The 56,617-nt window shown below is 58.5% G+C and carries 52 protein-coding genes, 3 tRNA genes and 3 pseudogenes (1 of these 58 cut by a window edge); 24 read left to right on the top strand and 34 right to left on the bottom strand.

The window, feature by feature from the left end; translation table 11 throughout:
• Positions 1-60 precede the first annotated feature (60 nt).
• Positions 61-1,617, top strand: a complete 1,557-nt coding sequence (locus N8H71_RS03760; RefSeq protein ID WP_262192913.1) for a TerC family protein — start codon at positions 61-63, stop codon at positions 1,615-1,617.
• A gap of 5 nt (positions 1,618-1,622) precedes the next feature.
• Here N8H71_RS03760 and N8H71_RS03755 read toward each other — a convergent pair whose 3' ends face one another.
• From N8H71_RS03755 to N8H71_RS03730, 6 genes are all read right to left on the bottom strand, one after another.
• Entirely contained in the window at positions 1,623-2,699 is a 1,077-nt protein-coding gene (locus N8H71_RS03755; protein WP_262192911.1) for a GGDEF domain-containing protein, read from the bottom strand.
• Entirely contained in the window at positions 2,683-3,561 is an 879-nt protein-coding gene (locus tag N8H71_RS03750; protein WP_262192910.1) for a DUF4434 family protein, read from the bottom strand. Before N8H71_RS03750 ends, N8H71_RS03755 begins: the two co-directional genes overlap by 17 nt.
• Positions 3,561-6,719 (bottom strand): NfrA family protein, encoded by a 3,159-nt coding sequence (locus N8H71_RS03745; protein WP_262192909.1) that lies wholly within the window; start codon positions 6,717-6,719, stop codon positions 3,561-3,563. The genes N8H71_RS03750 and N8H71_RS03745 overlap by 1 nt, the downstream gene beginning before the upstream one ends.
• On the bottom strand, positions 6,716-8,890 hold the full coding sequence (nrfB, locus tag N8H71_RS03740; protein WP_262192908.1) for a cyclic di-3',5'-guanylate-activated glycosyltransferase NrfB: 2,175 nt from the start codon (positions 8,888-8,890) through the stop codon (positions 6,716-6,718). Before nrfB ends, N8H71_RS03745 begins: the two co-directional genes overlap by 4 nt.
• Positions 8,887-10,041, bottom strand: a complete 1,155-nt coding sequence (wecB, locus tag N8H71_RS03735; protein WP_262192907.1) for a non-hydrolyzing UDP-N-acetylglucosamine 2-epimerase — start codon at positions 10,039-10,041, stop codon at positions 8,887-8,889. The genes nrfB and wecB overlap by 4 nt, the downstream gene beginning before the upstream one ends.
• A 175-nt stretch (positions 10,042-10,216) precedes the next feature.
• The gene (locus N8H71_RS03730; protein WP_262192906.1) at positions 10,217-10,648 is read right to left on the bottom strand and encodes a thioredoxin family protein; all 432 of its coding nucleotides are present in this window, start codon (positions 10,646-10,648) and stop codon (positions 10,217-10,219) included.
• Positions 10,649-10,962: 314 nt separating this feature from the next.
• Here N8H71_RS03730 and N8H71_RS03725 point away from each other — a divergent pair, with 314 nt between their 5' ends.
• The 10 genes from N8H71_RS03725 (at position 10,963) to N8H71_RS03680 (ending at position 18,265) form a co-directional block, all read left to right on the top strand.
• Positions 10,963-11,211, top strand: coding sequence for a type II toxin-antitoxin system Phd/YefM family antitoxin (locus tag N8H71_RS03725; protein ID WP_007960251.1), 249 nt, complete (start codon positions 10,963-10,965; stop codon positions 11,209-11,211).
• On the top strand, positions 11,201-11,482 hold the full coding sequence (locus N8H71_RS03720; RefSeq protein ID WP_262192904.1) for a type II toxin-antitoxin system RelE family toxin: 282 nt from the start codon (positions 11,201-11,203) through the stop codon (positions 11,480-11,482). Before N8H71_RS03725 ends, N8H71_RS03720 begins: the two co-directional genes overlap by 11 nt.
• 298 nt (positions 11,483-11,780) lie before the next feature.
• Positions 11,781-12,629 carry a transporter substrate-binding domain-containing protein gene (locus tag N8H71_RS03715; RefSeq protein WP_262192902.1) on the top strand — a complete coding sequence of 283 codons (849 nt, stop codon included), beginning with the start codon at positions 11,781-11,783 and terminating at the stop codon, positions 12,627-12,629.
• A 51-nt stretch (positions 12,630-12,680) separates the two neighbouring features.
• Positions 12,681-13,343: an amino acid ABC transporter permease gene (locus tag N8H71_RS03710; RefSeq protein WP_007960243.1), complete on the top strand. Its 663-nt coding sequence runs from the start codon at positions 12,681-12,683 to the stop codon at positions 13,341-13,343.
• Between the two features lie 9 nt (positions 13,344-13,352).
• Positions 13,353-14,015 carry an amino acid ABC transporter permease gene (locus tag N8H71_RS03705; RefSeq protein WP_007960241.1) on the top strand — a complete coding sequence of 221 codons (663 nt, stop codon included), beginning with the start codon at positions 13,353-13,355 and terminating at the stop codon, positions 14,013-14,015.
• Complete coding sequence (locus N8H71_RS03700; RefSeq protein ID WP_007960239.1) at positions 14,012-14,809, top strand: amino acid ABC transporter ATP-binding protein; 798 nt, start codon at positions 14,012-14,014, stop codon at positions 14,807-14,809. Before N8H71_RS03705 ends, N8H71_RS03700 begins: the two co-directional genes overlap by 4 nt.
• Positions 14,810-14,840: 31 nt before the next feature.
• Positions 14,841-15,230 carry a RidA family protein gene (locus N8H71_RS03695; RefSeq protein ID WP_007912330.1) on the top strand — a complete coding sequence of 130 codons (390 nt, stop codon included), beginning with the start codon at positions 14,841-14,843 and terminating at the stop codon, positions 15,228-15,230.
• A 78-nt stretch (positions 15,231-15,308) separates the two neighbouring features.
• The gene (locus N8H71_RS03690; protein WP_085745508.1) at positions 15,309-16,073 is read left to right on the top strand and encodes an IclR family transcriptional regulator; all 765 of its coding nucleotides are present in this window, start codon (positions 15,309-15,311) and stop codon (positions 16,071-16,073) included.
• 39 nt (positions 16,074-16,112) lie between these two features.
• Positions 16,113-17,333, top strand: coding sequence for an amino acid deaminase (locus N8H71_RS03685; RefSeq protein ID WP_262192900.1), 1,221 nt, complete (start codon positions 16,113-16,115; stop codon positions 17,331-17,333).
• Positions 17,333-18,265, top strand: coding sequence for a sugar kinase (locus tag N8H71_RS03680; RefSeq protein ID WP_262192898.1), 933 nt, complete (start codon positions 17,333-17,335; stop codon positions 18,263-18,265). The genes N8H71_RS03685 and N8H71_RS03680 overlap by 1 nt, the downstream gene beginning before the upstream one ends.
• Positions 18,266-18,390: 125 nt before the next feature.
• Here N8H71_RS03680 and N8H71_RS03675 read toward each other — a convergent pair whose 3' ends face one another.
• Positions 18,391-18,666 carry a peptidylprolyl isomerase gene (locus tag N8H71_RS03675; protein WP_169430587.1) on the bottom strand — a complete coding sequence of 92 codons (276 nt, stop codon included), beginning with the start codon at positions 18,664-18,666 and terminating at the stop codon, positions 18,391-18,393.
• 50 nt (positions 18,667-18,716) lie between these two features.
• Positions 18,717-21,254: a PAS domain-containing hybrid sensor histidine kinase/response regulator gene (locus tag N8H71_RS03670; protein ID WP_262192896.1), complete on the bottom strand. Its 2,538-nt coding sequence runs from the start codon at positions 21,252-21,254 to the stop codon at positions 18,717-18,719.
• A gap of 127 nt (positions 21,255-21,381) precedes the next feature.
• On the opposite strand from N8H71_RS03670, the gene N8H71_RS03665 reads away from it, so the two are divergent.
• A complete protein-coding gene (locus tag N8H71_RS03665) occupies positions 21,382-22,491 on the top strand; it encodes a PilT/PilU family type 4a pilus ATPase (RefSeq protein ID WP_262192895.1) in 1,110 nt (369 codons plus the stop codon).
• 6 nt (positions 22,492-22,497) lie between these two features.
• Here N8H71_RS03665 and N8H71_RS03660 read toward each other — a convergent pair whose 3' ends face one another.
• The 10 genes from N8H71_RS03660 to N8H71_RS03615 form a co-directional block, all read right to left on the bottom strand.
• Positions 22,498-24,453, bottom strand: coding sequence for an acetoacetate--CoA ligase (locus N8H71_RS03660; RefSeq protein ID WP_262192894.1), 1,956 nt, complete (start codon positions 24,451-24,453; stop codon positions 22,498-22,500).
• A gap of 121 nt (positions 24,454-24,574) precedes the next feature.
• Positions 24,575-25,348 (bottom strand): 3-hydroxybutyrate dehydrogenase, encoded by a 774-nt coding sequence (hbdH, locus tag N8H71_RS03655; RefSeq protein WP_007952053.1) that lies wholly within the window; start codon positions 25,346-25,348, stop codon positions 24,575-24,577.
• Positions 25,349-25,355: 7 nt separating this feature from the next.
• Positions 25,356-26,747 (bottom strand): GntP family permease, encoded by a 1,392-nt coding sequence (locus N8H71_RS03650; protein WP_007952055.1) that lies wholly within the window; start codon positions 26,745-26,747, stop codon positions 25,356-25,358.
• Positions 26,748-27,021: 274 nt separating this feature from the next.
• Entirely contained in the window at positions 27,022-28,437 is a 1,416-nt protein-coding gene (locus tag N8H71_RS03645; protein ID WP_262192893.1) for a sigma-54 interaction domain-containing protein, read from the bottom strand.
• A 40-nt stretch (positions 28,438-28,477) separates the two neighbouring features.
• Entirely contained in the window at positions 28,478-30,052 is a 1,575-nt protein-coding gene (locus tag N8H71_RS03640; protein WP_262192891.1) for an ABC transporter ATP-binding protein, read from the bottom strand.
• A 13-nt stretch (positions 30,053-30,065) separates the two neighbouring features.
• Positions 30,066-31,088 (bottom strand): ABC transporter permease, encoded by a 1,023-nt coding sequence (locus N8H71_RS03635; protein WP_007952058.1) that lies wholly within the window; start codon positions 31,086-31,088, stop codon positions 30,066-30,068.
• A complete protein-coding gene (locus N8H71_RS03630) occupies positions 31,088-32,149 on the bottom strand; it encodes a microcin C ABC transporter permease YejB (RefSeq protein ID WP_007952064.1) in 1,062 nt (353 codons plus the stop codon). Before N8H71_RS03630 ends, N8H71_RS03635 begins: the two co-directional genes overlap by 1 nt.
• Positions 32,149-34,017 carry an extracellular solute-binding protein gene (locus tag N8H71_RS03625; RefSeq protein ID WP_262192890.1) on the bottom strand — a complete coding sequence of 623 codons (1,869 nt, stop codon included), beginning with the start codon at positions 34,015-34,017 and terminating at the stop codon, positions 32,149-32,151. The genes N8H71_RS03630 and N8H71_RS03625 overlap by 1 nt, the downstream gene beginning before the upstream one ends.
• 134 nt (positions 34,018-34,151) lie before the next feature.
• Positions 34,152-34,433, bottom strand: a complete 282-nt coding sequence (locus N8H71_RS03620) for a peptidylprolyl isomerase (protein WP_007952068.1) — start codon at positions 34,431-34,433, stop codon at positions 34,152-34,154.
• 97 nt (positions 34,434-34,530) lie between these two features.
• Positions 34,531-35,397, bottom strand: coding sequence for an esterase/lipase family protein (locus N8H71_RS03615; RefSeq protein ID WP_262192889.1), 867 nt, complete (start codon positions 35,395-35,397; stop codon positions 34,531-34,533).
• Positions 35,398-35,735: 338 nt separating this feature from the next.
• Here N8H71_RS03615 and N8H71_RS03610 point away from each other — a divergent pair, with 338 nt between their 5' ends.
• A complete protein-coding gene (locus N8H71_RS03610; protein ID WP_262192888.1) occupies positions 35,736-36,851 on the top strand; it encodes a hypothetical protein in 1,116 nt (371 codons plus the stop codon).
• 60 nt (positions 36,852-36,911) lie between these two features.
• On the opposite strand, the gene N8H71_RS03605 is transcribed toward N8H71_RS03610, so the two are convergent.
• Entirely contained in the window at positions 36,912-37,988 is a 1,077-nt protein-coding gene (locus N8H71_RS03605) for a 3-deoxy-7-phosphoheptulonate synthase (RefSeq protein WP_262192887.1), read from the bottom strand.
• Between the two features lie 649 nt (positions 37,989-38,637).
• Between N8H71_RS03605 and N8H71_RS03600 the strand changes: the two genes are divergently transcribed.
• From N8H71_RS03600 to N8H71_RS03570, 7 genes are all read left to right on the top strand, one after another.
• Positions 38,638-39,081: a GNAT family N-acetyltransferase gene (locus N8H71_RS03600; RefSeq protein WP_262192968.1), complete on the top strand. Its 444-nt coding sequence runs from the start codon at positions 38,638-38,640 to the stop codon at positions 39,079-39,081.
• 127 nt (positions 39,082-39,208) lie between these two features.
• Positions 39,209-39,850, top strand: a complete 642-nt coding sequence (gene gacA / locus N8H71_RS03595; protein WP_032829778.1) for a response regulator transcription factor GacA — start codon at positions 39,209-39,211, stop codon at positions 39,848-39,850.
• A gap of 2 nt (positions 39,851-39,852) precedes the next feature.
• On the top strand, positions 39,853-41,676 hold the full coding sequence (uvrC, locus tag N8H71_RS03590; protein ID WP_262192886.1) for an excinuclease ABC subunit UvrC: 1,824 nt from the start codon (positions 39,853-39,855) through the stop codon (positions 41,674-41,676).
• 32 nt (positions 41,677-41,708) lie between these two features.
• Positions 41,709-42,269 carry a CDP-diacylglycerol--glycerol-3-phosphate 3-phosphatidyltransferase gene (gene pgsA / locus N8H71_RS03585; RefSeq protein WP_085745522.1) on the top strand — a complete coding sequence of 187 codons (561 nt, stop codon included), beginning with the start codon at positions 41,709-41,711 and terminating at the stop codon, positions 42,267-42,269.
• A gap of 60 nt (positions 42,270-42,329) precedes the next feature.
• Positions 42,330-42,405: transfer RNA gene (locus N8H71_RS03580), tRNA-Gly, on the top strand.
• 46 nt (positions 42,406-42,451) lie between these two features.
• Positions 42,452-42,525: transfer RNA gene (locus N8H71_RS03575), tRNA-Cys, on the top strand.
• Positions 42,526-42,688: 163 nt separating this feature from the next.
• On the top strand, positions 42,689-43,159 hold the full coding sequence (locus N8H71_RS03570) for a hypothetical protein (RefSeq protein ID WP_262192885.1): 471 nt from the start codon (positions 42,689-42,691) through the stop codon (positions 43,157-43,159).
• 42 nt (positions 43,160-43,201) lie between these two features.
• Here N8H71_RS03570 and N8H71_RS03565 read toward each other — a convergent pair whose 3' ends face one another.
• The 3 genes from N8H71_RS03565 to N8H71_RS03555 all read right to left on the bottom strand — a co-directional run bounded on the left by N8H71_RS03565 (position 43,202) and on the right by N8H71_RS03555 (position 46,165).
• Complete coding sequence (locus tag N8H71_RS03565) at positions 43,202-43,768, bottom strand: tyrosine-type recombinase/integrase (protein WP_347710517.1); 567 nt, start codon at positions 43,766-43,768, stop codon at positions 43,202-43,204.
• Positions 43,769-43,911: 143 nt separating this feature from the next.
• Entirely contained in the window at positions 43,912-44,664 is a 753-nt protein-coding gene (locus N8H71_RS03560; RefSeq protein WP_262192883.1) for a class I SAM-dependent methyltransferase, read from the bottom strand.
• 535 nt (positions 44,665-45,199) lie between these two features.
• On the bottom strand, positions 45,200-46,165 hold the full coding sequence (locus tag N8H71_RS03555) for an acyltransferase family protein (RefSeq protein WP_262192882.1): 966 nt from the start codon (positions 46,163-46,165) through the stop codon (positions 45,200-45,202).
• A 541-nt stretch (positions 46,166-46,706) separates the two neighbouring features.
• Here N8H71_RS03555 and N8H71_RS03550 point away from each other — a divergent pair.
• Positions 46,707-46,793 (top strand) — tRNA-Leu (locus tag N8H71_RS03550).
• Between the two features lie 81 nt (positions 46,794-46,874).
• On the opposite strand, the gene N8H71_RS03545 is transcribed toward N8H71_RS03550, so the two are convergent.
• From N8H71_RS03545 to N8H71_RS03515, 7 genes and pseudogenes are all read right to left on the bottom strand, one after another.
• The gene (locus tag N8H71_RS03545) at positions 46,875-47,909 is read right to left on the bottom strand and encodes a site-specific integrase (protein ID WP_262192881.1); all 1,035 of its coding nucleotides are present in this window, start codon (positions 47,907-47,909) and stop codon (positions 46,875-46,877) included.
• Positions 47,910-48,119 carry a DUF4224 domain-containing protein gene (locus N8H71_RS03540; RefSeq protein WP_262192880.1) on the bottom strand — a complete coding sequence of 70 codons (210 nt, stop codon included), beginning with the start codon at positions 48,117-48,119 and terminating at the stop codon, positions 47,910-47,912. It lies immediately after the preceding gene.
• Between the two features lie 178 nt (positions 48,120-48,297).
• Complete coding sequence (locus N8H71_RS03535) at positions 48,298-48,456, bottom strand: hypothetical protein (protein ID WP_262192879.1); 159 nt, start codon at positions 48,454-48,456, stop codon at positions 48,298-48,300.
• A 54-nt stretch (positions 48,457-48,510) separates the two neighbouring features.
• A complete protein-coding gene (locus N8H71_RS03530) occupies positions 48,511-48,828 on the bottom strand; it encodes a hypothetical protein (protein WP_262192878.1) in 318 nt (105 codons plus the stop codon).
• A 49-nt stretch (positions 48,829-48,877) separates the two neighbouring features.
• Entirely contained in the window at positions 48,878-49,372 is a 495-nt protein-coding gene (locus N8H71_RS03525) for a hypothetical protein (RefSeq protein WP_262192877.1), read from the bottom strand.
• A gap of 1,228 nt (positions 49,373-50,600) precedes the next feature.
• Positions 50,601-51,242, bottom strand: coding sequence for a DUF4406 domain-containing protein (locus N8H71_RS03520; protein WP_262192876.1), 642 nt, complete (start codon positions 51,240-51,242; stop codon positions 50,601-50,603).
• A gap of 401 nt (positions 51,243-51,643) precedes the next feature.
• Positions 51,644-51,994, bottom strand: a pseudogene (locus N8H71_RS03515) (DNA cytosine methyltransferase); the annotation flags it as partial.
• A gap of 51 nt (positions 51,995-52,045) precedes the next feature.
• Here N8H71_RS03515 and N8H71_RS03510 point away from each other — a divergent pair.
• Positions 52,046-52,873 (top strand): DUF2971 domain-containing protein, encoded by an 828-nt coding sequence (locus tag N8H71_RS03510; RefSeq protein ID WP_262192875.1) that lies wholly within the window; start codon positions 52,046-52,048, stop codon positions 52,871-52,873.
• A gap of 95 nt (positions 52,874-52,968) precedes the next feature.
• Entirely contained in the window at positions 52,969-53,163 is a 195-nt protein-coding gene (locus N8H71_RS03505; protein ID WP_262192874.1) for a hypothetical protein, read from the top strand.
• A 74-nt stretch (positions 53,164-53,237) separates the two neighbouring features.
• Here N8H71_RS03505 and N8H71_RS03500 read toward each other — a convergent pair.
• The 4 genes and pseudogenes from N8H71_RS03500 to N8H71_RS03485 all read right to left on the bottom strand — a co-directional run.
• Positions 53,238-53,586: pseudogene (locus N8H71_RS03500) on the bottom strand (hypothetical protein).
• 470 nt (positions 53,587-54,056) lie between these two features.
• The gene (locus tag N8H71_RS03495) at positions 54,057-54,305 is read right to left on the bottom strand and encodes a hypothetical protein (protein WP_262192873.1); all 249 of its coding nucleotides are present in this window, start codon (positions 54,303-54,305) and stop codon (positions 54,057-54,059) included.
• Between the two features lie 81 nt (positions 54,306-54,386).
• A complete protein-coding gene (locus tag N8H71_RS03490) occupies positions 54,387-54,908 on the bottom strand; it encodes a hypothetical protein (RefSeq protein WP_262192872.1) in 522 nt (173 codons plus the stop codon).
• Positions 54,905-56,098, bottom strand: a pseudogene (locus tag N8H71_RS03485) (Heme peroxidase); the annotation flags it as partial. The pseudogene N8H71_RS03485 and the gene N8H71_RS03490, both read right to left, overlap by 4 nt.
• An 82-nt stretch (positions 56,099-56,180) precedes the next feature.
• Between N8H71_RS03485 and N8H71_RS03480 the strand changes: the two are divergent.
• Positions 56,181-56,474, top strand: coding sequence for a hypothetical protein (locus tag N8H71_RS03480; protein WP_262192871.1), 294 nt, complete (start codon positions 56,181-56,183; stop codon positions 56,472-56,474).
• A gap of 85 nt (positions 56,475-56,559) precedes the next feature.
• Here the strand turns inward: N8H71_RS03480 and N8H71_RS03475 are convergent, their stop codons facing one another.
• Positions 56,560-56,617, bottom strand: the end of a protein-coding gene (locus tag N8H71_RS03475; RefSeq protein WP_262192870.1) for a hypothetical protein. The gene runs 227 nt beyond the window's last position; the window shows 58 of its 285 coding nt (coding positions 228-285); its start codon lies off the right edge, out of view; its stop codon occupies positions 56,560-56,562.

The following is a 56,617-nucleotide window of genomic DNA, read 5'->3' as shown; positions in this document are numbered from 1 at the left end:
CGCGCCGCGCTTTGCCGTGTCCGGCAGCCTGAATTCACTGAAGAGAGATAGAGACAGATTATGGAATGGTTAGCGGATCCCACGGCATGGCTGGGCTTGTTGACACTGATCGTGCTGGAACTGGTACTGGGTATCGACAACCTGGTGTTCATCGCCATCCTGGCGGACAAACTGCCGCCCCATCAGCGCGATCGCGCGCGGATCATCGGTTTGAGCCTGGCGCTGATCATGCGTCTTGGCCTGCTGGCGAGCATTTCCTGGCTGGTCACCCTTACGCAGCCGTTGTTCGAGGTGTTCGACAAGAGCTTCTCCGGCCGTGACCTGATCATGCTGTTCGGTGGTGTGTTCCTGTTGTTCAAGGCGACCATGGAGTTGCACGAACGACTGGAAGGCCATGTCGGCGAGCGTTCGACCAACACCGCTTATGCGCTGTTCTGGCCGATCGTGGCGCAGATCGTCGTGCTCGACGCGGTGTTCTCCCTGGACGCGGTGATTACTGCCGTGGGCATGGTCGATGAGCTGGCGGTGATGATGATCGCAGTGGTCGTGTCCATCGGTGTCATGATCGTTGCCAGCAAGCCGCTGACCCGCTTCGTCAACGCCCACCCGACGGTGATCATGCTGTGTCTGGGCTTCCTGATGATGATCGGTTTTGCCCTGACTGCCGAAGGCCTGGGCTTCCACATCCCGAAAGGTTATCTGTACGCGGCCATTGGTTTCTCGATCCTGATCGAGATCTTCAACCAGATCGCCCGCGCTCGTCGCAAGCGCTCGATGCAGGGCTTGCGTCCGATGCGCGAGCGCACGGCTCATGCGGTGATGCGTCTGTTGGGTGGTCGCAAACTGGCGGTGGAAGAGGTCGGCGAGGAAATTTCCGACTTGCTGGATAACGGTGAAGCCCCGAGTGCGGAACTGTTCGACCGTCGCGAGCGGGTGATGATCAGCGGCGTGCTGCAATTGGCCGAGCGACCGATTCGCGCTTTGATGACGGTGCGCGCCGATGTCGATCACATTGATCTGGCGGACGACGCGGAGGCTATTCGCACGCGACTGATGCATTCGTCCTACTCGCGCTTGCCACTGATTCGTAACGGCGCGGTGGATGAACCGTTGGGCTTCGTGCACAAGAAGGAATTGCTCAAGGAATATCTGGCCGGCAACGAGCCGAACCTTGAACACCTGGCGCGCAAGACCGTCAATCTGCTGGACAGTTATTCGATTCTCAACGCACTGGAACAAATGCGTGCGGCCTCGACCCACATTGCCTTTGTGGTGAATGAGTTCGGTGACTTTGTGGGTGTGTTGACCATGACCGACATTCTCGAATCGATTGCTGGCGAACTGCCGGACGCCAGCGAAATCGCCGGCCCGGATGTGGTCGAGGAGCAGGGTGGGTACCTCGTCAACGGTGCGCTGAACCTGAACCGCATCCGCGAACACACCGGTTTTCGCGCCGAGCCGACCGAGGATTACCAGACCCTCGCCGGACTGGTGATGAGCCTGCTGGATCGCCTGCCGATGAAGGGCGATCGACTGGAACATGAAGGCTGGGGCATGACCGTGATGGCGGTCGAAGAGCGTCGCGTGACGCGGGTGTTGCTGGTGCGTGAGGCCTGACGGCCTCACTGATGAAAAGTGTACCGGTCCTTGCCGGTATGCTTTGACTCATACAGTGCTTCGTCAGCCTTGATCAGCGCCTGGTTGAGGGTGTCGCCATCTTCGACCCGGGCCAGACCGATGCTGATGGTCACCGGGTGCCGGGTCGGTTGCTCACGCACCACCCGGCACAATTCCCCGGCCAGCGCCTCGACATCTTCGCGGCGCACACCGGCCAGATAGATCGCAAATTCCTCACCGCCCAGTCGTGCGTATTCGAAACGTGACATCACGGTTTTGATGTCCGCCGCGATGCGCTTGAGCACCTCATCGCCGATGTCGTGGCCGTACACATCATTCACTTTCTTGAAGTTGTCGATGTCGATCATCGCCAGGTAATGGTCGTGTTCGCGCGGCACGGCTTCCAGTGTTTTTCCGGCGCGGGTCATGAAGGAACGGCGGTTGGGGATTTCGGTGAGGGTGTCATTGTAGGCCTGGTCCAGCAACAACCTGGACATGATGTAGTTGTAGAGCTTGGCCTCGCGCAGCTTCAGAAATGTATAGATCGTCAACGCACAGAGAAACACGCTGTAGGCGATGGTCATCACGCCCTTGAGTTCCAGCAGGTCGATGCCGGTGTGCATGAACGGGTTGAGCATCAGCCAGGTGATGACCTGAGCAGTGAAGAATGACCAGCGGCTGAGCGGAAGTACCGAAGCGCTGTACAGCGTGGTGGCGGCGGCCAGCACCAGCCAGATGCCATGGAAGGTCGGCGGCAGGCCGTCGATCACCATGCGGATGCCTAGCGTGATGACCGCCACGAAAGTCAGGTTCAGCCAGTCGAAATGGCGCGCCTTGCGAGTGAACCCCAACACCACCGCAAGAATCGCAAAAGCGGCGATGAACACCATTGAGCGCCAGGTGAAGCCTTGGTCGCCAATGAAGCTGACAATCAGGTCGAACGCCAGCCAGATGCCCATGCTCGCCAGATAAATCAGCAGGCAGAACGTGTGCAGCCGTTCGAACTCATGTTGAATGAACTCTTCCCACACTTCAGCGGGCGCAGATTTCTTCAGGACTTCGTCTTCAATGGTTTTGTACATTGCTGCCCTGATGCTTGCGTTGGTTGTCCAGAATCACTTTTCCCCACGGCCGATACCGCAGGGAAAACACCGCGTTCTGATGGCAGCCGGTCGAGGTCGCATCCGGACTGGCCGGTTCGGCACGGAATGGCTCACCCTTGCGGCTGACCTGCCGGAAAGCCTCCCGCACGATGCCTACGGAGCAGGGCAGTGCACTGGCGTAACCGTTGCGCACCAGTAGCGGCATACGTCCGGTGCCTGCGCCGTCCTGCCACCAGACCTGTGTGCCGGATGTCGTCAATTCGCCCAACCATTGCCCGTTGACCGCTGGAGCCAGCTTGCCGGCACTGAAGGCGCTGACATGCAGTGGCGCGTCCAGTTTTGCCGCGAAGTCCTTCAACTGACGCTGAAGCGTGGCCCGTCGATCTGCCGCCAGAAAGTGAAGGTCATCCAGCTCCAGCGGCAGATACCAGCCGCTGACAGGCAGTTTCCAGTCCTGACGCAGCTTCTGTTGCTGGGCCAGGGACTGCCCCAGTTGTGCCTGCCAGTACGCACCGAGGCCGGCGCTGTCCAGTTCGTCGATGCGCTGGTAGTAGGCCGGGTCCATCGCCAGGCCGAGCACCAGTTGCAGACCTTGTCGTTGTGCGAGTTTCAGGCTGTTGGCGAGCCAGCCAGTGGCACCGCCAAAGTCCGAGTTGCCATAGGCGGTCCACTGCACGATCACGGTGCGAGTGCCTTGCCTCGCGGTGTCCTGCCAGACTTTCTGCCACTGTGCCTGGGTCAGGCCCGAATCCACATTCAGCGGTTGATAGAACACCCGCTCATCAGCCTGTGCAACGCTGGCGCCCAACAACAGGCACAAACTCAACATCCATCGAGCCATCAGAAATTCCACTCCACGCCCAGCAGCACACCGTTGCCGCCTTCATACAGATTGCCGCCCAGCGACTGTTGATATTCGGTGCGAACCGTCAGTTTCGAGCGGTAGGCGTTGTAGCGATCTTCGTCGTACCACCATTGCCAGCGCAGACCGACGCCGGTACGCAGATCCTGGCGCCAGTCGTTGCTCGGATCCTGGCTGGCAAACTCGAGGAAGCCGTAAGGCATGATCGTCTGGGCGCCGCTGTTCGGCAGTTTCCAGGCGTGACCTTGCTGGAATCGCGACAGCCACTGGTGATCGCCGGCCTTGGTCCACCACGCGGCGTCGAGGTAGAGAAATCGCTCGTCCCAATCGTTTTCGTCGACACGCCAGTCGTTGCGGTACTTGCCCTGATCGAGGAACGAAGCGGTGGCGCGCAGCAGGTAGTCGGTAGTGGTGTGGCCGTCCCTGCGGTGATCGTTGACCTGATCGAACAGTTTTTCCGGCACGAGCATCTGGCCGAGGCTCAGGCTGTGGTTGTCGTCATCGTCGAACTGGCTTTGTTTGTAGATCTCGCCGTAGAAGTTGATGTTCTGTGTTCCCCACGGTTTGTAGCGCAGACCGACACCGGCGGCGAGGGACTCCGCGTAACTGGAGCGACCTTGTCCGCCCAACAGCACGCGACCGTACACCGACAGCGTACTGCCGGCGCGGCTCGGTTCTTCGCCCAGGGCGTGGTCCCACATTGCCAACTGTACGTTCTGCGAGTCCGCGCGACGGCGCGAACCCTGGCTTTCGTCCGGGCGTACGAAGTCGTTGGTCGAAACACCGGCGGGCGACCAGGTACTGGCAATCGTGCGACTGTCACGGCGCGATAGCGTTTCATGGGCGCGGCGCTGGCGGTAACGTCGGGCCTCCATGCTGCCGTCTTCGTCATCGGCTGCCACCGGGTTCTGCTCCAGATCGATCACCCGACGCAGTTCCTTGCGGGCAGAGGCGCTGTCTTCAACTTCGTCGTAACGCCAGGCCAGGGTTTCCCCGAGACGGTAATCCTCGGGGAAATCGCGGGTGGCCTGTTGCAGATACGGAATCGCCGTGGCGCGCTCTTTGCGGGTTTCGGCACCGGCCAGACGCATGCCGTAGTCGGCGCGATATCGCGGGTTGTTTGGCTCTCGGCGCACCGCTTCGGCCAGCCATGCGGTGCTTTGCGGCAAATCGCCGGCCTTTTGCGCGGTAACCGAAGCAGCGTAGAAATGCCCGGCATCCGGTGCCTGCTGCAGGGCCTGACGCTGACGCTGCAGTGCCTGGGTGTGATCACCCCGTGCGTCGGCGATGGCTGCGCCGAGGGCCCATTCATTGGCGCCGCGAGTGGTGCTCTGCTGCCAGTAGGTTTCTGCGGTCTGGCTGTCGCCGACGTTCAGCGCGCTGCGACTGGCCGTCAGACGTGCGTTGTCGCTGAGTTCCGAGCTCGGGAAGCTGCGCCAGATGGTCAGTGCGCCGGCAGAATCACCGGCCGCCTCCAGGGCATAGGCCAGCGGCAGACGACTGCTGCGATCACCGAGCTTTTCAGCCTGCTGGTAATAGACGACGGCTTCACCCGGGCGCTCAGGCATGGCGCAGCGACCAAGCGCGCGGTAGTCGCCAGCCGCTTGCGGGTGGCTGCCGATGGCTTGCTGCACGGCGTCGCACTGGCCGGTCTCCGCGAGTTGCGCGAGCAGTTGGCCGCGCGTCGCGCCGTCCACCCGGTTGAGCAGCAGCGCCATGCGTCGCTGTTGCTCGGGTGTCGTGGATGGCGCTGCGGCATACAAACCGGCCAGACGTTGCAACGCCGTCGCCGGTAAACGTCCGTCATGACGATCGAACGCGGATTCCAGCAACTGCTGGGCGTGCGCGCGATCGCCGGCATTCACTGCCAGATAAGTCGCCTGATTCAGCGAAGACAGGTTGTCGGTCTGCCGGTAATGCAGTTCCCACAGGGTTTCTGCTTCGATCATCCGACCCATGCGCTGCGTCAGCTCCGCACGACGCTTGACGATATCGGGCGTCTGTTTCTGCCCGGCCAACCAGGCGTTGACCTCGGCGCTGCGACCTTGCTCCTGCCAGATGTCGAGCACCTGCGTTTGCCGTCGGCTGTCCCAAGGCTCCGGTAGACGGGTGGTTTGCAACAAGTCAGTGGCTTGCAGACGCTGGGCGAGTACCAGCCAGGTCTGTGGATCGTCCGTCGGCGTACAGCCGCGCAGTTGCTTGAGCGCCGCTTCCGGATCCTGCCGCGACAGCCATTCGGCGGTTTCCAGGCAAGGGCGTTGCAGATCGTTGCTCAGGCGCTGCACGGTGGGCACGTCTTCGGTCTTGCGCGCCAGTTCCCACAAACGCTGACGCTGTGCCGGATCGGCCAGATCGCTGGCCGGCAGTGATTGCATCCAGCGTTGGGCCTGTTGTTCGTGGCCCATGGCGATGGCGCGGTCGACCATCGCCAGTCGAATGTTACGCGCCGCTTCGGGACTTGGCGCCTGTTGCAGCAGTTGCTGCAGCGGCTTTTCATCGAGACGCTGCACGTAAGCGTTGGCCAGCCGTTGCCAGCCTTTGGCATCCAGTTGCTTGCGCGCGGCCAGCGGCGCCAGTTGGTCGATGGTACCGCTCCAGTCGCGCAGTTGCTCCGACCAGTTGGCGCGGGCCAGGCGCAAGATGTTGTCGTCACCCTTGGGCGCCAGTTGTGCCAGCCAGTCATGGGCCTTGGCCGCGCCGCCGAACTTGGCCAGGCTCAGGCTGTAGGCTTGCCAAAGACGTACGCGATCATTCAGGCTGCTGGTGGCCATCCAGTCTTCAACTTGCGTGCTGGTCGGCGGGTCTTGTTCGATCCAGGTCAGGCGCAGGTCTAGCAGGGCGTCGCTGTTTTCCGGCAATGCTTGCAGCGCTTCCTTGTAACGACGTTGCTTGGCCAGGGACTCTACTAACAGCGCCCGGGCCTCGTCGTTTTTAGGGACCTTTTCCAGCAAGTGGCGCATCAGCCGTTCGACTTCTTTCCAGTTTCCCTTTTTCGCCTCGCGATAACTGCGGTCCATGTAGGGATAGCTGCGAAACTGTTCGAAGTCGCTCAACGGCGCAGCCTGTAGCGGATATGCAGTGCTCAGCCCCAGCAGCAGGCTACCCATCAGCAGGGTGTGACGATGCACAGGCTTCATGCGACCTCCCGGACAATGCGGTAGGCGGCTTGCTGTTCGCTGGCCTGATCGGCCAAGGCTTGCTCCAGTACCTCTTGGGTGATCATGCCCCGGGAAATCAGGTGTTCGCCGAGTGACATTTTCTCGGCATCGAAATCGATCAACGCCTGATTGAACAGGGTTGGCGGCACCATGCCGCGCACCTGCAACAGATTGCCCAGCAGCACTTGATGGCGGCTGACCCGTTCCAGCAAGGCTTCATCGTCCTGATGGCGCTCAAGCACTTCGAGCATGTGGCGAACTTCCTCATTCTGACGGGGGCTGGCGTACCAGTAACGAATCCCCAAAGTAACGCGGCCCTGAGGGGCCAGACGGCTACGCACCGGGCGTTTCAATTGACGGCTTATTGCGCCGAGCGAGACCTGGCTGACCGGGCCTTCGGAGGCCAGAATCAGGGTGTCGCCTTCTTCGGCCACGGGTAGTACGCCGTAATGCGATGCGACCCGGCGCGGCACCGCATCAATCAGGCGTTTGTCGAGCTTGAACGGATTGAGCGGCGCCCATTCCAGATCCAGCTGTTCGGCCAGGGTTTGTGCGAGTTGCGTACTGTCGATGTACTCACGCAGCAGCAGTTCGCGGCCGAGTCGACGGCGCACAGGGCTGGTGATCGCCGCTTCCAGTTGTTCTTCGGTAAGCAGACCTTTTTCCACCAGCCGATGGCCGAGCGGGGTGCGCTGTGCTTTGGTCAGCGCCGGAAATTCGTGGGTGGTCTTGTCCCAGGCTACACGCCGCGAATCGCCCATTTCCATGACCTGACGCAGGGCACGCAGGTTGGCGAAGAAGTTGACGAAGTTGCTCCACATCATGCGCGGCGCCGACAGCAGACCTTCAACCAATCCGTAGTAACGAGTGACAAACCAGCCGCGCTGGAACAGACGGTTGAACAGCATCAGACCATTGAGCCACAGCAGTACCGAGAGCAAAGAACTGTCGGCGAGGATCGAAGGGTAGCGCCAGGAGTCCGGGGAGATGATCGTCACCGCCCACATCGCCAGCAACACCAGGAACAGCAGGTTCACCAGAAAGCTCAGCAGGTACGCGATCAGCCCGCGACGATCACGCCAGAGGAAATAATTGAGCAGACCCTTGCGGCTCCAGCCGAGGTTCTTGGTGCCCTGGAAGACGATGCCGACAATCCACCGCGATTTCTGCCGGATCGCGTGTTGCAAGTCACGTGGGAAGTGTTCCCGCACGCAGATCACTTGGGAGAACTCGCGGTTCATGCCGAACACCCACGGTTGCTCCAGCGCCAGTTTCGGATCGCTGACCGAGTAGCGGGCGAAGATGCACTTCATGCCTTTCTGCTTGAGGCGAAAACCGATGTCGTAGTCTTCGGTGAGACTCTGCACATCGAAGGCAATGCCGTCGCCGTCCTCCAGCAGGGCGCTGATGGCCTTGCGGCTGAAGCAGGTGCCGACGCCGGCGCTTGGCACCTGGCCGGTGAGGGCTTCGCGGACGATGACGTCCTTGCCGTGGTTCTCGGCGAACTCATCGACGTAGTGTCCGGCAGTGAAGCCTTTCCATTCCGGCGCGTAGGGGTAGACCGGAATCTGGATCAGATCCTTGTTCGGCAACAGGTAGTTGTAGAGGCGCAATTCCATCGGTGAAATCACGTCTTCGGCGTCGTGCAGGATGAATCCGGCGAACTGGATTTTCGCCTCGCTCTCGAAGCGCAGGATTGCGTCGATGATGTTGTTCAGGCAGTCGGCCTTGCTGGTCGGTCCGGGGCGGGCGCAAACCACTTTGTGTACGTTAGGGTAGTGTTGGCAGACCGCGTCGACATCAGCCTGGGTTTCGGCATCGTTGGGGTAGGTGCCGACGAAAATCTGATAGTTCTCGTAGTCGATGGTCGAGGCGGCCAGGCGTGCCATTTCACCGACCACGCCGACTTCGTTCCACGCCGGCACCATGATTGCCAGCGGTTTCTCGGGGATCGAATACAGGCGTTCCTCGTCGGCACGCTTGAATTTCTCGTAGATCCGCCAGCGGCGGATGAATTTGCGGCTCCAGTAGACGAGGTCGATGAACAGGTCATCGAGGCCGAGGATGAACATCAGCAGGGCGAGGGCAATCGCCACATATTTGAGACCGAACAGCACATACGCGAAGAAATCGACCCAACCCAGGCTCATACCCCGTTACCCACCGCCGAGCGTGCGCTCAGCCAGGCGTGGAGGCGGGTGGCGATGCGTTCACTGGCGTGGCCGTCACCGTAGGGACTGTGGACGCGGCTCATGCGTTTGTAGGTTGCCTCGTCATCGAGTAACTGGCTGGCCTCCTTGACGATCTTCGCTGTGTCGGTGCCTACCAGCAACACGGTACCGCCCTCGAGTACCGACGGGCGTTCGGTCACATCACGCAAGACCAGCAACGGCTTGCCGATCGCCGGGGCTTCCTCCTGGACACCGCCGGAGTCGGTCAGGATGAAGTGCGCGCGCCCCATCAGCCAGACGAAGTTCGGGTAATCCTGAGGGGCGACCAGATAGATGTTGGGTTTGTCGGCGAGCATGCCGTACACCGCGCTCTGCACCTGTGGGTTGAGGTGCACCGGGTAGACGAATTGCACATCCGGGTAGCGCAGGGCGAGATCGGCCAGGGCCTGGCAGATGTTCTGGAAACCATCACCCAGATTTTCCCGGCGATGGCCGGTGATCAGAACCATGCGACGGCTGTCGTCGAGTACTGCCAGAGGCGAATCTGCTGCCGGGCGCCAGTTGCTCTGTTGTTGGCTGGTTCGCATCCACAAGAGTGCATCGATCACGGTGTTACCGGTGATTTCGATGTTGTCCTGCGGTACGCCTTCGCGCAGCAGATTGGCTTCAGCCTTACCGGTCGGCGGAAAGTGCAGATCGGCGATGACGCCGGTCAGGCGCCGATTCGCTTCCTCGGGCCACGGCGCGCGCAGGTTGCCGGTACGCAAACCGGCTTCGACGTGACCGATGGGCAACTGACGATTGAAGGCGGCGAGGGCGGCAATGAAGCTGGTGGTGGTGTCGCCGTGTACCAGCACGATGTCCGGTTTGACCCGTTCGTAGGCCTGGTCGAGTTGTGCGAGCAGATGTTGCGAAAGACCGTTGAGCGTCTGCCCCTGGGTCATGACTTGCAGGTCTTCGTCGACTGTCAGTTCGAATGCATCCAGCACCTGAGTGAGCATCTCGCGATGCTGGCCGGTGGAGCAGATGTTGAGTGTGATGTCGGGCCACTGACGCAGAACCCGGGCCAGCGGGGCCATTTTGATGGCCTCCGGGCGAGTACCGAAAACCATCATGACATTAAAGGACATTGACCCCTCCTGGGACGAAGCAAGGCTGCAAGCAGAGGGCTGGCAGCACTTATCTCTTTCTGAGAAATAAAGAAAAGCAGCCGGATGGGAGCTTGTCCAATCCGGCCTCAAGGCTAGTTGTTACAGATCAATTGGAACGAAGGTGCCATTACCTGATGGCTCTTAGGTGGCACTTTCAGGAAAAGTTCCATCGTTTTGCGCGGGGGACGGTGCAGAGGGTGTTGAGGGTATGGCGCAGCCAGCGCAGGTCATGGGCCGGTTTGCACGCAGCGGCGCTGGCTCTGGGTTTGCCGAGGTGCTGGGTGAAGTCTTGCAGGAGGGACTCCTCCGTACCGATGCCTTTCAGTTTTTTGATCAGGACGCCTTCCCTGTAGAACAACACCGTTGGCGTCCCCGTGACATCCGGATGTCGAATTGACTGTGCGGTATCGAGCATGAAGATATCCATCCAGCGCCGGAAAGGTTTGGCGATCTCGAGGAAGACTGGACCTGCGAAAACACAGGCGCCGCAGTGCTCGTTGAAGAAATACATGACGACAAGGCGCCTGGCTTTCAAGACCTTCCGGTACGTCGGGGGCAACGCTGAATATTGAGTCGGCGTCGTCATTGGAGCCTCCTGAGCAATGAATCTGGAAGGTCTTTGACGTTAAAGCAGGGCAAAACGGCGGTCTACTGTCAGAAATTACAGGTAGGTCCTACAAAGGATGATTTCGTCCTACTTTGATGCAAGAGCATTCCCTCAGAAGACTCAGATCCGCGGAGGCCAGGCAGTTGGTATCGTTTTCCAGGCATTTATCAAAGGAGCTTCTGATGGGCAGCGATGCAGGTTTGAAAGCAGTTTTCGTAGCAAAAGGATTGAAGTCAGATGCGTCCTGGAGTGCTATTTTCAGCACTCTGAAAAGCACTCCGAGGCAACCCTTCATGACTCATATTGTCCTTTCCCAAGTCGTAGCAAGCATTTCCGAACTGAAAAAAAATCCCATGGGAACTGTCGCAGCAGGCGGCGGTGATTCAGTCGCAATTCTCAACCGCAATGAGCCGGCCTTTTATTGCGTCCCGGCAAAAGCCTATGAGGCGCTGATGAATCGCCTTGAGGACCTGGAGCTGATTGCTCTGTGCAAGGAACGGGAAAATGATCCGACCATAAAGGTCTCGATAGATGACCTATGAGCTGGAGTTTTCGGAGAAGGCCTGGAAAGAATGGAAAAAGCTCGATGCGAATCTCAAGGAGCCGTTGAAGAAGAAGCTTCAGGAGCGGCTTGAGAATCCGCATGTTCCAGCTGACCGGCTCAGAGGACTTGGAGGCGCTTATAAGATCAAGCTACGGAATGTCGGGTATCGACTGGTCTATCGCGTCAAAGACGAAGTGCTGATCGTGACAGTCATTGCCATTGGTAAAAGGGAGCGGGGAGACGTATACAAAATTGCTATCGAACGTTGACCCATTGCTTGCATCTGCTCCGGCATCTCTTATGGTAACAATGGGCACTGCCCCTGAATCGATCACCCGTGCACCGACTGGGAACCTGCTACCCGCATCGTTGTAGCCAACGGTAGCGCACGCTCCGCTCTCTCACTGTTTCTCTATTTTTCCTTTCTACGTATCTCTTTGATTCCTGAGAATTTTCAATCCATTGCAGATTCCCCGCGAATCCTGTGGCACACTTTCTGCTGTCTATTCCGCAGTAACAAACCGTGTTCCGGTATAGCGGAATAAACAATCCTCTGGAGTGCTTGCCATGCATCGCCGACTTTCCTTGTTCAAAGCGTGTGTTTTTGTTCTCGCGGCTTCGTCCGCTGTCGTGGGTATGGCCCACGCGGCCGACAGCAAGCTCGACAGCGTCCTGGCCCGTGGAAAACTGATTGTGGGGACCGGCAGCACCAATGCGCCGTGGCACTTCCAGGGCGCGGATGGCAAGTTGCAGGGTTTTGATATCGACATCGCCCGGATGGTGGCCAAAGGTCTGTTCAATGACCCGAGCAAGGTCGAGTTCGTGGTGCAGTCGTCCGATGCGCGGATCCCCAACCTGCTGACCGACAAGGTCGACATGAGCTGCCAGTTCATCACCGTCACCGCCAGCCGTGCGCAGCAAGTGGCGTTCACCCTGCCGTACTACCGCGAAGGCGTCGGCCTGCTGCTGCCGAACAACAGCAAGTACAAGGAAATCGAAGATCTGCAGGCCGGTGGTGACGGCGTGACCGTGGCGGTGCTGCAGAATGTGTACGCCGAAGAGCTGGTGCATCAGGCGCTGCCCAAGGCCAAGGTCGATCAGTACGACAGCGTCGATCTGATGTACCAGGCGGTGAACTCCGGCCGCGCAGATGCCGCTGCCACCGACCAGTCTTCGGTCAAATACCTGATGGTGCAGAACCCTGGCCGTTACCGCAGCCCGACTTACGCCTGGAGCCCGCAGACCTACGCGTGCGCCGTCAAACGTGGCGATCAGGACTGGCTGAATTTCGTCAACACCACCCTGCATGAAGCCATGACAGGCGTTGAGTTTCCGACTTACGCAGCATCGTTCAAGCAGTGGTTCGGCGTGGATTTGCCATCGCCCGCCATCGGCTTCCCTGTCGAATTCAAATGATCCCGTGAGAGTGGGGCGCTACCACGCGCCCCGCTCAAGGTACTGCCGACCATGAACTATCAGTTGAACTTTGCCGCCGTGTGGCGCGATTTCGACACCTTGCTGGCGGGGCTCGGTCTGGGCCTCGAACTGGCGCTGGTGTCGATCGCCATCGGCTGCGTGATCGGCCTGCTGATGGCGTTTGCCTTGCTGTCCAGGCATCGCGCCTTGCGGGTGCTGGCATCGGTGTATGTGACGGTGATCCGTAACACGCCGATTCTGGTGTTGATTCTGTTGATCTACTTTGCGCTGCCGAGCCTGGGGATCCGGCTGGACAAGATCCCGTCGTTCATCATCACCCTGTCGCTGTATGCCGGGGCGTACCTGACCGAAGTGTTCCGCGGCGGTCTGTTGAGCATCCCCAAGGGCCAGCGTGAAGCGGGGCTCGCTATCGGTCTGGGCGAGTGGCAGGTGAAGGCCTACGTCACCGTGCCGGTGATGTTGCGCAACGTGCTGCCGGCGCTGTCGAACAACTTCATTTCGCTGTTCAAGGACACCTCGCTGGCTGCCGCGATCGCGGTGCCGGAGCTGACCTATTACGCGCGCAAGATCAACGTCGAAAGCTACCGGGTGATCGAAACCTGGCTGGTGACCACGGCGTTGTATGTCGCGGCCTGTTACCTCATTGCCATGCTGCTGCGGTACCTCGAGCAGCGTCTGGCAATCCGCCGATAGGAGGCTGCGATGTACGAATCCCCCAGTTGGTTGCATGAGTTGTGGATTGCCCGCGAAGCCTTGTGGCAAGGCTTTCTGACCAGCGTGCAAGTGTCGGCGCTGGCCATTCTGTTCGGCACGGTTATCGGCGTATTTGCCGGGTTGGTGCTGACTTACGGCAAGTTCTGGATGCGCGCGCCGTTCCGCTTTTATGTCGACCTGATTCGCGGCACTCCAGTGTTTGTGCTGGTGCTGGCCTGCTTCTACATGGCACCGGCGCTCGGTTGGCAGATCAGCGCGTTTCAGGCAGGCGCCTTGGGTCTGACGCTGTTTTGCGGCTCCCACGTGGCCGAGATCGTGCGCGGTGCGTTGCAGGCGTTACCACGCGGGCAGATGGAAGCCGGCAAGGCCATTGGCCTGACGTTCTATCAGTCCCTCGGCTACGTGCTGTTGCCTCAGGCGCTGCGGCAGATCCTGCCGACCTGGGTCAATTCGTCCACGGAAATCGTCAAGGCCTCGACCTTGCTGTCGGTGATCGGCGTGGCCGAGCTGTTGCTCAGCACACAACAGATCATCGCCCGGACGTTCATGACCCTGGAGTTTTATCTGTTCGCCGGTTTTCTGTTCTTCGTCATCAACTACGGCATCGAATTACTCGGCCGGCACATTGAAAAGCGGGTGGCCCTGCCATGACTCAAGCTCAAGTTTCCAACGTCCAGAACGGTCAGCCCCTGCTGGATATCCGTGGCCTGCACAAACAATACGGCGCGGTCGAAGTGCTCAAAGGCGTCGACCTGAGCATGCAGCGCGGCAACGTGGTGACCCTGATCGGCTCCAGCGGCTCGGGCAAGACCACGCTGCTGCGCTGCGTGAACATGCTGGAGGAATTTCAGGGCGGGCAGATCCTGCTCGACGGCGAATCCATTGGTTATGACGAACTCAATGGCAAACGCGTACGCCATCCGGAAAAAGTCATCGCCCGCCATCGTGCGATGACCGGCATGGCGTTCCAGCAATTCAACCTGTTCCCGCACCTCACCGCGTTGCAGAACGTCACCCTCGGCTTGCTCAAAGTCAAAAAGATGCACAAGGACGAAGCCGTGGTCCTGGCCGAGAAATGGCTGGAGCGGGTCGGTCTGCTGGAGCGGCGCAATCACTTTCCCGGCCAGTTGTCCGGCGGTCAGCAACAGCGCGTGGCGATTGCCCGGGCGATTGCGATGAACCCGAGCCTGATGCTGTTCGACGAAGTCACCTCGGCCCTCGATCCGGAACTGGTCGGTGAAGTGCTGAACGTGATCAAGGGCCTGGCCGAGGACGGCATGACCATGTTGCTGGTGACCCACGAAATGCGTTTTGCCTTCGAGGTCTCGGACAAGATCGTTTTCATGAATCAGGGGCGCATCGAAGAGCAGGGGCCTCCCAAGGAACTGTTCGAGCGTCCTCAATCGCCGCGGCTGGCGGAATTTCTCAAAAGCACGCGGTTCTGACTTTTCACTTTTTCAATCAGGAGAAACACCCATGAGCATTACTCGTTACGGCACCGGCAGCACCGCCGCTGGCGGCCAGCCTCGTCCATTCGCCCGCGCAGTCGAGGCCGATGGCTGGCTGCACGTTTCCGGTCAGGTGCCGGCGGTGGATGGCGAGATCATTGTGGGGGGCATCGTCGAGCAGACGCACCAGACCATGAAGAACCTGATCGCGATTCTCGAAGAGGCCGGTTATGGCCTGGAAGACGTGGTACGTGCCGGCGTGTGGCTGGACGATCCGCGGGATTTCAGCAGTTTCAACAAGGTCTTCGGGGAGTACTTCAAGCCCGAACACGCACCGGCCCGGGCCTGTGTGCAGGCGAGCATGATGGTCGACTGCAAGGTCGAGATCGACTGCATTGCGTACAAGAAAAAAGCTTGAGCATTGACCGTTCCCGCGCAGAGCGTGGGAGCGATCTTTCGCGATAAACTCCCGGCACTTTGAATGGGAACCACTGAAATGACCGAAGACACCATCAAGCGCCGGGCACGCGGTCTGGACCGGGCGTTCGATATCCTCGATTTCCTCAAGGAGATCGGCCAGCCACTGCGTCCGAACGATATCGCCAACGGCATCGGCAGCCCGAAGTCCACGGTCTACGAACTGGTGGCGTCATTGCTCGAACGGCGGATTCTGGAGCCGGTGGGCAAGGACGGTCACGTCTATCTCGGTCGTCAGCTGTACTTCCTCGGCCAGGCGCATTTGCGTCACTTCGACCTCAGTCGCGAGGCCGATCACGCGTTGCAGGAAATTGTCAGCCAGACCCGGGAAACCGCGCAGATGTGCCTGCTCAACGGGCGCAAATACACGGTGGCGCTGATGAAGGAGGGCGAGCGGCATTTCCGCATTTCTTCCGATATCGGCGAAAACGCGCCGATTCCGTGGACCGCATCCGGACGCCTTTTGCTGGCGCACTTGAGTGACCAGCAGATCAGCGACCTGATCGACCCCGACGACTTCATCCTGCCGGGTGGCGAACGCCTGCCGATGGAGACGTTTCTGGCGGAAATCCGTCAGGCCGGCATCGACGGTTTCTTCTCCTTCGACAGTGTCGCCGACACCTTCACCCATTGCTTCGCCGCCCCGGTCAAAGACCCTCAAGGCGTTGCCATCTGCACCCTGTGCATCGTCGCCCCGCGCGCCGATGCCAAGACCAATTACAACGACTATCGCCGGGTCTTGATCGAGAGCGCCAACAGCCTCGCCCGGCGAATCAACGAATAACCGCGCCCGCCAGCGGGCGCGACTGTGAGGAGTTCGACCATGACGACTGCCAACAACACTGCTGCCGTGGAAAAGGGCGATGCCGCACTCGGCGCGCAACTGGTGCGTGACATCAGCCTGCCGGCGCTGGTGCTGCACCGTGAAGCGCTGGAACACAACATCCGCTGGATGCAGAAATTCGTCAGTGACAGCGGCGCCGAACTCGCGCCCCATGGCAAGACCAGCATGACCCCGGCGCTGTTTCGTCGTCAGCTCGACGCCGGCGCGTGGGGCATCACCCTGGCCAGCGCCACCCAGACCCGCGCCGCATACGCCCACGGCGTGCGCCGGGTGTTGATGGCCAACCAATTGGTCGGCACCCCGAACATGGCGTTGATTGCCGATCTGCTGGCAGCCGATTCGGGCTTCGATTTCTATTGCATGGTCGATCACCCGGACAACGTCGCCGATTTGGGCGCTTACTTTGCGTCCCGTGGCGTGCGGCTGAACGTGATGATCGAGTACGGCGTGGTCGGCGGCCGTTGCGGTTGCCGCAGCGAGCAGGAAGTCATCGAACTCGCCAAAGCCGTTGGCGCGCAACCGGCGCTGGCCCTGACCGGCATCGAGGGTTACGAAGGCGTGATCCACGGCGATCATGCGGTCAGCGGTATCCGTGAATTCGCGGCCTCGTTAGTGCGACTGGCGGTGCAGTTGCAGGACAGCGGCGCGTTCGCCATCGCCAAACCGATCATCACTGCGTCGGGTTCGGCGTGGTACGACCTGATCGCCGAATCGTTCGAAGCGCAGAACGCAGGCGGGCGTTTCCTCAGCGTGTTGCGTCCTGGCAGTTACGTGGCGCACGACCATGGCATCTATAAAGAAGCGCAGTGCTGCGTGCTCGACCGTCGCAGCGACCTGCATGAAGGCCTGCGTCCGGCGCTGGAAGTCTGGGCTCACGTGCAGTCGATGCCGGAGCCGGGGTTTGCCGTGATTGCCTTGGGCAAACGTGACGTGGCGTTTGATGCCGGCATGCCGGTGCCGCTGCTGCGTTACAAGGCCGGTGTGCTGCCGGCGGTGGGCGACGATGTCGGTGCCTGCAAGGTGACGGCGGTGATGGACCAACACGCCTTCATGACTGTGGCGTCGGGTGTGGAGTTGCGCGTGGGTGACATCATTTCCTTCGGTACTTCGCACCCTTGCCTGACCTTCGACAAATGGCGCGTGGGCCTGTTGGTGGACGAGCAGTTGTCAGTGATCGAAACCATGGAAACCTGTTTCTGATGAACACACTCAGTCCATTGGGTCCGAACAGCCCGCGCATCGCTCTGATCGGCGAATGCATGATCGAACTCCAGCAACGTGCCGATGGCAGCCTGCAACAGAGTTTTGGTGGTGACACGCTGAACACGGCGGTCTATCTGTCCCGCGCCATGGGCGACAAAGCGCAGGTCGATTACGTCACGGCGCTGGGGGATGACAGCTTCAGTGACGCGATGTGCCGCATTTGGGCCGACGAAGGCATTGGTCTGGATCTCGTCCAGCGTTTATCCGGTCGTCTGCCGGGCCTGTATTGCATCCAGACCGACGCTGCCGGGGAACGGCGCTTCCTTTACTGGCGCAACGAAGCCGCCGTTCGCGACTGCTTCACCACGTCGGCGGCTGCGCCGATTCTGGCGGCGCTGCCGGATTACGACGTGCTGTATTTCAGCGGTATCACGCTGGCAGTGCTCGGTGCGCAGGGTCGGGAAAAACTGATCGAGACGTTGATCGAAGCCCGTCAGCGCGATGCGCGGATCGTCTTCGACAACAATTATCGGCCACGGCTGTGGGTTTCACTGGAAGAGGCGCGGGCGGCTTATCGCAGTGTGTTGCCCCATGTCGATCTGGCGTTGTTGACGGTGGACGACGAGCAGGCGCTGTTCCATTTCGAAGACTGTGACGCGGTGTTTGAAGCGTACGCGCAGATCGGCACCCCGGAAGTGGTGCTCAAGCGCGGCGCTGAAGCCTGTCTGATCCGCTGCGACGGGGGAACGTTCGAAGTCCCGGCGCAGAAGGTCGATAAGGTGGTGGACACCACGGCGGCGGGGGATTCGTTCAGTGCGGCGTATCTGGCGAGTCGCTTGCTTGGGGGGAGCCCGACGGAAGCGGCGCAGGCCGGCCATCTGCTAGCGAGCCAGGTTATTCAAGTACCCGGAGCTCTGATTCCGAAGTAATCGGTGAATGGCCGATTGCCGGGCAATCGGATCGCGAGCAAGCTCGCTCCCACAGTGGTTGAGTGTCGTTTACAGCTTTTATGTGGGAGCGAGCTTGCTCGCGATGGGGCCCTGAAGCCAATCACTCAATCGCGGTAAAACACCTGCACCAGGTGATACCCGAACTTGCTCTTGATCGGTCCGTGCACCGTGCGCAGCGGTTTCTTGAAGATCACCGCATCGATCGCGCCGACCATCTGTCCCGGCCGCACTTCACCCAGATCGCCACCGCGCTTGCCGGACGGGCAGGTCGAGAATTTCTTGGCCAGCACATCGAACGCCTCACCGTTGGCAATACGTTGTTTGAGTTTTTCAGCTTCGTCGGCGGTTTTCACCAGAATGTGGCGGGCTTGGGCTTTCATCGTGCAATACCTGTAGCGGGGTGACGGCGGGGCGCGGATTATGCCTCAAGTCACGGGTTTTGGCTGATCATCGTGCGGATCTTCCCAGCCAGCTGTTCGATGGAGAAGGGCTTGGCGACCATGTCCATGCCATCTTCGAGGAAGCCCTGGCGTTCGGCGGCTTTCTGCGCGTAACCGGTCATGAACAACACTTTGAGCCCCGGACGATGCTGGCGGGCGATCTCCGCCATTTGTCGACCGTTCATGCCCGGCAGACCGACATCGGTCACCAGCAGGTCCACCCGCAGGTCGGATTCCAGCAGCGGCAAGGCACTCTTGGCGTCTTCGGCCTCATGGGCGCGATAACCCAGCTCCTTGAGCAGGTCCATGACGAGCATCCGCACCGCCGGATCGTCCTCGACCACCACCACGGTTTCGCCGGTCGCCACAGCGGGGGCCTCGGTCACCGTTTCGATGACCGGCCGCTCCGGTTCCAGTGCATACAAACGAGGCAAGTACAGGCGCACGCAGGTGCCCTGACCCGGCAGGCTGTCGAGGCTGACATGCCCGCCGGATTGCTGCGCGAAGCCATAAATCATCGACAACCCGAGCCCGGTGCCCTGGCCGATTGGTTTGGTCGTGAAGAACGGATCGAACGCCTTCGAACGCACCGAAGGCGTCATGCCGGTGCCGTTGTCGCTCACCGCAAGCATCAGGTAATCACCGGCCTTGACCGGTTCAAGAGTGGTGATGTCGTTGCCGTCCAGGTAAACGTTGGCGGTTTCGATCAGCAACTCACCGCCGTCCGGCATGGCATCGCGGGCGTTGATCACCAGGTTGAGCAGGGCGTTCTCCAGTTGGCTGACATCGGTGCTGACGGACCAGACATTATCGGCCAGACGCAACTTGAGCTCGATCGGATCGCCCTTGGTGCGGCGGATCAGGTCCTCCAGCGAATGGATCAGCTCGTTGACGTCGATGGTCTTGCGATCCAGCGACTGACGCCGGGAGAACGCCAGCAGACGGTGGGTCAGCGCCGCCGCGCGGTTAGCTGAGGACACCGCGGCGTCGGTAAAGCGACCGATTTCATCGGCGCGGCCGCTGGCGATGTAGCGCTGCATCAGGTCGAGGCTGCCGATGATGCCGGTCAGCATGTTGTTGAAGTCATGGGCGATACCGCCGGTAAGCTGGCCGACCGCTTCCATTTTCTGCGCGTGGCGCAGAGCGTCTTCGGCACGCTCGCGCTCGAACATCTCGTTCTGCAAACGCTGGTTGGCCTGGGCCAGTTGTTCGGTGCGCGCACTGACGCGCTCCTCAAGGGTTTCATTGAGGTTGCGCAGGGCTTCTTCGGTCTTTTTGCGTTCGGTCTCGTCGATCACGAAGATGTAGAAACCGTTCACCGCACCGTCCGCGCCGTGACGCGGCAGGTAGTTCATCAAGGCATGCCGCTGGCTGCCATCTCGATGGGGCGTGTAAAGGCTGAATGAACAAGGACGGCCGGCCAGCGCTTCAGCGATGTACGGCGCGCGCAGGAAATAGGCCTCTTCGCCGATAACTTCGCGGACCGTGCGACCGTACAGCTCTTGCGGCGTGAGCCCGTACCAGTCGAGGTACGCGGCGTTGTTCAGGCGAAAGCGTTCTTCGTGGTCGACATAGCTGATCAGGATCGGCATGGCGTTGATGATCAGTTGCAACTCGGTCTGGCTTTGGCGCAGTGCCTGTTCGGTGTGCTTGCGCTCGGTCAGGTCCAGCGCGGCGCCTAGAAAACGCATCGGCCGGCCATGATGATCCTTGTAGCAGCGCCCGCGGGCGAACACCCAGCGCAGCTCGCCATTGGCTTGCAGCAGTCGATATTCCTCGGCGTATTCGGTGCCGTGGGTGATGCAGTGCTTGATGCTGCGGGCAATCAGCGCGCGGTCTTCGGGGTGTACGCCGTGCAGGTATTCGCTGATCGGCAACTGCCCGGCCAGCGCCGGATCGACACCGTGCAATTGGGCGAAATGCGCATCGGCAATGAAGCGGTCTTCGCCAATGTCCCAATCCCAGGTGCCGACCGCATCGGTGGCTGCCAGCGCCAGTTGCAGACGTTCTTCGCTTTCGCGTTGGGCCTTGAGGCTGTCTTCGGAGCGCTGCTGCAGTTCCAGGGCGATACGTCGGCGTTCGTTGGTTTCGATGGCGGTAACCAGGATCCCGGCCACTTGCGCGCTTTCGTCGCGGATCGGGCTGTAGGTCAAATCCAGCCAGAAATCGGAATCCTGCCCGTCCCGTTGCAGGGTAAAGCGGCGTTCGCTGTAGGTTCGCACCTGGCCTTGTAGGACAGCGCTGTAAATCGGGTCGGTAAAGTCTCGAAGTTCCGGCCATATCTGGTGCGCCGGTTGTCCGAAAGCGTGCGGATGCTTGCTCCCGGCGAGCAGCGCGAAGCCGTTGTTGTAGATCTGGGTGAGCTGTGGGCCCCACAACAACAGCATCGGCATCGGCGAGTGAATCACGATGTCCACCGCGGTGCGCAGGCTCTGTGGCCAGGTGCCTGCGGCGCCCAGCGGGCTGCGGCTCCAGTCGGTGCGGGCAATCAATGCCTGGGCGTCGTTGGTGTTCGGTACAGCGTTCATCACATCAATCCTGGGCGTCGGTCGGTGAGGCGGCGTCTACTATCCTAGTGCGGTAGACGCTGTAAGGCCCGTCGCGTCACGACGCACGGTCTTAAGTTAATTGAAAGCTTCGCAGGTGCTTTTGGCCATGGAAATCGACGCACTGCTCAAACAACTGGCGAGCCGCCACGGTTCGGATCTGTTTCTGTCCACGGGCGCACCGCCGAGTGCGCGGTTCGACGGGGTGCTGACGCCCTTGAGCGAGCAGCCGTTCAAACCGGGCGAAGTGGCGACTGTCGCCGCCTCCCTGATGGACGCCGAGCAGCGCCGGGAGTTCGACCGGGATCTGGAAATGAACCTGGCGATTTCCCGCACCGGCATCGGCCGCTTCCGGGTCAACATCTTCAAACAGCGCAACGACGTGTCGATCGTGATCCGTAACGTCAAACTCGACATTCCGCGATTCGAAGACCTGAAACTGCCGTCGGTATTGCTCGAATCGGTGATGCTCAAGCAAGGCCTGATCCTGTTCGTCGGCGCCACCGACTCGGGCAAGTCCACGTCGCTGGCGGCGCTGATCGACCATCGCAATCGCCACAGCAGCGGGCACATCATCACCATTGAAGACCCGGTGGAATACATCCATCGCCACAAAAAATCGATCATCAACCAGCGCGAAGTCGGGGTCGATACCCGCAGCTTTCACGCAGCGCTGAAAAACACCTTGCGTCAGGCCCCGGACGTGGTGCTGATCGGCGAAATCCGTGATCGCGAGACCATGGAGCATGCGCTGGCCTTCGCCGAAACCGGGCATCTGGTGCTGTCGACGTTGCACGCCAACAACGCCAATCAGGCGCTGGACCGGATCATCAATTTCTTCCCCGAAGAGCGCCGCCCGCAATTGCTGCATGCCTTGGGCAATCACCTCAAGGCGTTCGTCTCGCAGCGTCTGGTGCGAACCCGGGACGGTCAGCGCCGGGCCGCCGCCGAGGTGATGCTCGGTACGCCGACGATTGCCGACCTGATCCGGCGCAATGACTTTGGCGAGTTGAAAACCATCATGGAAAAATCGGCGGAACTGGGCATGCAGACCTTTGACGCTGCACTGTTCGCGCTGGTGGCAGAAGGGGTGATCGATGAAGACGAGGCCCTGAAAAACGCAGACTCGGTGAACAACCTGCGCCTGCGCCTAAAGCTGCACGCCGACACCATGCCGTCCCCACCACCATCGACCGGCGAATGGGGACTGATGGACTGACAGGCGTCAATCGCGAAGTTCGACCCGATTGCGAAACTGCTCAAGCGCTTGCGGATTGGCCAGTGCATCGGTGTTTTTCACCGGTTCACCGTGCACCACATTGCGCACGGCCAGCTCCACCACTTTGCCGCTGAGGGTGCGCGGAATATCGGTGACGGCGACGATCTTCGCCGGCACATGACGCGGTGTGGTGTTGGCGCGGATCATCTGGCGAATCTGCTGTTGCAGCGCCTCATCCAGCGCTATGCCGTCCTTGAGGCGAACGAACAGCACCACCCGGACGTCATCCTGCCACTGCTGACCGATAGCGACGCTGTCCAGCACTTGCGGGACTTTTTCCACTTGCCGGTAGATCTCTGCCGTGCCGATGCGCACACCGCCGGGGTTGAGCACGGCGTCGGAGCGGCCGTGAATCAGCATCCCGCCATGGGGCAGTTGCTCGGCGTAGTCACCCTGGGCCCAGACGCCGGGGAACTGGCTGAAATAGGATTTGCGCAGCTTCTCGCCATCGGGATCGTTCCAGAGTCCGATGGGCATCGCCGGGAATGGTCGAGTGCACACCAACTCACCTTTTTCGCCGATCAACGGTTGCCCGGCGTCGTTCCATACTTCCACTGCCATGGCCAGGCTCTTGCCCATGATTTCGCCCCGACGGACCGCTGACATCGGGTTGCCGTTGACGAAGCAGGACACGATGTCCGTACCGCCGGACATCGAGGACAGGCAGACGTCCGGTTTGAAGTCGCGATAGACGAAGTCATAACTCTGCGGCGACAGCGCGGAACCGGTGCAAAGCAGGGTTTTCAGGTGGCTCAAGTCATAGCGTTCTCGCGGTTTGATGCCGCTGCTTTCCAGGGTCGCGAGGAATTTCGGGCTGGTGCCGAACACGCTGACCTGCTCGTCGTCGAGCAGCTCCAGCAATCGCTCGTTGTCCGGATAAAACGGTGAACCGTCATACAGCACCACCGCGCTGCCGACCGCCAGCGCCGATACCAGCCAGTTCCACATCATCCAGCCGCAAGTGGTGTAGTAGAACAACCGGTCGCCGGGGCCCAGATCGACATGCAGCCCGTGCTCCTTGGCGTGCTGCAGCAACACGCCGCCGGTGCTGTGAACGATGCACTTCGGCACGCCGGTGGTGCCGCTGGAATACAGCACGTATAGCGGATGGTCGAACGGCACCGGGACAAACTGCGGCTCATCGCCGGGTTCATAGAAGTCGTCCCACAGCGTGACGTTGGCGGGTGTCCGGTAATCCGTGACATGGGCGTGAGGTCGTGCGTAGGGCACGATGATCAGCTGTTGCAGGGACGGCAGCTGTTCGAGGATTTCGTTGATCTTGACGGTCTGGTCGATCTCTTTGCCGGCATAACGGTAACCGGCGCAGGTGATCAGCACTTTCGGTCCGATCTGGCCGAAACGGTCGATCACGCCGTGGGTGCCGAAGTCCGGCGATGAGCACGACCAGATCGCCCCGAGGCTGGTGGTCGCGAGCATCGCCACCAGGGTTTGCCAGGTGTTGGGCATGCAGGCCGCGACCCGGTCGCCGAGTACGACGCCGGCCGCTTGCAGGCTGGCCTGGAAACCGGCGACTTGCTGGGCCAGTTCGGCCCAGGTCAAGAGTTCACGCTGGCCGTTTTCGCCGATAGCGATCACGGCGATGGCATCGTCGCGGCGACTCAGCAGGTGTTCGGCGAAATTCAACGTGGCGCCGGGAAACCATTCGGCCCCCGGCATTTTCAGGCCTCCACGCAGAACAGCGTCCGGTTGCGTGTGAAAACTGATGCCGAAGAAATCTATGATCGCCTGCCAGAACGCTTCGCGCTGGTCGATGGACCATTGGTGCAAGGCAGGGTAGTCGTCGAGGTGCACGTGGTGACGCTGAATGATGAAGCGTCGAAAGCCGTCCATGCGGGACCGGGCAATGCGCTTGGCATCGGGCTGCCAGAGGATGTCGGACATGGTTTGCCCCTTGTTTTTGTTGTTCACATGACCTGTGGGAGCCAGCCTGCTGGCGATTGAGTTCGATCAGTCAAATGATGATCCGCTATCGCCAGCAGGCTGGCTCCCACAAGGGCAAAGCTTACTGCGCCAGCCACCCGCCATCGATATTCCACGCGGCGCCACGCACCTGGCTACCGGCTTCGCTGCACAGAAACAGCACCAGTTCACCCAGGTGTGCCGGTGTGACGAACTCCAGCGACGGCTGCTTCTCGGCAAGCAGATCGTGTTGCGCCTGCTGCGGGTCGACACCTTTGGCCGCGCGATCGTCGATCTGTTTCTGCACCAGCGGCGTCAGCACCCAGCCCGGGCAGATCGCGTTGCAGGTGACGTTGCTGGCGGCGGTTTCCAGGCCCACCACCTTGGTCAGGCCGATCACGCCATGCTTGGCCGCCACATACGCGGCTTTGCCGGTGGAACCGACCAGGCCGTGCACCGAAGCGATGTTGACGATCCGCCCCCAGCCCTTGGCGCGCATGCCCGGCAGGCTCAGGCGAGTGCTGTGAAACACCGACGACAGGTTGATCGCGATGATCGAATCCCAGCGTTCCACCGGAAACTCTTCCACCGCCGCGACGTGCTGGATGCCCGCGTTGTTGACCAGAATGTCCACGCCGCCGAACTCGCGCTCGGCGTAGGCGATCATGTCGGCGATCTGCGCCGGGTCGCTGACGTCTGCCGGATGATGGCCGACCTTGCCGCCGAACTGCTCGACTTCGGCAATCACCTTCGAAGCATCGCCAAAGCCGTTGAGGATCAGGTTGGCGCCAGCCTTGGCCAGCGTCAGGGCGATGCCCAGCCCGATGCCGCTGGTGGAGCCGGTAACCAGTGCGGTCTTGCCAGAAAGAGTCGTCATCAATACCTCACACAATGCCAGTGGCGTAGAAAGTGCCGATCACCACGAAAACCGCCAGGGTCTTGATCAGCGTAATACAGAAAATGTCCTTGTAGGCCTCACGGTGAGTCAGGCCGGTGACGGCGAGCAGGGTGATCACCGCGCCGTTGTGCGGCAGGGTGTCCATGCCGCCGCTGGCCATCGCGGCCACCCGGTGCAGCACTTCCAGCGGAATGTTGGCGGCGTGGGCGGCGCTGATGAATTGTTCGGACATTGCCGCGAGCGCGATGCTCATGCCGCCCGAAGCGGAACCGGTGATACCGGCCAGCAGGGTCACGGTGATCGCTTCGTTGACCAGCGGATTGGGGATGCTTTTGAGCCAGTCGGCCAGCACCAGGAAGCCCGGCAACGAGGCGATGACCGCGCCGAAACCGTATTCCGACGCAGTATTCATCGCCGCCAGTAGCGCACCGCTGACTGCGCTTTTGCTGCCTTCGGCGAGCTTGCTTTTGATCGCTTTAAAACCGAATGCCAAGACCATCAGAATGCCTACCAGCAATGCTGCCTGCACCGCCCAGATCGCGGTCAGTTTAGCGATCTCGGTGGTAACCGGCGCGGCCATGCCCGGCAGTGCGAGGCTGTGGGTCTTGCCGTACCACTGCGGAATCCACTGGGTGAACAGCAGGTTCATGATGCCCACCGCCAGCAGCGGCGACAGGGCGATCCACGGGTTCGGCAGTTTCAGGTCTTCGGCGGTTTCCGGTTCGTTGCGCAGTTCGGTGCCGTAGCCTTCACCGGCGCGCTGAGCCTTGTTGCGCTGGCGCTGCAAGAACAGCATGCCGGCGCAGAACACGAAAATCGTGCCGATCACACCCAGCCACGGCGCAGCCCACGCGGTGGTGTTGAAGAAGGTGCTGGGGATGATGTTCTGGATCTGCGGCGTGCCGGGCAGGGCGTCCATGGTGAAGGAGAACGCGCCGAGGGCGATGGTCGCCGGGATCAGGCGCTTGGGGATGTTGCTCTGGCGGAACATTTCCGCTGCGAACGGGTAGACCGCGAACACCACGACGAACAGCGAAACGCCGCCATAGGTGAGAAGGGCGCAGACCAGCACGATCACCAGCATCGCCTGGCGGGTACCGAGCAGGCGAATCGCTGCTGCGACGATCGAGCGGGAGAAACCCGACAGCTCGATCAGCTTGCCGAACACGGCGCCGAGCAGGAACACGGGAAAGTAGAGTTTGATGAAGCCGACCATCTTTTCCATGAACACCCCGGTGAAAGCAGGGGCGACGGCGGAGGGGTCGGTGAGCAGGACGGCGCCGAGGGCGGCGATCGGGGCAAAAAGGATAACGCTGTAGCCACGGTAGGCTGCAAGCATCAGCAGCGCGAGGGCCGCCAAGGCGATGATCACACTCATGGTGTGCTCCTTCGATTGTTATTTTTGTGGGTGGAACGGGTGCGGAGAAGGCTATAGCGAGATCTGTGCCAGGTGCTTAAGTTATTGAAATAAAAGGAATTAATTTGATGTTTGGTGGTGGTTTTCGAGGTTTTGTCTCTGTTATGAGACTTCTATGGCTGTGAGGACGCTTTCGCGGGCAAGCCCGCTCCCACATGGGTACCCATATCTCCTGTGGGAGCGAGCTTGCTCGCGAAGCTTTTGATCTTGTCCCGTTACGGGGATTTATGTCTCTCTATTGAGACTCTACGATCCCAAGCGCAATCATCTTCTTGTAAAGCGTCGAGCGTCCAAGCCCGAGCCGCTCAGCCGCTTCAATCACCTTGCCCCCGCATTGCGCGAGGGTGGATTGAATCAACTGCCGGTCAAACCGCTCGCGAGCCTGACTGAAGGTCTCGTTGGTTGCCGGCTCTGACAGAGGCGCCAGCGTCCGCTCGACCGGTGTAAAAGTGCCAATCGCTGCACGAATGTCATCCGCCGTCAGCATCAAGTCATCACTGAGCAACGCCGCCCGTTCCAGCACGTTACGCAACTCGCGGATATTCCCCGGCCAGGAGTGCTGACCCAGCAGCTCAAGCGCTTCGCGATTCAGCTCATGCTGGCTGCGCAACTCCTCCAGAATCGCCTCACTGAGCGCCGGCAGATCGTCCAGCCGTTCCCGCAGCGGCGGTACCTGAATCGGCAGTACGTTGAGGCGGTAGTACAAGTCCGCGCGGAACTCGCCACGCTTGATCGCCGCCTCCAGATCCGTCGAGGTGGCGGCAATCACCCGCACATCGCTCTGGATGACGTCGTTGGAGCCTACAGGCTCGAACTCCTTTTCCTGCAACACCCGCAGCAATTTGCTTTGCAGCGGCAGCGGCATATCGCCGATCTCGTCGAGAAACAGCGTCCCGCCTTGGGCAATCTGCAACTTGCCGGTGCGACCCTTGCGGTCGGCGCCGGTGAAGGCGCCGGGCGCGGTACCGAAGAATTCGGCTTCGAGCAGCGCTTCGGGAATCGCCGCGCTGTTGATGCTGACAAAGGCCTTGTGCGCCCGAGGCGAAGCGCCGTGGATCGCCTGGGCCAGCAACTCCTTGCCGCTGCCGGTTTCGCCCAGCAACAGAACCGGCGACTCGGCGCTCGCGCTGCGACGGGCACGGCGCTTGACCTCCAGGCTGGCAGCGCTGGTGCCGATGAAATGGGCGAAGTTGTATTTGGTCTGCCGTGCACGCAGCAGCGAACGGGTCGAGGCCAGTTCTTCCTGCATGCTCAGGTAGCGCTTGAGCATCGGCGACAGCGTGCGCAATTCGTCGAACAGCGCGAAGCCGATGGCGCCGATCACCGCACCAGCGTCGTCATGGATCGGCAGGCGCATTACCACCAGCGGTTCTTTCGGGGTGTCCTGCATGTCCAGCAGAATCGGCCGCCCGGTACGCACCACCTCCCGCAGCAGGCTGCCGGGGATCACGCTTTCGCAAGGCTTGCCGATCGCGCCGGCCGCAGAGTCGAGCCCAAAGCGCCGGGCGTAGCGCTCGTTCATCCAGACGATGTTCGCATCGCGGTCGACAATCACCGTGCCTTCACTGGATTGCTCGATGATCTCGAACAACGAACGGATCGCCAGTGTGCGAACCCGTTGGTAATCCTTGAGGCTTTCGGTGGTGTTCATGGCGGCGTCCATTGGCGGAAGTCAGGTGGCGCGATTATGCCTATCCCGGATGCGCCGCCGCCAACAGCTCTTTGGTATAGGGATGCTGCGGTGAGTCGAACACGTCATGGCTGGCGCCGCTTTCGACCACCTTGCCGTCCTTGATCACGATCATGTCGTGGGCCAGCGCCCGCACCACGGCCAGGTCGTGACTGATGAACAGGTACGTCAGGCCGTGTTTTTCCTGAAGCTGGCGGAGCAGGGCGACGACCTGTTTCTGCACGGTGCGATCCAGTGCGGAGGTCGGTTCATCCAACAGGATCAGCGCCGGTTTGAGCACCAGTGCCCGGGCGATGGCAATGCGCTGACGTTGGCCACCGGAGAACTCATGGGGATAACGATGACGGCTTTCGGGATCGAGGCCCACCTCCTTGAGCACGCGGATCACCTGGTCGTCGCACTCGTCGGCGGTGGACTGGCAATGCACTTCCAGTCCTTCGCTGATGATCTGCGCCACCGACATGCGCGGGCTGAGACTGCCGAACGGGTCCTGGAACACCACCTGCATCTGCCGACGCCACGGCCGCATCTGTTTCTGGTCGAGACCGTCGAGTGCCGTGCCCTGGAAGCGAATGCTGCCCTTGGAGTCGAGCAGCCGCAGGATCGCCTGACCGAGAGTCGACTTGCCCGAGCCGGACTCGCCGACGATGCCCAGCGTCTTGCCGCGCTGGATGTTCAGGCTGATGCCGTCCACCGCGCGCAGGTATTGCTTGCGCTGGAACAGCCCGCCGCCGACGGTGAAATCAACCCGCAGGTCATCGACTTCCAGCACGTTTTCGCGTTCGTCCCGGGGCAGCGCTTCGCCTTCCGGTTCAGCGTTGAGCAACACGCAGCTGTAAGGGTGTTTCGGCTCGGTGAACAGGGTCTCGCACAGCGCCTGCTCGACGATTTCCCCGGCCTTCATCACGCACACCCGTTGGGCGATGCTGCGCACCAGATTGAGGTCATGGCTGATCAGCAGCAGCGACATGCCCAGGCGCCGTTGCAGGGACTTGAGCAACAACAGGATCTTGCGCTGTACGGTCACATCGAGGGCGGTGGTCGGTTCGTCGGCGATCAGCAGTTCGGGCTCGCAGGCCAGGGCCATCGCGATCATCACCCGCTGGCGCTGGCCACCAGACAGCTGATGCGGATAAGCCTTCAGCCGCTCTTTCGGTTTCTGGATGCCTACCAGTTCCAGCAGTTCGAGGATCCGCGCTTGAGCTTCCTTGCCGCCGAGGCCTCGGTGCAGCAACAGGGTTTCGCCGATCTGCTTTTCAATCGTGTGCAACGGATTGAGCGAGGTCATCGGCTCCTGGAAAATCATGGCGATGCGGTTGCCCCGCAGGTCGCGCAGGGTCTTGGGATCGGCGCCGACCAGTTCCTGGCCACGATAACGGATGCTGCCGGTCGTCCGGGCATCGCATTCGGGCAGCAGTTGCAGGATCGAATGGGCCGTCACCGATTTGCCCGAGCCCGACTCGCCGACCAGGGCCAGACACTCGCCAGGGCGGATGTCCAGGCACAGCTTGCGCACCACAGTCTGCCCATGGAAAGCGACACTGAGATCACGGATTTCGATCAGGTTGTCAGTCATGTCAAGAGTCCGATCATGAGCGCGGGTCAAAGGCATCGCGCAACGCTTCGCCGATGAATACCAACAGGGAAAGAATCAGCGCCAAGGTGAAAAACGCGGTCAATCCGAGCCACGGCGCTTGCAGGTTCTGTTTGCCCTGACCGATCAGTTCGCCCAGCGACGCACTGCCGGCGGGCATGCCGAAACCGAGGAAATCCAGCGCGGTCAGGGTGGAAATCGCCCCGGTCAGAATGAAGGGCAGGTAGCTCAGGGTGGCGTTCATCGCGTTGGGCAGGATGTGCCGGACAATCACTTTGCGATCGCTCAAGCCCAGGGCGCGGGCAGCCTTGACGTACTCCAGGTTGCGCCCGCGCAGAAACTCGGCGCGTACCACATCGACCAGTGCGAGCCAGGAAAACAGCGCCATGATCCCCAGTAACCACCAGAAGTTGGGCTCGACGAAACCCGAAAGGATGATCAGCAGGTAAAGCACCGGCAACCCTGACCAGACCTCCAGCAATCGCTGGCCGAGCAGATCGACCCAGCCACCGTAATAACCCTGCAGGGCACCGGCGGCGATGCCGATCAGGGCGCTGACAAACGTCAGCATCAGGGCGAACAGGATCGACACCCGGGCGCCGAAGATTACCCGGGCCAGCACGTCGCGCGCCTGATCGTCGGTGCCCAGCCAGTTGACCGAAGTCGGCGGGCTCGGCGCCGGTTTGTTGAGGTCGTAGTTCGGGGTGTCGTCACTGAACGGAATCGGCGGAAACAGCAGCCAGCCACCGTCCTTGCGGATCAGCTTCTGCACATAGTCGCTGCGGTAATCGGCCTGGAACGGCAGTTGCCCACCGAATTCCTGTTCGGTGTGACGCTTGAATACAGGGAAGTACCACTGGCCCTGATAACTGACGACCAATGGCTTGTCGTTGGCGATCAGTTCGCCGCCAAGGCTGAGCAGGAACAGACCGATAAACAGCCACAGCGACCACCAGCCCCGGCGGTTTTTCTTGAAGCGTTCGAAGCGGCGACGGCCCAGAGGCGAGAGCTTGAACATCAGGCGTTCCTCGCGGCGAAGTCGATGCGTGGGTCGACCAGCGTGTAGCACAGGTCACCGATCAGTTTTATCAGGAGGCCGAACAGGGTGAAGATGAACAGCGAGCCGAACACCACCGGATAGTCACGGGACACGGCCGCTTCGTAACTCATGCGGCCCAGGCCGTCGAGGGAGAAGATCACTTCGATCAGCAACGAACCGGCAAAGAACACGCTGATAAACGCCTGGGGAATGCCCGACACCACCAGCAACATCGCGTTGCGGAAAACATGCCCATACAACACCCGGTTTTCGCTCAGGCCTTTGGCACGCGCGGTGACCACGTATTGACGGGTGATTTCATTGAGGAACGAGTTTTTGGTAAGGATGGTCAGGGTGGCGAAACCGCCGATCACCAGCGCCGTGACCGGCAATACCAGATGCCAGAAGTAGTCAGTGATCTTGCCCAGCGTCGACAGGGATTCGAAGTTGTCGGACACCAGCCCGCGCACCGGAAACCAGTTCAGCGACGTGCCGCCGGCGAACACTACGATCAGGAACATCGCGAACAGAAACGCCGGCATCGCGTAACCGATGATGATCGCCGTACTGCTCCAGATATCGAAATGGCTGCCGTGGTGCACGGCTTTGCGGATGCCCAGCGGGATCGACACCAGATAAGTGATCAGCGTCGCCCACAGGCCGAGGGAAATGGTCACCGGCATTTTCTGCAGGATCAGGTCGGTGACCGTGGCGCCGCGGAAGAAGCTCTTGCCGAAATCCAGTTGGGCGTAGTTCTTGAGCATCAGCCACAGGCGTTCATGGGCCGGTTTGTCGAAGCCGTACTGTTTTTCGATGTCCTTGATCAGCTGCGGATCGAGGCCCCGACTGGCACGGGAGGTGCCACTCATGGTCTCGCTCGCGCCGCCGCCGACACTGGCGCCGCCGATGCCTTGCAAGTGGGCGATGGCCTGTTCCACCGGCCCCCCCGGCGCGGCCTGGATGATCACGAAATTGACCAGCAGAATGATCACCAGCGTAGGGATGATCAGCAGCAGACGCCGCAGTATGTATGCCCACATCAGTGTGGCCCTCCGGGTCTGCCACGGCTGATTTTCTCGGCCGTCATCTGCTGGTTGGTCAGCGGTGTGCGGCTGATTTCCCACCAGCTCTCGATTGCTTCGTCATTGCTCGCCTGCACGGTGGGAATGCCGAAACGGTTCCACCACACGGTGGACGTGCCCGGCGGGTAATAGTTGGGAATCCAGTAGTAGTTCCATTGCAGCACCCGGTCCAGCGCGTGGGCGTAACGCAGCATGTCGGCCTGGGTCGAGGCGCGGATCAGGCCGTTGATCAAGGTGTCGACCGCCGGGTTCTTCAGCACCATGTAATTGTTGGCGCCGGGGTCGTTGGCCGATGCCGAACCGAAGTAGTTCAACAGTTCGCCGCCGGGGGAGGTGGTGACCGGGTAGCCGGTGACAATCATGTCGTAGTCGCGGCTCATCAGGCGATTGACGTACTGCGAGGAATCAATGCGGCGGATGTCGAGGTTGATGCCGATCTGCTTCAGCGTGCGCTTGTACGGCAGCAGCAGACGGTCCATGCCGTTCTGGCTGACCAGGAAAGTGAAGCTCAGCGGCTCGCCCCGGTCGTTGACCAACTGGTCGCCATCGGGTTTCCAGCCGGCCTGTTCCAGCAGCTCCAGCGCTTGCAGTTGTTTGTCACGGATAATGCCGCTGCCATCGGTCTTCGGCGCTTCGAAGACCTGGGTGAACACCTCGTCGGGAATCTGTCCGCGCAAGGGTTCGAGAATCTTCAGTTCGGCAGCATCCGGCAGCTTGCGGGCGGCCAGGTCACTGTTGGAAAAGTAACTCTGCTGGCGGATGTACATGTTGCGCATCATCTGCCGGTTGCTCCATTCGAAATCCCAGAGCATGGCCAGTGCCTGGCGAACGCGGCGATCCTGGAATATCGGCTTTTGCAGGTTGAACACGAAGCCCTGGGCCGACTGCGGCGCTTCTGTGGCCAGATGAGCCTTCTGCAGGCGGCCATCGCTCAGGGCCGGGCTCTCGTAACCGATGGAGTAGCCGGTGGCGGAGAACTCACGGTTGTAATCGTAAGCACCGCCGCGCAAGACCTGGCGGGCGACATCGGTGTCGCCGAAGTACTCGATGCTGAAGTGATCGAAGTTGTACAGGCCACGGCTGACCGGCAGGTCCTTGCCCCACCAGTCGGGATTGCGTTCAAAGGTGATGCTGCGCCCGGAGTCGACCTTGCCGACCCGATACGGGCCACTGCCCAACGGCGGTTCATAGCCGCCACCGCCGGCGAAATCGCGGGTCTTCCACCAGTGTTCGGGAAATACCGGCAGGGTTGCGATGTCCAGCGGCAGGGTACGGTTTTCATTGCTCTTGAAGTCGAAACGCACGGTGAGCGGGGCTTCGACTTCGACGCCTCTGACGTCGGCGAACTGGGTGCGATAACGCAGGCTGCCCTGGGTCATCAGCAAGTCATACGTGTAGCGCACGTCTTCGGCGGTGATCGGCTTGCCATCGGCGAAGCGGGCCTTGGGATTGATAAAGAAGCGCAACGACAGGCCGTCATCCGAGCGCTCCATTTTCTGTGCAACCAGACCGTAGACGGTGTAGGGCTCGTCGAGCGAACGCTGGGCCAGCGGGGAGTACAGCAGGCCGTCGATCTGGCTGACGCCGATGCCTTTGTCGATGTACGGCAGGACATGGTCGAAGTGGCCAATCTCGATGGCCGAGCGGCGCATCGTCCCGCCCTTGGGCGCCCGGACGTTGGTGTAATCGAAGTGACTGAAACCGGGCGGGTACTTTGCCGGTTCGCCATAGACGGTCATCGCATGCTGGGGTGCGGCGTCCACACCAGTGATCCCAAGCAGCAGGGTCACGGCAGTGAACATCAATGTCGGGAAAGCCAGTCGCATTGTCAGCCTTAAAGCCGGGTAATCGATAAGCGCAATTTGTACGCGAGCGGCGCGCCGTTCGCCAGCGGTGTGGTGTAACCAAAACAAAACGGCCCGCCATCAGGCGGGCCGTTGCACAGCAGGTCGGGCTGAAATCAGTCCTGACGGCTGGTGACTTCCAGCAGGTGGTAGCCGAACTGGGTCTTCACCGGGCCTTGCACGACGTTGATCGGCGCGCTGAATACCACGGTGTCGAATTCCTTGACCATCTGGCCAGGACCGAACGAACCCAGGTCGCCGCCCTGACGGCTGGACGGGCAGGTGGAGTTGGCCTTGGCCACTTCGGCGAAATCAGCGCCACCTTCGATCTGGGCCTTGAGTTCGTTGCACTTGGCTTCGCTGGAAACCAGGATGTGGCGGGCAGTGGCTTTAGCCATGGGGAAACTCTCCAATCAAATCAGTAAAGGGGGGAGCCTACCGGATTCAGTGGCCGATTTCTCGGCAAAGTTCCATTCGCTCGTCTGATACCGGCCACTAGAGATTAGCCGCTTGCAGGCGCAAGGCGTGTTCAACGTAAAGTCCGATCGAGTCACCCGCCGCAGGATGCCGGCCGACGGCCCGACGCAGGCTCCCCAGATGGTCGAGAGGATAGTCAGAGCGAATCACTGTGCCGAGATGAGAGCTGAAACGTCCGACGAAACCGTCGTTTTGTTCAGGCTCGGTGATGAAATATTCCGACAGGGCACGGCAGATGCCTTGAACTGGATCGCTTGGCGATACATCGAGTTCTGGTACCACGCCACTCCAGGAATAGTAACGAACGCCATTCACCTGTTCGGCGCCGTGACCGCCCCACGTCTTGGGCAGGCCCTGGGGGAATTTGTCATTGAAGCTGCCGACACCTTCGGTGGTCAGTGCGCCAAGTGCTGCCACGGCATTGCGTGGCAATCGGGTGCCGTTGAGCTGTGACAGGAAGTCGAAAAACAGAATCGCCACATTCTGTGCCACGGCTTCCGGCAGTCGACCGGGTATCAGCGCCTTGCGCAGGAAGTCGGCAATTTCCGAGCCGTGATTCGGCCCGCTGACCGAAGTTACGGAAGCAACGCTGTGTGGGGCAAGCGCTGCAGCGTACCGGGCGGCTAGTGCGCCTTGACTATGACCGATCAGGTTGACTTTGGTAGCACCTGTGCCTCTCAGAACCGAGTCGATCTGCCAGAGCAATTGCTTGCCTCGTACTTCGTTGTCATGGATTGCCGAAAGATGTGGCACAAAGACCTGTGCACCGATGGCGTTGAGTGCCTGCTTGACGTCATGGAACAGTTCGAAAGGGCCGATGCGCTCGAATCCGAACAGGCCGTGCACCAACAGAATGGGATGTTGCGTGGTCGCATTTCGTAGCATTTTTCGTCCTTGATCGCAGAAGATCGTCGATGTTGTCTGCGTGCCACTCTAAAACACTCGTGATGCTCGGGATGCCTGAATAGTCGCCATCATTTGTTGGAATCTGGATCAATGTGCGTACGAAACTTCGCCTTTAACTGAAATCCGCTTCGGAACATCTGGAAAGCTTTCGACTCGTCGCCAGTGTTTTCCCCCTTTTTGCCTACTTCATTTAGTGCGTTTAGCCCTGGCTCGAGAAGAGATGAGCTGACATCGGATTGCCGAAGAAGCGCATTAAATAGAGCCTCTTCGACGCAGCGGGATGGCTGCGTTTTTTCCAGGGAGTGGAGAGGTGACTGATGAGTGACGCAAGGACAACGGTTTCGCAAGGTCAGGGCAAGTGGCTGGAGGTTGAAGGTGTTCGGTCACTGGAGAGCTGTCGGGAGGGTGGATCGGCTGTTTCGTTATTACCCGCACCCATGCCTGATTCTGTTCTCGGCGGGGTCATTGACCCCTCCTTGAGCAAGGTAGTCATCAGGGTTGCGCCTTATCCTGAAATGGCGTGCGGCGACAGGGTAGCGTTGAGTTGGCACGGTTTCGATATCGAGGGTTTGCCTTATCATCACGAAGTCGTTCGGTTTGTCAGTGAAGGTCAGTTGGGCAAGGAGATCGTCCTGGTCGTTCGGGACGCTCACATTGTTGCGCTGGACGGTGGTTCGCTTGAAGTCTTCTGGACATTGACCAGCGCCAGGCGATCAGAGTCTTTGATTTCCATGCGCACGCAACTGGACGTGGGTGACGTCCGCTACAGTCTTTTGCCGGTTGTCATCAACGATGCCGTTGGTGGCAGCCTCGATCCTGCGCGCGTGACCGATGGAACTACTGTCACCCTTCAGCCTTATGCCGGAATGAGCGCGGGTGATCGAGTGGAGTTGAGCTGGCAAGGGCCTTCGACAGAGGCATCTTTTCGAGATGTTCTGACTGTCGAATGCTTTGCTGTCGGCCACCCTCTGGTACTGGGAATTGCCCCCGAGTTCATTGCCCCGCATCTCGGTGGTGAGGTGGTGGTCCGCTATTGTATCCAGCAGACAAGCGGTGCAGTCCGCGAGTCAGGTGTTACGCGAGTCGACATTGCTCCTCTGGTGCGGGGCCAGTTAATGGCCCCGCAGATCCTTGAGGCCAATGACGGGGTGCTCGATGTGCAGGATGCCGTTGACGGTGTCAGCGTGCTGGTCGGTGATGCACGGGTGGAGGAGGGCGAGCTGGTTTATCTCAAATGCGACGGTGATTCATTCTTCCACCGGGATGACCGTGAAATCATCAAAGGTATGGCCATGCAACCTTTGGTCTTCATCGTGCCCTACCGATTCTGGCGCGAGCATGTGGGTACCGTTGTGAAACTATCCTATTCGGTCGAACGGCTGGACGATGTCAGTCAGGAATCCGGGGTGACGTTGTTGCGCATTCAGGCGTGATTCGATTGTCGTGAGCGTGAACCACCCTCCGGGCAAGCGGTGCCCGGAGGGTGTTCATTATCAGACCGAAGTCTGTTTGCGCAGACGGTGCGCAGCATCCAGCAGCAAATGACTGGTGGCGTCGAATCCGAGGCAGCCGTCGGTGACGGACACGCCGTATCGCAACGAGTCGCTCAACGGTTGGCATCCTTCGAACAGGTGCGACTCGAGCATCATGCCGATCAGTGAACGATTGCCCTGCAGGCGTTGCTCCAGCACTTCGTTGAACACGGCAGGCTGGCGGAGAGGATCCTTACCGCTGTTGGCATGACTGCAATCGACCATGATCCTGCCGGGAATTTTCAGGCGAGTCAGCTCGGTTTCGATTCGGGAAACGCTTTCTCGATCGTAGTTTGGTCCTTGGTGGCCACCCCGCAGTACCAGGTGCGTATCCGGATTACCCGATGTTTGAATGATTGCCGGATGCCCTTGGCTGTCGACGCCGAAGTGGCGATGAGGATGGGCTGCCGAGCGCATCGCGTCGACGGCGATAGCCACTCCGCCGTCCGTTCCATTCTTGAATCCGACCGGCATGCTCAGCCCGCTCGCCATTTCACGATGGATCTGTGATTCGGTGGTGCGGGCGCCAATGGCGACCCAGCTCAGCAAGTCATCAAAGTATCCGGCAGCCATGGGTTGCAGCAATTCGGTGGCAATAGGCAGTCCGAGGCGGATCATTTCCAGCATCAGTTCGCGCGACAACGTGAGGCCGGCAGCCATGTCGTCGCTGCCATTCAAATGTGGGTCGTAGGCAAGGCCTTTCCAGCCGACGGTGGTGCGAGGCTTTTCGACGTAGGCACGCATCACGAGCAGCATGTCATCACGGACTTCTTCAGCCAGGCGCGAAAGTTTGCTGGCGTATTCAAGCGCAGACTCGGGGTCGTGAATCGAGCAGGGGCCGACGATCACCAGCAAGCGCGGGTCATGGCCATCGAGAATCGCGCGGACCGCCTGGCGGTGGGCGGCGACTTGCTGGTTCAGCGCATTGCTCAGGGGCAATTGCTGTTTGAGTTGCAGCGAACTCGGCAGACGCAGGGTCAATGCTTCGTTGGCAGGGTTCAGGGTGGACAGTGGCAGAGCAGAAACGGACGAGTTCATATTCGGTCTTCCTGGGCGGACGGCGGGGGCTTCCCGCTCACTCGGCCCTACTGGGGTGTTCGACAATTGGCCGGATTGGCTACGTGTGTTGGCTTGCCACCTGTGGGTGACCGATCGGAGGCGGCAGGCTGTCCCGAGCGGAGGCTGGTAAATCGCCAGGCGGTAAAACTGTCGTAACGGTAATAAGTGGCGTAGTTCATTGGTTGAATCCTCAAAGTGTCTGGTGTGTTGCTGAAAAAAATCGGGCCTGAAAAAACAAAACCCCCGGTCGGGAGGCCGACCGGGGGTTGAGAAATCTCTGGTAGGCGACCCGTTCAAATGGGCGCCGTGTGGGTATCAGGCGCGCCAGTGGCTAAACCAATACCCAAAATAAAAGCTTGCAGGAGCAGCGCAGACGCCGTTTACCCGGGCAGCCGCAACCGAGCGCGAGGCGCTGGCGGTACGAAGCTGTGAGAGGGTGTTGAACATGAGCTGTCTCCAAAGAATGCGCCGAGCTTACTAGAGGCGGCTGCGCGTCAGCAATCAGAAATTGCTATCGAACGCACAAGAGGGACTCTATGGGTTGAGCGTCCGCCAAGGTGTGACACACTCTGCTTTCTGAACGTGTGCTCAAGGAAGGGGCGTGAACTTGAAGAAGATCGAGGCAGGAATGAGTTTTGAGTTGCGCCAGGCAACCTCCGCCGACCTGTCGTTTGTACGAGAGCTGACTTGCCGAAACATGCTCCGCTACTACATTCACTATGACTTGTTGTGGCAGGACGAGGCGTTTGATGTCGCCTGGGCCGGGCGCGAAAACTGGTTGATCCTCAGTGATGGCGAATTGATGGGCTATTTCAGTCTGAGTCGTGATGCTCGGGCCGTGTATATCCGCGAATTGCAGATCGTCGAAAGCGCTCAAGGGAAGGGCGCGGGATCCTGGGCGATCGATCAGGTTGCTGCGATGGCTCGGCTGGAGCGTCGCCCGGCGTTGCGCCTGACGGTGTTCAAAAACAATCCGGCGCAAAATCTGTATCGAAGAAAAGGAATGTTTGTGCAGGGCGAGGACGAGTGTTTCCTGCGAATGCAGCTCGATTTCAGTACACCTGTGCTCTGAAACCCACGGCTGGCAAGCCCTCGATGAAGAATTGAAACTTTTTATATGTCGCTTGCCGCTAGGTCTGCCCGGCACTTTTTGCTAAGGTGTCCGGCATCCCAATAAGACCATATCGCGAGGTGTCTGCTTGATTAGGGTGCTAGTGGTCGACGACCATGATCTCGTTCGTACAGGCATTACACGGATGCTGGCCGATATCGATGGCCTGCAGGTGGTAGGCCAGGCCGAGTCCGGGGAAGAATCCCTCATCAAGGCTCGTGAGTTGAAGCCCGACGTGGTGCTGATGGACGTCAAGATGCCAGGCATCGGCGGCCTCGAAGCTACGCGCAAACTGTTGCGAAGTCATCCCGACATCAAAGTGGTCGCGGTCACCGTGTGTGAGGAAGATCCGTTTCCTACACGGTTGTTGCAGGCCGGTGCAGCGGGGTATCTGACCAAGGGCGCCGGGTTGCCGGAAATGGTTCAGGCCATTCGCCTGGTGTTTGCCGGCCAGCGCTACATCAGCCCGCAGATTGCCCAGCAATTGGCGATCAAATCCTTTCAGCCGACCAATGATTCACCGTTCGATGCCTTGTCGGAACGGGAAATCCAGATTGCGTTGATGATTGTCGGCTGTCAGAAAGTTCAGATCATTTCCGACAAATTGTGCTTGTCACCGAAAACCGTAAACACCTACCGCTACCGCATTTTCGAGAAGCTCTCGATCAGCAGCGATGTCGAGCTGACGCTGCTGGCGGTTCGTCACGGCATGGTTGATGCCAGCCTCTGACCATGACTGAAACATTCGATTCGGGCGCCTTTCTTTCGACCGTCAGCGGGCGCCCCGGCGTGTATCGCATGTTCGACAGCGATGCGCGTCTGCTGTACGTCGGCAAGGCCAAGAACCTCAAGAAACGTCTGGCCAGCTACTTTCGCAAGACAGGCCTGGCGCCGAAAACCGCGGCCCTGGTCGGGCGTATCGCCCAGGTCGAAACCACCATCACGTCCAATGAAACAGAGGCGTTGCTGCTCGAGCAGACCCTGATCAAGGAGTGGCGGCCGCCGTACAACATCCTGCTGCGCGACGATAAATCCTATCCCTACGTCTTTTTGTCTGACGGGCAATTCCCGCGCCTGAGCATTCATCGCGGGGCTAAAAAGGCCAAGGGCAAGTATTTCGGTCCCTATCCGAGTGCGGGGGCGATTCGCGAAAGCCTCAGCCTTCTGCAGAAGACGTTCTTCGTGCGTCAGTGCGAGGAGAGCTACTACAAGAACCGGACCCGGCCGTGCCTGCAATATCAGATCAAGCGTTGCAAGGCGCCTTGTGTCGGGCTGGTCGAGCCTGAGGTTTACGCCGAGGACGTGCGTCACTCGGTGATGTTCCTCGAAGGACGCAGCCATGCGTTGACCAATGAGCTGTCGACGGCGATGGAAGAGGCTGCGATCAACCTCGAGTTTGAACGCGCCGCCGAGCTGCGTGACCAGATTGCCTTGCTGCGTCGAGTGCAGGATCAGCAGAGCATGGAAGGCGGAACGGGTGATATCGATGTGATCGCCGCGTTCGTCAATCCAGGCGGTGCCTGTGTCCACCTGATCAGCGTGCGGGGAGGGCGGGTGCTTGGCAGCAAGAATTTCTTCCCGCAAGTCGGGATTGAAGAGGAAGTGGCCGAGGTCATGGCCGCTTTTCTCGGGCAATACTTCATCAGTAGCCCTGAACGCGATTTGCCGAGCGAGCTGATCGTCAACGTCGTGCACGAAGACTTTCCTGCGCTGATCGAGGCCATTCAGGCGCTGCGCGGACGTGAGTTGACCATCAGCCATCGGGTGCGCGGTACACGGGCGCGTTGGCAACAACTGGCCGTGACCAATGCCGAACAGGCGCTGGGGGCACGGTTGGCGAACCGTCAGCACGTTGCCGCACGTTTCGAAGCGCTGGCTGAAGTGTTGAATCTCGATGAGCCACCACAACGGCTGGAGTGCTATGACATCAGCCATTCCAGCGGTGAAGCCACGGTGGCTTCCTGCGTGGTGTTCGGCCCGGAAGGGGCGATCAAATCGGATTACCGTCGTTACAACATCGAAGGCGTGACCGCCGGCGACGATTACGCCGCCATGCATCAGGCCCTGACCCGACGCTTCAGCAAGCTGAAGGAAGGCGAGGGCAAGTTGCCGGACATCCTGTTGGTGGACGGCGGCAAGGGGCAGTTGTCGATGGCGCGTGATGTGCTCAACGAACTGGCTGTTCCGGATCTGATCTTGCTGGGGGTCGCCAAGGGTGCCACGCGCAAGGCGGGATTCGAGACTTTGTATCTGAATGATGCGGCAAACGAGTTCACCTTGCGGGGTGATTCACCGGCGTTGCATCTGATCCAGCAGATTCGTGACGAGGCCCACCGCTTTGCAATCACCGGCCACCGCGCACGACGCGGCAAGACCCGCCGCACGTCAACGCTGGAAGGCGTTGCAGGCGTCGGGCCAACCCGACGTCGGGACTTGTTGAAACATTTTGGTGGATTGCAGGAGCTGTCTCGTGCAAGCATCGAAGAGATCGCCAAAGCACCGGGGATCAGTAAAAAGCTAGCAGAGTCGATTTATGCAAACCTGCATAGTGAGTAGAATGCCCATTCACCTCGTAGCCAGTTGTGCCGATGAATATCCCTAATCTGATTACCGTTCTCCGCGTCCTGCTCATCCCGATTTTTATTCTGCTGTTCTATCTGCCTTACCAATGGAGCTATCTGGCCTCAAGTTCGGTATTCGCCTTTGCGGCGGCGACGGACTGGCTGGACGGCTATCTCGCACGACGCCTGGAGCAAAGCACACCGTTTGGTGCGTTTCTGGATCCTGTCGCTGACAAACTGATGGTAGCTGTTGCCTTGGTGTTGCTGGTGCAAGAACATGGCAACCTTTGGCTCACACTCCCTGCGGCTGTCATCATCGGTCGTGAGATCGTTGTTTCGGCGCTGCGTGAGTGGATGGCCGAGCTCGGAGCGCGCGCCCATGTGGCTGTCTCGAACCTGGGCAAATGGAAAACCGCTGCGCAAATGCTTGCGCTGGTGATTTTGCTGGCCAATCCAAAGGATTTCAGCTTTTGGGTTTTGGTCGGTTATGCGTTGCTGATGGTCTCTGCTGGTCTGACCTTGTGGTCGATGGTTCAATACCTTCGCGCCGCCTGGCCGCATCTGAAGACCGATGTTGAAAAGAAATAAAACTTTTTTGAATCAAAGGGTTGACGGCGCTTCTGATTTCTATAGAATGCGCCACACCAAGCGGGAATAGCTCAGTTGGTAGAGCACGACCTTGCCAAGGTCGGGGTCGCGAGTTCGAGTCTCGTTTCCCGCTCCAGTTTGTATAACGTTTGTTGTTGCGCTACTGACAGCAAATGTTTTGAGGCCGAGTAGCAAAATGGTTATGCAGCGGATTGCAAATCCGCCTACGCCGGTTCGATTCCGACCTCGGCCTCCACTCTTAAAAACCCCGTAGATCAATGATCTACGGGGTTTTTTATTGCCTGTGAGAAAGTGTGGTGTTCCGCAATTTTAGGGAGGTGTTCCGCAACGGAAGCTGTTTGAACGATGAATTGCTCTAATTTTTACGGTAATGTGGGGGCTCTCTGGAGTGCATGTATATGGAAGAACTTATGGCTGCGAGCATTGGTGACAGGTTAAATCTCCTTGGGTTTTTCTTTACGATCGTCGGCATTTTCGCATCTCTCGCAGGGGTGATTCTGATGTTTGTGGGGTCTGGAATCACGGGCGACAGTGTCTGGAGCAGCATTAGAAAAATTCAAAATGTGGCGGAGCAAGCTTCAGTTGTAGCACCGGACAAATGGACCGACCTTGTCGCGTTCGATATATCGCATATGGTCCCTCCGAATGCTACTGAGGTGAAGCTCGCTTATGGGATGCAGGTGGCGGACACTCGAATTCCTTTGAAGATGACGGTTTCGTCATCTCCAACTGTAGGGGTTGTTGTTCATGGATCCGGAGGGCAGGGGCAACTTAGCTTAATTATCGACAAGCCCACGGTTTATGTTTCGGTTGCACACCCAGATATCAAATGGGATTTAGTTGTTTCAGGCTACCGTTTCGATAGATGAGAACCAGGTCGAAAGTTAGTTGGTGAGTTCATCTGACGATCGTCATTTTGTTGGCTTTACGATTTCACCGGCGCGCCGGTAGACCTTCTTTGTCATCTCCTCAGTCGAGTGCCCGAGCAAGCGGCTTGCATCCTTGACGTCCTCTATTTCGCTGCCGGTTTTCGGTCGGATATCCCGGAACTGAAACTTGCGGATCGTTCCAGCCAGCGCGGTGTCGCCGGCGGCTGCTGCTTTCGTTGCCGCAGTTTCCCTGGCTTCGTCCCAGCGGTTTCGAGGCATGTTGTAACTCATCCTCAGTCCTGCTTGGTTGGTTATGAGGATCGAGGTTTTGACGCCGGCCTGAGCTCTGCGATCTAGCAGGCCGTTGATGAATATGCACAGGTCTTTCTCGGTATCGCCGGCGTACAGTTTGATGCGCAGACGCTTTTCCGTCTTACCCTGGCCAATCATCAGAAAGCCATTGTTCATATCTGCGGTCGAGGCCTTCAACACATCAGCCGCTCGCTGGCCTGTCAGATTTGCCAAATCCATTGCGTCTCTGAGATCTTGCCCCGCTTGTTCGTAGAACGGGTTTTTTTCTTGGCTATTGAAAAGTTGGGTGTTTTGCAGTGACGCCAGCTCGGGTATTGAAGCGCTCTGGCATTCAAGATTGCACAGCCTGTTATAGCCGATACTTAATGCGCAGGCCCGTCTGATTAGACAGCGGACTCGAGGTGCTGGTGGCCGTCTGCACTCGGCGATGTTGCCCGGTTTTACTTCTTGTTGGCTACCAGCAATAGTGATCCGCCCACGGGCAGGTTGATACCGGCTTTCAATAGAAGTAATTCAAGTTTCATTACCGATTCCAAGGCGAAATTAAGCCAACTGGGTATTCTGAATTCCTGCATCGGATCATATTCGCCGGATTTCGTTTTCTTTCTCGAAAGCCACATCAGTGGAACGAGGAACGTGACGAAGGAAGTGGCGTATTCGACTTTGAGCCCTGACTTTTCAACCTTCGATATCAATTCTTGTCGGGTATATCTGCGTACATGGCATGCATAGGTGTCAGCTTCTGACCACAGCCAGCGATGTTGAGGTACGGAGACAAGCAGCGTACCGCCTGGCTTTATTGCTTTGGCAAGATTGTTCAGGACAAGTTGATCCTCTTCGATGTGCTCGATGACATCAAAAGTGCCAATCACATCGTAGCGTGATTCGTCAGACATTTTCGTAGCATCAAGGTGCATGAAATTTGCTGTAGGCAGGCGATTTCTTGCATGAACCAAACCTTCTTCAAAGTACTCCGAGCCACTGATTTCGATGCCGGGGAATTGGTTGCTGACACCCTCAAGTACAAACGCTGTTCCGCACCCAACTTCCAGAAAACTATTGAAGTTTCGAATGTGCTTTTTCATGGCCCACAGGATTATCCGGTTCCGTGAGCGGAACCACCAGTGCCTGGATTCCTGTGCTGCAAGTGAAGCGAAAGCTGTGTTCGGAAACGGAGCGCGTAACTCAGTCATTTTATTATTCCTTTATGAGCTCAGAGCATCTAATGCCCGTTTTTGAGCTCGATGAGCGCGTAGTCGGTAAAGCTAACATATCTCTCGGGAGGTCGTACATGTAGCTGCTTCTGTTGCAGCTTTCTTCGAAACCTGTGGCCAAATGGCAGGTTTGGCTTACGGACCCACTAACGCGGCTCCGCATGGGCATGAGGGGGCGTGGGGCTCGTCAGTGCGCAGGTCGTTGATGGCTCGATGCCGGGCGAGTTCTGGTCCGGACCTTCCGGCGTGCGAATTACGCTGGACCAGGTTAAATGCCGGGGTGGTAAGTGGTTGCCTGACCCAAAGTGCTCGAGCTTTAGCGAGGGGGGGCTGAGTCGGCATCACTAGGGAGCGGGAGGCGAGAAGGATTGAATGGACCGCTGGCAGCGATCGTTTCAGCACCCTCAATCAGCGGATTGATGGTGCTGAATGGCTTGCAGGGTCGATCCGGAATTCAAGAGTGGCACTGCGAGTGCTCACCACCTGTGGACAGGCTAATGGCGCACTGCTGAGTTCAAGATGACAGTGCTGATCGCCGAAGTGCGATTCTTTTCTTGATTGAAAGTGCAGGTTTCTCAATGGTGAACCAGCTAAAAAGGGAAATCACAATTAAAACTGGCGCCCCCACCATAAACATTTCATTGAATGACCCAGGCATCAGCTTCGCCGAAACATAGAATATCGGGTCATGGAATACATAAATGCCGTATGAGATGTCGAATGGCATTTTGGGCAACGGTGGAGCATTGAGGCAAAGATTAAGAGCAAGGAAACCGCCAATGGGAACCATATACCAGGCTTGGGGTGGCAGGCTTAGATAAATGTTAAGGGCCGTAATGGAGAGGGTCGCCACTGCCAGTAGCTTCCAGGATATTTTTGAGAGCTGTGTTTTGTAGAGGAATACCAGGTTACCGGTAAACAAGGCAGGAATGAGGTTTGTAATGCGCCAGTAGGGTTCCTGTTGGTCGAATATTGCTGCAATTGCACAGGCGGCTATAAAACATAGCCAGATTATCCATTTGTGATTGTAAGCCTTGAGGGCAATGAGCACTGCCATCATTGCATAGGCGATTTCCTCCCACAGGAGCGACCATAGCGAGCCATTGCCACCTGGACTGGACAGTAGCATGCCACCGCCGAGGTAAATTTTCAGTGAGCCAATTACACCAACATAAAAACCCCATGCAAGCCCACTCACAATGAGGGATGCAATTAGCGCAGGAAGAATCCGGAGCGCCCGTTTTTCCATAAAATGAAACCAGCTTTTACTTGAGGCAAAGCTGTTGAACATTAGATAGCCCGATAGCGCGAGGAATGTCGGAACCATCGGAAATGGGATGGCCCCAAAGGGAACATCTTCGCCGTTCGCTACCGTTGAAAAATATCCGGCGTGAAAGTAGGCAACAGAAAACGACAAAAAAAGCCGGAGCCAGTCGAAATTTGAGTTCCTGCCGTCCGCCACTGTTTGCTGGCTACCCATTTTGATTCCTTTGAAAAAAACGGCTCATGCTATCTGATACGGGTTACCGACTCCATAGCAAAAACTGATGGACGGAGCGCCTACAGACAATGAGCGCGACATCCTTCCGCGGGCTGTTTTTTCGTGAGGGGTGAAGTTTGACCCGCGTCTGCCCGAAACCTACCGCCACAGATGACGGTGGGTACGAAAGAATGCGTATCGGGACTTCCTGGACCTGCGCGAACTATTGCGCTTTAAAAATCAGTGGCTTACGGAATTTGAATAGTGCTACTCTATTGGAGTTTCTGGGGTTATAGGTGGATTGCAGAGCCAGCTGTACCGGTTCGGTTCAGACCTCGGCCGCAACCATAGCCACGCTCCGTAGGTCCATGATCTGCGAAGTTTTTTTACTGGCCCCGGGCTGAAAGATTTAGTCTTTCAAACTGCTATCGCAAACTTGATTCGCCGGGAAGTGATGTATATATTCCCCACCTCGGTTGTTGAGGCGCGAATCCTGTCAGGATTGTGATTCGGCATCAGAGCAAAGCGACACCGCGCTACCGCCCGAATGGCGAAACTGGTAGACGCATGGGACTTAAAATCCCCCGCTCGTAAGGGCGTGCCGGTTCGATTCCGGCTTCGGGCACCATGAATATCAAGGGCTTGCGTGAGTTTACTCATGCAGGCCCTTATAATTTGCGCTCCGCAATTTCGTAGCCTGCTCCGCAACTCACTTGGTCGGGGTGACTTTTTTGCCGATCCTTTTTCGGATGTAGTTCTCCGTCATCACCACGGTTGTGTGCCCGAGCTGATCCTTGGCCTGCATGATGTCGCCGCTCGATTCTGCTTTATCGGTACCGGCCTTGGCACGAAGATCTCGCATCTGGAAATCTCCTTTTTCTACTCCTGCGGCCTCGCGTGCCGCGTCAAACCTCCCTCGCAACATGCTGCTGGTCATCGGCTGACCGTTGTCCATCACAATCAGCCTACTGGTCCTGATCCGGTGTCCCGCCTTCCGGGCCAGAATTCGATCGATCACGACCTTCAACTCTCCGACAATCTCAATCCTTCTCTTTGCTCTTGTCTTGCCTTGCTGAACCGCAAGCCTGTTGTCCCGGATATCTTTTTCGTCCATTTTCAGAGTGTCGGCGATGCGCTGGCCGGTTAGGTAGAACAGATCAAGCGCGTCTTTCAACGGCTGATCGGCGTGGCTATAGATCGCTGCAAGCACCTCGTCCTCGATGTAGGCATCGCGACCGGTCTCTTTGTGGCCTTTAACTCCGGCGCAAGGATTCGCCAGCGATGTGTAGCCACTTGTCCTGGCGAAGTTCCAGATTGCGCTCAGAAGTGCTTTTTCCCGGTTCGCCCTGACAGGTGCTTCTTTTCCACGCTTCCTGAGGTATTGAACGATGTGCTGAGGCTCGATTGCCTCGAGGGGTGCTGGAGGATCATCGAAAAACTTCAGCAGTTGCTTCAGCTCGCGGGCATTGTCCCTTTGTGTGGCCGGAGCCTTCGTGGGGACGACTTCTTGTATATAGATATTGGCGACGTAGGCGAATGTCAGCACGGTCTGAACTATTGCTGATGATGCACGGCTCTTTTCCAGCTTGGCGTACTCGACGATCGCCAGTCCGTAATCGCTGCCCAGTGGAATTTCTTTTCTCGGATTACCGCCGGTGTCGTAGTAGTAATAGACAATGCCACTGCGCTGCGTACGCTTCCGCAGGCGTGTGACACTGTCTGGCTTCGTTGGCTTTCTTCCCATTTATCCCACCAGCCGCGGCTGCCATTTCGGTTTCTCTGCTGCAGTTACAGGCTCACCGGTCAGGGCTGATGCCAGTACGCATGGCCAGCCACTGCGCTTGATGGTGTGCCGTATCCCATTCCTTTTGAGGACCATCAGCTGTCCGGCCTTCGTTTTGGCTCCTGTGAGGGTGCAAACCTCTTCATGCGATAGAAAATGAATGCCTTCCATGATTAGCCTCCGTCGCTGGTCTTGAGTCGCGGTGCGTTAAATTCTTGATTCATAGGGTTCTCCACGCCGCCGGCGGCGGCAGAAGGTTTTAATGAAGGGGCACGCCGTCCTGCCCTGGGGCGAGGGCGCGAGCCTGTTGTTCGGTGCGGAAGGACATGTGCTGTTGGTGCCGTTGCAGTCAGCGATGATCCGCCAGAAGCCGCCGAAGCGATGCTGGCCCTTGATGATCTTCGTGATGGTCATGGCGCACTTCCTTGCCCGGGTGGGCCGTGCCGGCCGAGGCTTTCGGCGCAGTCGCGTAATCCACCTGCGTCTGGTCGTATGTCAATTCAGGCATGCGGAGATTCTTCGCCCGCCGTACACCGGCAGGCTGTTGAGTAGGGGGGAGGGATTACTGGTGGATGAGTTCGGTGGGGACTTCGACCGTGGCGCCGCGGTTGGCGAATACCACGGCGCGGAACACGGCGACGGTTCGGGTTTCGCCGATCTGGCGGTTGAATGGATCGTTCGTTGCGTCGGCCAGCCACGGGTGCCGGTGACCAACATCGACCCAGACGCCGTACTTCGTGATTAACTGCTCGGCGTCGGGCAGGGCGAACAAATCCAGCTGGCCGGCCAGGGGCTGCTGGTCACCCTCGATCGCGTTGATGGCCCAGTCCAGTGCCGGTCCGGTCAGTTCCTCGATACGGACGCTGACCAGACGATTCATGGATGCCGGACTTTGTAGCAGTAGACGTAGGTGAACCAAGCGAGGGCAATCATGGCATCACCTCTGAGGCTTCTGGAATATCCTCGAACATGTAAGTCCTGATGACGCGCTCCTCGACGCCGGAGACCTTGATGAACTTGGCCTCTTCAACCCAGGGGTACGCGTCTGGCTCGCCGTGCTTGCCGCCGCCGCTCATCTCACAAAAGGCAAGAGCACGGCCATCAGGCAGGATGAAGGCCTTCACATCGACCTCGTAGTTGCGCTCCCAGCTGTAGTGGCACCAAGACGAAATTCCCGGGGCGGCCACTGCGCTGTAACGTACCTCGTTCACCGCATCATCGTGTGAGCTCTCATCGTAAAGTCGTTCCAGATCCTCGCCGGGCATGGACGCCAAATCTTCAAGCGAAATGAGGCCATTCGGTGCGTCACGCAGGCTTTCGTACTTGTAGCCGAAAGCATCGATTCCGTGATGCATCACCAACAGCTTGGCCGTTTGGCTTGCGGTGAGAGTGTTCAGTGAGTGGTGAATTTTCGCATCGAGCATATGGGGTCCTTACCGCTATAGCGGCTATCACATTTGTTTACGGGAGAGGTATCGTGCAGCCCTCAAGAAAGGAGGTTGCGAATGGTCGTTCACGGGGTTGAGTATCGTTTCTGTCGGGCGTCGAGGGTTGTCCAGGGGCACGATGGTCTTGCGTTGGAGTGCTGGCGAGGTGGTGCTGGGCCAGTGTTCGAGATCTTTCGAAACGATGAGTCGATGCGCTTTGAGGTAACACTGTTCGAGCAGGATGTGCCTCTGGAACTGCTGGAATTTGCAGTCCCGATTGCTCGAGAGCAATTAGGCGATTTCGACCCGCTATAGCGGCTGACTTTGAAAGGGGGAGTGCTGCTGCTCAACTGGTTATTGACTTGAGCCAAGCAACGAGTAAGTTCCTGAGTTTGGGTAAAAGTTTGATATACCAACGTTTTTGCTTTTTAAGTATCTTGAAACCTCCATTTATTTATCAGTTTTCGATTTTTCTTAAATTTTGAAATTCAAAAACGTTCTTGATCCTATTCGGAAATGTTTTGTCGAAATTACAAAAATAAAGGTCATGCACTCGCTCTTTTCATTAGATTGTCTAGGATTTAACGCTGATAGGGCGGACGAATCGTGATGCTTTGGAGGATTTATGAGGGTGATAAATTTCTTATCATTAGCTTTGGTGTTTCTGAGTAGTAGAGCAATGGCTGCGGAGGATGTCACAACGTACGTGATTGAAAATCCGAATGGATCTACGGCAGTTTATGTCAATGGGAGCAAGGTGGCGGACTCACCAACAAAGAGTATTAATACGAATCTGTTTGCGACGACTGGAGGGGGGCTTCTCCTAGCCCGACTCCGTCCCCGTCGCCCAAACCAACAGGTTGCGGTGATATAGAGTGTCCCAAGCCACAGCCTTCACCACCTCCTGATTGTACGGGGCCATTTTGCCCAGGAGGAATGCCTTTTTTTAAGAAATCTGAAAGGTTGATTTATTATCGTAACGATATAAATGTTAAATTTCCCAACAAGGTGCAGTTCAAAGATTTACCTGGCGCGGTTCGAAAAGAGATATCAAGATAATTTGCTGCTCATGAGTATTGTGTATTCAGATGTTGCCAGTTTTTGGCAAGTATAAGTTCGTTCTTTGCAAATGGGGCTTGCACAACTTTGTTGTGCAAGCCCGTGCTGAGTTGCTTACCCTAGTAGATAACCTAAGCCTGCTCGCCACCTATCAAAGTTTGCTGCATCAACTTGTGCTCCCTGCAATCTCCATTGATACCAGGTCATGGGCATTCACAACCTTCATGCCGAGCTCGCGGGCAATGTGTACTTCGAGACGGGCGCCTTTCGAGTTTTCCCAGCCGGGTAGCACCGCGACCTGGCCGCACAGACCCAGCCGCGTCAGGTCGTAGGCCATGTAGTCCGCCCAGTCCGCACCCACGACGACGCCGTGTTCCGCCGGATTCTCCACCGTGTAGCCGTGGGCGCGCAGGTCGGCGGCCATCTTGTTGAAGGCCGGGAAATTGAAGTCTTCGAAGCCGGTCATGGGGCCGGCCAGGTACAGGCGGTTGGCGCGGGATGCCGCGAGCGTGACGCCCGACAGTTCGTGCCAGGTATCTACCTCGAACTCTGCGGGGCGTAGGCCAACATGCTTCCCGTTAAGCAGCACCGCCGCGACGGCGCCGTGGCTGTTCGTCCAGGCAGGAAAGATCTGATCTTCGGGGCAGATCGGAATATCACCCTTGATATACGCAAATCCGATGCCGGGCATAAGGTCGGCGGTTACGGTCTTCACCATCCGGACTGTGCGCGGGACACGATCACCAAACGGGTAGCTGTTGCTGCGTTTGTGCAGTGCTGGGCAGTCGATACGGTTTTCTGTGGGCATGGGCGTCCTATGCCGGGGCAGGCCCGGGCGGTTGAGGGTGGTGAGGGATCAGCTACAGTTCAGCGATCAGCCAATGGAGGTGGATATGGAGTGCTTAATTTGCGGTACAGATTCGATCGATCACCCGACCAGATACGACGGCAAAGAAATTGGCTGCCCAGAGTGTGGGCGCTATGTGATTAGCGGATCGCTTATTGCCTCAATGAATGGCTATGCGTTGGGGATCAACGAGGCACGTGCCGAGTTAGACAGGATGCGAGATCGTGATGAAGTTCCAATCCTCACGACCACGAATACGAGGCTTCATCGCCTTTCGAGTTGATTGATTATCCGCCGGCCGATCCAGCGCACGCAGGGCACGGCCTTGCTGTTGCCGATTGCCTTCTAGCGGGGGGCCGTCCGGGCTTTCGCTGGCCGGCGCGAACATAGTCAACTGCATCTGCAAGCTCCACGTATTTGATGGTGAGGGCGCCGCGCGGGTCGGTGAGGCCTTCGCGCATCCCGGCCACGCTGAACGCCTGGCACGGTGTGCCGCCGACGAGCACCTCCGGTGCGGCAATCTTGCTGGCCAGCACCAGGGCGCCGAGTTTGGTCATGTCGCCGTGGTTCGGAGTATTCGGGTAGTGGTGGGCCAGCACCGCGCTGGGGAAGGCTTCGATCTCGGCGAACCAGGGCGCCCGCATGCCGAGCGGCGTCCATGCAAGCGTTGCCGCCTCGATGCCGCTACACACGCTTCCATAAGTGATAGGCATGATGACTTCTCGCCGGTATATTGATGGGGTTTAAATCAGGGAAGAAATAACTTGAAAATTTTCCACTACACTGACGTTAGTGCAGTTAAGTCAATTCTTGAACATGAAAAGATGTGGTTGACAGATGTTCGCTATCTGAATGATTCAGAAGAGATGCACAACGGAATAACCATGCTCGTCGATTATATGAAGCATCGAATAGCGAATTTTTCACATCCTCACGAGTTTTTTGAAGATGCTGCAAACTACGTTGAGAGTGGTCTAGTTGGCAAGGCTGGCTACGGCATAGAGCATCGGCCCGTTTTCATAGGGTCATTCAGTCGCGCTGGCAATCTATTGAGCCAGTGGAGGGCCTACGGCTCTTATGCGATTGAGTTCGATATTGATTATATACCGCAGGAGCTTTTTGAGTGTGTGTACGATCATGATGAAAAATTAAATCAGGCATCTAATACTGTTTTATTAAGCTTAATTACAATTGCAAAAGACATGGCGATTAACTCTGGATTTTTGGATCAGGAAGGGTATGAGGCATTCTCTGATATTGTTGGGTTGGTTGCTAGGTTCAAGCACGAAAGCTTTTCAGAAGAGCAAGAGATAAGAGTAGTTCTTGGTCATGATATAGCTCCAGAGATTGAAAATGGCCTAGAAGTTAAGTTTCGAAGCAGGGGAAATATCCTCATTCCCTACGTTGAGGCTGATTTGCCTTTTGAAAGTATTCGAGCGATACACGTCGGACCAATGCGAGACCAAGAGTTAGCTTTCATTTCTATGAAAGCCTTGGTTGAGAAGATGCACCTCGAACGTCCCTTAACGTCGCAAAATCGTAATCATAAAATTGAGGTCGTGAAATCCGAAATTCCATACCGAGCCCCTTGACTTCATTGGTAGGAGATTCCGCCTCGCTGGCCGGCGTGATTCGTAGAAGTGAGGAAGGCCCTATGCTGAGGGGATACCTTTGTGAGGATGCTCAGATGGCCAAGTGCAAAAAATGTGATGAAGAACTTCGTTTCGATCTGGATGACAGAAAGGATCAAATCGAGGTTGTCTGCTCGCAATGCGGTGCCAGGCATGTGATCCGCTGGGTCGCGTCCTCACCGGGAATACCCGGAGCTCAGTTCGACGTTCAGTTGGTCGACGGCGGTGGGTTCGACCACGGCAACGGATAACCGGGATCCGTTAACGCGTCTCAGGCGCTCCGAACCTTGAAGTGCAACATCGCCTCGATGCTGTGGCAGTAATCCTAAAGCCGCTCATAGGCTTTGTACTTGGCCTGACTTCGAGTGGACGCCCAGACTCAGACCAGGTCTTCGCGGGCTTCTCGGTTCCTATTGAGGTCATCCCATTCATGCTTGAACGGTAGGACCAACCACTCCTTGAGCGGCAGCGTCTCAGCCATTTCGCCGTATTGCATTTCGTGGGTCGGGTAGTAGTTGCTGATCCGCTTCTTCGGGTCTTCGTCCAGCACCACCCCCGATATAGTGGCCGCGATCTGCCAGGATTACACCGGGCTTCCCGTAGGCGATGACGCGGCGGCCAATTTCAGCGGGCACCTGATAATGCTGCCGGACGTATGCGCAGTTGTGGCTCATGGTGTTCTCCAATGCATGCGACGCTTGTTGAATGGCGCCAATGCTAAAAAACGAAATTGCGGCGTATTGCCATCATTGCGGTTACGGTGATAGTATTTGGATATGTGGTCGATGTTTGACCCAACCGAGTCGATCCAAGCTGCTTTAAACGTGAAATCCATTGATGTGTTATCTGTTCTGTCTGGCCTCGTAACTTTGTTTGTTTTCATAAATGACAATTCTTACTGGGGGGTTCTTATGGCAGTACTACCAATGTTTATCTGTGCTGGGGTTGTGCTGCGGGACCATGCAAAAACAGAGAAGTGTTGGCGGATCAATCGTTTGGCTTGTAGTAGATAGCCTCCGGGAAACCGGGCCCCGCACCACTATTTTGAAGGGCTGACTTGTTCAGCCCTTTTTCATGTCCGCCATTCAGTAAAATGTCCCTATGACGGGTGTAGCGAGCAAAATTGGTATGTCACGGCGGTATGTCACGCGATGCGAATGTGATCTGCCAATTGTTCGTCGCTCATGCGGTCAGCGCCGCGGATGAATCGGGAGATCAGGTCCTGCTCTTCGTCGATGCCGCACCGTGCCATTACCCGCTTCAGTGCGGCGTCATCGTTGTGATAAAGCTTCGTGACAATCCGTCGTGACAATAGCGCTGCTTCTTTTTCCGCTTGGGTTAGCTCGTCCCGCTCGCGCTGATCGCGCTTGCGCTCGGTGGGCGTCTTGGCCATGGCCTACCTCTTCAATTCCGCTGGCCGGCAAGTCCAGCCAGGTCTGTCGGCGACGCGTGGCCGCCCGGTTGGTGGTTCGTTTCATCGAAATGCGGACTTCAGCTTTGGGTAATCGATCTTGTGATCCCGGACGATCCGGTCGAGCATGTTGTACCTGATCACCAGAGCCTTGCAGCACTGGCTCCGGTTCATGCCGCCGGCGATGCAATCCTTGATCTGTACGATCAGTCGAGCCTCCAGTTCAGGCTTGGCTTTGTTCGGCACAGTGCCGATCTTCTGTCGCACCTGGAACTTGATGGCGTGCTTCGAGGCGATCGCCTTCAGCGTGGCCAGGGCGATTCCCTCTCGCTCGCAAATCTCGTTTCGGGTCAGCGTCTTGGCCATTTCGCGGATCCGCGCAACGCGTGCAGTCGTTTCGTCCTTCACCTTCGGCCGCTGGAAGGTTGGCGGATGCTTCCGATCTGAGGTGCTGGTGAACTTGATCGGGGCAGGTTTTGGCACATCAATCTTTCCGCCGGCCGCCAAAAACTGGGCGATTTGCTCGGAGAGCTCGCTGGCGTCCTGGCGCCGCTGTTCGACGTCGTTGAGGTGGTTGCTGATCATGCGGCCACCTTGACCAGCCTCACGCCGGCCATGCTGAACTTGTTGCCCTGCGCTGCAACCAACGCATCGAGCTTTTCCCAGTCCACGGTCAGCATCGAAATCGGAGCGTGGCCACCGGCGACGGTATGGATCAGCGCTTCCAGATCGAAGACTTCAGCCTGCAGGTTTACCAGCGCCGCAGTGGTGGTTGCTGGCTTCGCGGCAGGCTGAACCGGCGCAGCGACTGTCACCGATGCCGGGCTTACGACCGGCGCGGGTTCGGTCGGCGCCTTGGTTTTCGCCTCGTCTTCGATTCGCTTCAGTTCCTCCTGGCGAATCTGCTCGCGCTGGGCTTCGGCTTTCTGCTCCTCGGCCTTCTGGTGTTCAGAGATCCGCACCTTGATCAGCGCGACCAGGTCGTCGTTCGCTTTCATCACCAACTGCTGAACGTCGTTGAACAGGAAGAGGTAGTCGGCTGCAAGCTCGTCCAGGGTGGCCAAGTTATTCCGGATGCTGTCCCCGATCTGGCTGGCGGCAATCTTTGCCCGGGCCAGTTCGGAGTCGGCAGAGTCGCGCAGACTGCTGATCGTCTTCTTGCCTTTGATGGCGCTGGCGAAGTCCGCAGGCACCGCCGGCATACGCGCTTTGCCGCCCAATGAAGCGTTGATCTGGTCGATGTGAACCTGAAGCGCTTTTGCTGCATCCATGACGATATCTTCACGGATGCTGAGCTTGCGGGCTTTCACCAGCTTGTCGAGCATCAGGCGCTTGGCACGCGCCTCGGCACTGATTTCGTCGATGGTGCGGAACAGTGCGTCAATGCTTTCGGTTTGGCTCAGGGCGTGCTGCTTTGCAGCGTCCAGGCGCTCTTCGACATCGCCGCACCACTTAACCGCTTTCTCGGCATCCGCGAAGTGCTGATCCGTTTCCAGCTCGGTGTTGATCGAGCCGAAGACAGCGAGCGAGTGAGCCTTGAACTGCTCAAGGTTGCTCGGCGTGACCATGCCAGTCACTTCGATGCGCAGCGCTGGCAAGGATTCCGGCGATTTACCAACGGCCTCCGGCACAATCTCGGCGGGAGTGAAGTCCTGCAAATCGGCTTGGAACTGTTTCCAACCTGCTACGAGTGTCGCGGCCCGGCCTGGTACCGGCGTGTATTCCATCGAAACGAAGTTTTCTTCAGTACCGTCGGAGCAAACGAAGATCACTTTCGATTCCGATGTACTGTCCGGTCATTGTGAACGAAGTGAGCTAGTGTTCCTTTCTCGATCTCCTTAACGCAGGACGATAGTGATGAAGCCATTTCTGGTGGGCGTTTTGCTGCTGTCTTCCGGTGCTGCTCACGCGGCAATACCGTTATTGAATGCCACGTGCCCTGGAAATATCGAGGTCCATGCTGACAAGGGCGGGCCGATTTACATCAACGGCAAAGAAGGGAAGCTGAAAAAATTCAACGATAATGCTTTCGAAGCCAAAGGCAGCGGAGTGACCATTTCGCTGACGATCATGCCCGACGGCTCACCTGATGTTTCATACACCGGCAAGAACAAAGCCAATGGCGTTTGCCAAGTGAAGGAAACGAAGTAAGCCGGGTTATTCCATGTCGGGGCTTGTGTCGTAAGGGCGTTCAGCGAACAGCAAAAAGGGCCGATTCAATCGGCCCTTTTTTTGTTCAGACAAACGCCTGCCCGGTAAAACCTCTAGGCAAACGCTGAAGTCCGGCCATCGCG

The sequence above is a fragment of the Pseudomonas koreensis genome (genome assembly GCF_025447595.1).
Classification (GTDB): Bacteria; Pseudomonadota; Gammaproteobacteria; order Pseudomonadales; family Pseudomonadaceae; genus Aquipseudomonas; species Aquipseudomonas koreensis_H.
This window is presented reverse-complemented; position numbering and strand designations above follow the sequence as displayed.

Coding starts and splice junctions, on each gene's coding strand:
- N8H71_RS03610 (WP_262192888.1), top strand. CDS start 35,736: ATGAGTGACGCAAGGACAACGGTTTCGCAAGGTCAGGGCAAGTGGCTG.
- N8H71_RS03760 (WP_262192913.1), top strand. CDS start 61: ATGGAATGGTTAGCGGATCCCACGGCATGGCTGGGCTTGTTGACACTG.
- N8H71_RS03555 (WP_262192882.1), bottom strand. CDS start 46,165: ATGGGTAGCCAGCAAACAGTGGCGGACGGCAGGAACTCAAATTTCGAC.
- N8H71_RS03505 (WP_262192874.1), top strand. CDS start 52,969: ATGGCCAAGTGCAAAAAATGTGATGAAGAACTTCGTTTCGATCTGGAT.
- N8H71_RS03545 (WP_262192881.1), bottom strand. CDS start 47,909: ATGGGAAGAAAGCCAACGAAGCCAGACAGTGTCACACGCCTGCGGAAG.
- N8H71_RS03570 (WP_262192885.1), top strand. CDS start 42,689: ATGGAAGAACTTATGGCTGCGAGCATTGGTGACAGGTTAAATCTCCTT.
- N8H71_RS03640 (WP_262192891.1), bottom strand. CDS start 30,052: ATGACTGACAACCTGATCGAAATCCGTGATCTCAGTGTCGCTTTCCAT.
- N8H71_RS03650 (WP_007952055.1), bottom strand. CDS start 26,747: ATGAGTGTGATCATCGCCTTGGCGGCCCTCGCGCTGCTGATGCTTGCA.
- N8H71_RS03705 (WP_007960241.1), top strand. CDS start 13,353: ATGTACGAATCCCCCAGTTGGTTGCATGAGTTGTGGATTGCCCGCGAA.
- N8H71_RS03530 (WP_262192878.1), bottom strand. CDS start 48,828: ATGAATCGTCTGGTCAGCGTCCGTATCGAGGAACTGACCGGACCGGCA.
- N8H71_RS03525 (WP_262192877.1), bottom strand. CDS start 49,372: ATGCTCGATGCGAAAATTCACCACTCACTGAACACTCTCACCGCAAGC.
- uvrC (WP_262192886.1), top strand. CDS start 39,853: ATGACTGAAACATTCGATTCGGGCGCCTTTCTTTCGACCGTCAGCGGG.
- N8H71_RS03615 (WP_262192889.1), bottom strand. CDS start 35,397: ATGCTACGAAATGCGACCACGCAACATCCCATTCTGTTGGTGCACGGC.
- N8H71_RS03725 (WP_007960251.1), top strand. CDS start 10,963: ATGACTCATATTGTCCTTTCCCAAGTCGTAGCAAGCATTTCCGAACTG.
- N8H71_RS03755 (WP_262192911.1), bottom strand. CDS start 2,699: ATGTACAAAACCATTGAAGACGAAGTCCTGAAGAAATCTGCGCCCGCT.
- N8H71_RS03630 (WP_007952064.1), bottom strand. CDS start 32,149: ATGTGGGCATACATACTGCGGCGTCTGCTGCTGATCATCCCTACGCTG.
- N8H71_RS03490 (WP_262192872.1), bottom strand. CDS start 54,908: ATGATCAGCAACCACCTCAACGACGTCGAACAGCGGCGCCAGGACGCC.
- N8H71_RS03495 (WP_262192873.1), bottom strand. CDS start 54,305: ATGGCCAAGACGCCCACCGAGCGCAAGCGCGATCAGCGCGAGCGGGAC.
- N8H71_RS03730 (WP_262192906.1), bottom strand. CDS start 10,648: ATGACGACGCCGACTCAATATTCAGCGTTGCCCCCGACGTACCGGAAG.
- N8H71_RS03660 (WP_262192894.1), bottom strand. CDS start 24,453: ATGTCCGACATCCTCTGGCAGCCCGATGCCAAGCGCATTGCCCGGTCC.
- hbdH (WP_007952053.1), bottom strand. CDS start 25,348: ATGACGACTCTTTCTGGCAAGACCGCACTGGTTACCGGCTCCACCAGC.
- wecB (WP_262192907.1), bottom strand. CDS start 10,041: ATGTCCTTTAATGTCATGATGGTTTTCGGTACTCGCCCGGAGGCCATC.
- N8H71_RS03625 (WP_262192890.1), bottom strand. CDS start 34,017: ATGCGACTGGCTTTCCCGACATTGATGTTCACTGCCGTGACCCTGCTG.
- N8H71_RS03675 (WP_169430587.1), bottom strand. CDS start 18,666: ATGAAAGCCCAAGCCCGCCACATTCTGGTGAAAACCGCCGACGAAGCT.
- N8H71_RS03665 (WP_262192895.1), top strand. CDS start 21,382: ATGGAAATCGACGCACTGCTCAAACAACTGGCGAGCCGCCACGGTTCG.
- N8H71_RS03680 (WP_262192898.1), top strand. CDS start 17,333: ATGAACACACTCAGTCCATTGGGTCCGAACAGCCCGCGCATCGCTCTG.
- N8H71_RS03535 (WP_262192879.1), bottom strand. CDS start 48,456: ATGCCTGAATTGACATACGACCAGACGCAGGTGGATTACGCGACTGCG.
- N8H71_RS03520 (WP_262192876.1), bottom strand. CDS start 51,242: ATGCCCACAGAAAACCGTATCGACTGCCCAGCACTGCACAAACGCAGC.
- N8H71_RS03750 (WP_262192910.1), bottom strand. CDS start 3,561: ATGGCTCGATGGATGTTGAGTTTGTGCCTGTTGTTGGGCGCCAGCGTT.
- N8H71_RS03685 (WP_262192900.1), top strand. CDS start 16,113: ATGACGACTGCCAACAACACTGCTGCCGTGGAAAAGGGCGATGCCGCA.
- N8H71_RS03645 (WP_262192893.1), bottom strand. CDS start 28,437: ATGAACACCACCGAAAGCCTCAAGGATTACCAACGGGTTCGCACACTG.
- N8H71_RS03540 (WP_262192880.1), bottom strand. CDS start 48,119: ATGGAAGGCATTCATTTTCTATCGCATGAAGAGGTTTGCACCCTCACA.
- N8H71_RS03600 (WP_262192968.1), top strand. CDS start 38,638: ATGAGTTTTGAGTTGCGCCAGGCAACCTCCGCCGACCTGTCGTTTGTA.
- N8H71_RS03620 (WP_007952068.1), bottom strand. CDS start 34,433: ATGGCTAAAGCCACTGCCCGCCACATCCTGGTTTCCAGCGAAGCCAAG.
- N8H71_RS03670 (WP_262192896.1), bottom strand. CDS start 21,254: ATGAACGCTGTACCGAACACCAACGACGCCCAGGCATTGATTGCCCGC.
- pgsA (WP_085745522.1), top strand. CDS start 41,709: ATGAATATCCCTAATCTGATTACCGTTCTCCGCGTCCTGCTCATCCCG.
- nrfB (WP_262192908.1), bottom strand. CDS start 8,890: ATGAGCCTGGGTTGGGTCGATTTCTTCGCGTATGTGCTGTTCGGTCTC.
- N8H71_RS03605 (WP_262192887.1), bottom strand. CDS start 37,988: ATGAACTCGTCCGTTTCTGCTCTGCCACTGTCCACCCTGAACCCTGCC.
- N8H71_RS03560 (WP_262192883.1), bottom strand. CDS start 44,664: ATGACTGAGTTACGCGCTCCGTTTCCGAACACAGCTTTCGCTTCACTT.
- N8H71_RS03715 (WP_262192902.1), top strand. CDS start 11,781: ATGCATCGCCGACTTTCCTTGTTCAAAGCGTGTGTTTTTGTTCTCGCG.
- N8H71_RS03695 (WP_007912330.1), top strand. CDS start 14,841: ATGAGCATTACTCGTTACGGCACCGGCAGCACCGCCGCTGGCGGCCAG.
- N8H71_RS03480 (WP_262192871.1), top strand. CDS start 56,181: ATGAAGCCATTTCTGGTGGGCGTTTTGCTGCTGTCTTCCGGTGCTGCT.
- N8H71_RS03690 (WP_085745508.1), top strand. CDS start 15,309: ATGACCGAAGACACCATCAAGCGCCGGGCACGCGGTCTGGACCGGGCG.
- N8H71_RS03745 (WP_262192909.1), bottom strand. CDS start 6,719: ATGAAGCCTGTGCATCGTCACACCCTGCTGATGGGTAGCCTGCTGCTG.
- N8H71_RS03635 (WP_007952058.1), bottom strand. CDS start 31,088: ATGTTCAAGCTCTCGCCTCTGGGCCGTCGCCGCTTCGAACGCTTCAAG.
- N8H71_RS03710 (WP_007960243.1), top strand. CDS start 12,681: ATGAACTATCAGTTGAACTTTGCCGCCGTGTGGCGCGATTTCGACACC.
- N8H71_RS03720 (WP_262192904.1), top strand. CDS start 11,201: ATGACCTATGAGCTGGAGTTTTCGGAGAAGGCCTGGAAAGAATGGAAA.
- N8H71_RS03700 (WP_007960239.1), top strand. CDS start 14,012: ATGACTCAAGCTCAAGTTTCCAACGTCCAGAACGGTCAGCCCCTGCTG.